The sequence below is a fragment of the Algoriphagus marincola DSM 16067 genome (assembly GCF_000429405.1).
In the GTDB taxonomy this organism is placed as follows: domain Bacteria; phylum Bacteroidota; class Bacteroidia; order Cytophagales; family Cyclobacteriaceae; genus Algoriphagus; species Algoriphagus marincola.
This window is the reverse complement of sequence record NZ_KE386901.1, coordinates 11001-64330: the sequence shown is the minus strand read 5'-3', so window position 1 is coordinate 64330 and position 53330 is coordinate 11001. Positions and strand designations below refer to the sequence as shown.

Sequence of the window (53330 nt, the reverse complement as noted above, 5' to 3'; positions counted from 1 at the left end):
GCTCAGGAGGAAGAACAGCTTTTTGACCAGCTTCCTGAAACAAGGATTTTGGACCACCGCCATAATAATACCCCCGGGGGGAATCAAGTAGCCTGGCTGAATGCAGATAGAGGTAGACTGTTGGGCCCATCGAGGTCCCAGGAAGTACAGGAAGGAGATAGTCTGACGCTTGAAGTGGATGTGATATTTGACAGAAAGCCGAAAGGATTGTTGCATCCATCGGCCTTGGTTAGAAGCGGTTCGGAAAAATTATGGAAAGACCGCTTGCTGGAAGGGGTACAAAACCTTAACTTTTCTCCTGAGATCAATCCCTTTTTGATCTATGAATTTACCCGATTGCTATTGGCAGAGATTGAATGCAAAAAGACCCCAGAAAGTTACCTGATGTATGCGCTATATGATCAGGACAGTGTGCTATATGATCGGGGCAAGGTCTTGGTCAGCAATGCCGCCGCCAATGAGCATGAGCAACTACGACAGACACTCAAGGTCAAGAAGAATGGATATCTTGAAACCTTTGTGGTCAACGAAACAGCTCAGAATATCTTTTTTGATAATCTAAAAGTGCAAAGTACAAGTCCGATCATCGTCCAGGAAAATGCCTACTATCCCTTTGGTATGACCATCGCAGGATTGGATTATAGCTATAATAATCATACGAATAGGTATCTGTACAACGGCAAAGAAATCCAGCCAGAAACACAGCTATACGATTATGGGGCTAGAATGTATGATCCTGCTATTGGAAGGTGGCTTCATGTTGACCCGTTGGCAGAACAGTTTCCATCTTGGAGTCCGTACAACTTCACTATGAACAATCCTATTAGGTACATAGACCCTGATGGTCGTGCGCCTTGGGATGTAATTATTAAAGGTTCGGAAAGTCAAGCAGCATTTAATGAATTGCAAGCCTCAGTACAAGGACAACTTAACCTATCAATGGATGCAAACGGTAAAGTTACTTATACCCAAAGTGGTGATGGTAAACTTTCTAAAGATGCTCAACAGCTTGCAAATGCAATAGACAATAGCTCAATTGTTGTAAATGTGAATGCAGAGAATACTACAACAACCCAATCGGGTGATTTGTATATTGGAGGTGCTTTTTCTGGTAATACAGTAACAACAGGAGAAGGAGGTAATACAGTTGTTGCCGAGCAAGAAGTGAATCCAAATGTTTTAGGGAAAATGAGTACTGCTCACGGTAAGCCAGGGGCTGATATGTTACACGAAGTTACAGAGGCTTATCAAGGTGCATTAATCTCACAAAAGAAGGGGGTATCATCCCCAGCAGCGAATCAGGCAGGTTCAGTATACCCAAGAGCACATAGTAAAGCAACCAGACAATCAGGGCAGGTTTTCGAAAGAATATATAATGCTTCTGGAAAAGAAATGCAGATGTTGCCGGGAGGTGGTTATCCGTCTGGGGTAAAGGGTGCAGATTGGTACGTTAAGGATAAAAAAGGCAGTAAGGTTGTAATTCAGGAATTAAAGTAATATGAAACTACTTGTTTATACATATTTGCTGTTTATGATTTTTTCTTGTTCAAGTTCAAAAGGGTTCACTCAGGACGGAAATATCGATTCAAAGTACCGCATAAAAAAAATAAAGACTAAAAACTCTTGGTATATTATATATGCAGAGAAACAGGATAGTCTTTACAAAATAGTTGTAGGCAAACCGAATACAATAAATGATGATTGTAAAAAAATAGTAGTAGGAAAATATTATGACCTTGAGCTTAAGTCAAGAAGAGATAATACTCCTGAAATTAATGGTGTTAAGCTCAAGCCTGTTAACTACCTCGATGTTGAATGTTATTCATATGATGAAGATACTGAGATTTGTATTGAGCCTAAAAAGGGCATAAATGACTTGTACTATACAGACGACCTGAAAGGGTTATGCTATTTGAAATAAAGCACAAAGCCTCTGATTAATCAGGGGCTTTTTTCATTTAGCAAAAGCCTGTTTAGTTCTTACATTTTGTAACAGTCCATCAATAGTATAAAGGATACAATGTTTGTCATTATCAGATAAGCTACTTATTTGATTTAACCTTTGCAGCATGGAAGGGTCTTTAAGAAGATTGGTTTGTTCAGTCTCACCAAGAAGGTATCCGACAGTAGTATCCAGTAAAGAAGCCATCTTTTTGGCCACTTCAATGGAAGGGGTCATCTCATCCCGTTCATAGCGGACAATTACAGAATGAGAGGTGCTTAATTCATTGGCCAGCTTCTGTTGTGAGAGGCCTTTTTCCTCCCTCTGAGTGTAGAAGAAATATGGTTAGGACTAGGCGTAATTTGCAAATACTCTTTCCTAAAATTCAAAATTGTAATTTTCTCTTTTTTGGCTAAATGCAGACAAGGGAAGAATCTTAGGCCCTTCCCGATCTCAGGAAGTACAGGAAGGTGACAGTGTGGAGCTTGGGTATTTGGAAAATACGTGGATCCCAAGAAAATCCGACTCAGTCCAGCGTCTTTTGCACGAACAGGACTGGATCAGAAAATCATCCGTACACTTGGTGAATACGGACAAAATCTGGCTGCTGCTCCCAATGAAATAGCTATCGCAAACGTAATTGCTTTAGTGATTACCGAACTCCAACAAAAGCCCGCTCCAGAGGCGTACATGGGCTATGCCTTGTATGATGCGGATTCGGTGTTATACGAACAAGGTAAAATCGTCCTGAGTAAGAAAGCACGAAACAAGCACGAGGAATTGATAAAGAAAATTGCAATTCCCAAAGACGGATATATTGAAACATTTCTTGTCAACGAAACCAGTGAGAATGTGTGGTTCGATCAATTCCGCATCCAAAGCACCGGTCCTCTCATCGTGCAAGAAACGCACTACGATCCTTGGGGTGTGGAATTGTCAGGATTGGGGTATCAGTATGGTGGAATCAAAATTAATCCGTATTTATACAACGGAAAAGAGGCAAACGGCCACTTGGGAGTGAACTTATTTGACTACGGGGCGAGGATGTATGATCCGGCGATTGGTAGGTGGTTTGTGGTGGATCCTTTGGCGGAGCAGATGCGAAGACATTCCCCATTCAATTATGCCTTCAACAATCCATTGAGATTTATCGATCCGGATGGGATGGCACCCATCGAACCGAATGGGGGAATGACCTATGATGGATATGTGGATGTAGATGAAAATGGGAATATCCATGGTACTGATGGTAGAAAGCAGGATGATGAAAAGAAAGCTAAAGGAGCAGGAGGCATTACCGATGCAGGGGGATCAGCGACTCAAGGAGGTAAAAAGGATAATTGTCCTGAATGTATCAATATTAACCTTGAGGAGTTTACTGTTACTGCTCCGAGATCGTTTCCCGGTGTCCTAGGGAGGGCAGCAGATAGGTGGTATTCTCAAAGTCTTGCGTATAGTACTTATGGAAGTATTGGGTTTAATGGCCCAAAAAGATATCCAGATCCTCTCAATTTTATTCCAGTTTATGTAGGAATTGATTTTTCTGTTGCATTTGCCTTTCATGATTTTGGTTATGGAATAGGATTCTCTGCAAGTGAAATTTCCGGTGTTGAGAATGGTGGATTACTTACATTTGAACATGGGAGAGTTTATGGATATGATCTTTCCTTTGGAGTAAATTTGCATATAGGATATTCCGATATTAGGCGATTCAATGGCCATAATCTTACAATAGGTGATTTGCAGGGAAATGCTTCTCAAATATCAGTAGGAATAAGTAGTCTTAATTTTACGCGTGGCACTTCATTAACAAATCACTGGTATTCAGCTGGATTTTCTTTTAGTGTTTTACCACTAAGATATAGCGGTTCTTATCAAAACATTAGATCTAATAAATTGTACTCATGGTAATATTTCCTAAATATTCTAAGTATTATAATTCAAAGCTTTCTTATATGGATATTGAATTAAGATTAACTAAACTAGTAAACCAGTCTACCGGGAGCAGATTATTTTCAAATAAATTTTACGGTTATTTAGAAAAGAATGGCTTTGTTGCCTACAAAAATAGTATTTATTCAAATATGACGTTGGTAAAAGTCGTTGGTAAATATAGTCAAATTGAAAAAAATACGAAATTGAAACTTCGATTTTCTCTTTCAGAGTCTGTATTAATTTTTTATTTAATTTTCATATTTGCTCTTTTATTTATCTTCTTATTAATAATGTTTGAACCAATTGCTGCCTGGTTGAAGATTATGCCTATGGTCATGATAATAATGAGCTATATTATAATCATTATCCCATTTAATTTAGTTAGTAAAGACGCTGAAAATAAATTAAAGAGCTTACTAGAAGCTGAAATATAGATTGTCCCTGACTGAGAGTAGTTGTTGGATGAATTTGAAAATAGAGGTTGACTAGGCGCAGTCTGCGACAATTGATGGGAAAAACTACGCCTATATATTCTGACAAATTTGTAATTTGCTGCTGTATTATAACTCCGATGAAATACACTGATCCGACGGGGATGTTTGAGTATTCGGATGGATATTCGACACAAGATTCCAGAAATTCAACAGGGTCGATATCCTTTTCAGGATCATATGAATCTAGTACAGTCGTTACCGACGTAGTGACATTTCAGTGGGGAGAAAAAGGATCTGTGTTTGGGGGCTATACTGAAAGTTATGTCAAGGAAACAGGGAGAGTAACTGGTAGAAGCCATTTTGGAGGAGCGCCCAATTTATTTGGAGCAGGAGGATTTGGGGATATGGGAGGTATTGGTCAGAGTGGAGAAAGTTACGATTGGGGCCGTCTCGGAAATGCATTAACAGCAGGAGGAATAGCTTATTATGGGTTAGAAAAAACCATAAGCAACAGCAAATATTGGGTTGATGCAAAAGGCAATATTAGAACTACAGACCTCTTAAAACAGAGAGAAAACGGAAAATATGTTAGAGGCGTACAAGGTTTAAGCAACAGCCAAGGAGCGGCAGCCAATGCGGCTTCTAAATATGCTGTCGCAGGAAAAGTTGTGGGTGGTTTAGGAATGGGGGTAACACTATTGCAATATGGTACTGGCCAAATTTCAGGTACTGAAGCTTCGATTGATTTAATTATGGGAGGTATTGGATTTACCGGTTGGGGAACACCAGTCAGCTTGATTTATTTTGGAGGAAAATTCTTATATGAATATTCAACAGGCAATACATTGTTTGAAAAACCAGGAGAGCGTTAATTTTAAGAGATGAAGGCATATTATTACCTTTTATTCAGAATATACAGGCTGTATAAAGACAAGAATAAAGAAACTGATTCACAAGCTCTGTTTAGTGCTACTGCTGTAAGTACGACAATATTGTGTTTCAATTTAATTACAATATATTTTCTTTTGAATTATTTTGGCTTGTTACCGATAGTTACAAATAAATTAATTATGGTTTTGTTTATGGTTACTGTTGGGTGTATCAATCATTATTTTTTTGTCAGAGAAAGGACGTTTTTGAATTATTGCTTCAAAAAAGATAATAAACGAGGCTTTTTAATTGTTGCCTACATTATTTTTTCATTTATTGTTGTATTTATTGTAGGGCATTTCAATCGTGAAAGAATATTTAAAGAAAATGTAGGTAAAATATCCAACGAACCGCGAAATGAATCCCTTGAAGGCAAAATAAGGAAGTTGTTTGAGTAAATTATGACCGCAGGGCAAGGATGTACGATCCTGCGATTGGCAGGTGGTTTGTGGTGGATCCGTTGGCGGAGCAGATGCGACGACATTCCCCATACAACTATGCCTTTAACAATCCGATGCGATTTATCGATCCGGATGGGATGGTAGCCGAAGATTACCTTGCTTATCTTGATAAAGGGAATGGGAATGAAAGAGAAAAGAGTGAGGCAAAATCTGTTGAAGAGTGTGAAAGGTGTGCAGAATTGCCGGAAGTTGTTGTAACAGCTGAAAGATTAGATGGAAATAGTTCCAATGGCATTCGGATAAATGGCTATTGGGGAGGATGTGGTAGTGGCAGTGAGGTCTTGAATGCCATGGGAAGACCAATGTCAAGAGGGGCAGCAAATCCAGTTTATCCCGAAGTAATTGCATTTCCTGTTCCACCGTTGTTTCAATTAACGAAATATGTAAGAAGTGCTTATCAAGCCCGATTTTCAGGTGGAATTGCTGCTAATACGGGTAGAAAGCTTACAGTTCAATTTGGTAAAGGGCCAAATCAAGTTAGTCATGCATTTAGACATACAGATGCCTTGGGTTAGATAGGGCAGTTGTAAAATCAGCCGTAGAAACTCATTTCAGAGGAGTATCATCTAAAATAGTTGCAGGTAAGCCCTTTAATCAAGTAATTGAGGTCGCAGGAAAACGAATTCAATATACAGCTTTTAAACTCAAAGATGGAACGATAAATATTGGTAGAATACATGGAGTCAAGTAGAGAACCGTCACAGGATGAAAGGAGGCTTCTTGAATTTTTAATTCAAAAAGCCACAGTAAAATTCCCATCCAATTGGAATGCTAATCTATTGGTTAAACCTTTAAATGATGAAGGTATGGGAAGCTTGTTATTGTTACCTGAAGGAGTGTCAGTTGATGACGACCGTTTAATGGGAAAACAAGTCAGTGAATGTCAATTTTCTGATGAAGATGGAACAGAAGTGATTGCTTCTTTAAATATAGATGATGCAGGCAGGCTGTTTGAATTAGATATTTGGAAGACAGACTTTTCTCCTTTAATTGGTATCCCAAATACGTTAAAACAATTTGAATAGAAGGTCCTTGGAAAAATGTAGGGCTTTTTTAGGAGGCATGACTGTCCTTGATTTTTATTGTAGGTAATAATAAAATCTAGAGTTTGTTTTTGGTTTTGGCATTCATTTTTTGAACTCAAGGTGGTATTTTGGTTTAAGAAAGAGGATGGATATAATTTTTATCACATTCATGATCTTGATTTATGACTACGAAGACTTTAGCCAACCGCCTGGCTAAATGCGGATAGAGGAAGGATACTAGGCCCTTCCCGATCTCAGGAAGTACAGGAGACAGTATTGAGCTTGGGGTATTTGGAAAATACGTGGATCCCAAGAAGATCCGGCTCAGTCCAGCGTCTTTTGCACGAACAGGACTGGATCAGAAAATCATCCGTACACTTGGTGAATACGGACAAAATCTGGCTGCTTCCCCCAATGAAATCGCAATATCAAACGTAATTGCTTTAGTGATTACCGAACTTCAGCAAAAGCCAGCTCCTGAGGCGTATATGGGTTATGCTTTGTATGACTCGGATTCCGTTTTATATGAACTAGGTAAGGTTGTTCTTTCCAAGAAGGCAAGGAACAAGCACGAGGAACTGATCCAAAAGCTGGCCATCAAAAAGGATGGATACATCGAAACCTTCCTCGTAAATGAGACGAGTGAAAACGTCTGGTTTGACCAGTTCCGGATCATGAGTACCGGTCCGTTGATCGTGCAGGAGACGCATGGAGCCTGCCCCGATGAGCGAAGCGATATCGGGAATCCTTGGGGTGTGGAATTGTCAGGATTGGGGTATCAGTATGGAGGAATTAAAGTAAACCCCTATCTTTATAACGGAAAAGAGGCAAACGGCCACTTGGGAGTGAACTTATTTGACTATGGTGCTAGGATGTACGACCCGGCGATCGGTCGGTGGTTTGTGGTGGATCCGTTGGCGGAACTAGCGCCTGACTGGACCCCATATCGCTATGGATTTAACAACCCAATGAAATACACTGATCCTACAGGGATGTTTGAGTATTCTGATGGATATTCAACTCAGGATTCCAGAAATTCTACGGGCTCGATAAGCTATAGTGGAGTTTATCAAGGTAATAAAAGTGATACCGATAAGGGTAGCAGTGCATCTACAACGGTGATAGCAGAGTCTCAGGAAAGTGGTGCTCGGGCTGTAGTGGATAATCAGCCTTTTATTCAGGAGGAAAAAAGGCAATCAAATGGGGAAGGGAGAAACCTTACCTTCTATCAAGCTAGGGTCTGGTATATGTTTGGTGGTGGAAATCCGTTGGAGGTTGATTTAGGAGCTCTGGATCTGAGTGGTGTCTCTATGGCAGATTTCAATGAGCGGGGATTAGCTACAATACGGCTCGACACCAAACATTTTTCAAATGCTAACGATGCTTTAGTTCACGGTACTATTACTCTTCAATTACTTGATGGTACTAATCAAGCCAAAATTGCTCTAAACTCTGGTGTCGACTTTCCAGAGCTGAAAGGTCAGCCAGCCGGAATGTTTAATTTTGAGATGCAATCTTGGAGCAGTCCTATAAACTGGATTAGAAATCCAGCAACTTTGCTTGGCGGGCTAATCTATGGTACTAGTTTTATTGGTCCGAATACACCTATATATACAGGAGGAACTCCATTTCCTATTTATTATCGGGGCACTGTTACAATATCAAAGTGAAAAGGAAATGAAATCAAAGACAATACTATTTATTATTTCACTCTCATTTATAGTATATTTCTTATGGCCAAGAAGTACTCATAAAATGAGTTCAATTGCCAAGGAAGAGTTAGTTGCAATAGTTCCTCAACCTTTAATAAACCAATTAAGTGGTCCATTGATTAGGGAGACAGACGATCACTCTGAGTTTGTTTGGTTCAAAAATCTTGAATGGGGTGACACGTCTAAAATTTATATCAGAGTTTATAAGAATTTTTATTCATGTAAAGAAAAATCGTGGTGGAGAAGTTTTTTATGTTATTTGGAGCCTCAAGTTACTATGAATTATGAATGGAATTATTTTATCTTCGATGACGGAACGGGTAATTTTTTAGAAGCCTTCCCATCTGGCGGCAAGGCAATAGAGGTTCAGTCCAGTTTAATTTCAAATGCTGATAGCATTCGAAATGGTTACGAGCTTATTGTTCCATCTGAACAAATAGTTAAGTTTTTAGAAAATGGATACTTTGAAGTTTTGCAAAAGGAGAATGATACTACTATTATTTCATTTTACGAACCAATTGCAAATTTGTATTTGAACAATAGAAAAGATACTATTTGGGTATCGACAGCAAAGGTAATTTCAAATGATACAACTGGAATTACACTAGTTCCTTACAAAATATCAGATTTGAAATACTATCTCCCATAGATTAGTTTGAAAAAATGAACAAGCTTTTACTAGATTGAAATCCTTAAAGTGCAACAGTGGTTGAGTAAACTGGTCAAGTGTATCAATATGGAGGAATTAAAGTAAGTCCCCCCCCCTCGCTGTGTGGAATTTGCAATTCGACCCAAGTGTCTCTAGCGAACTGTAATCCCAGAATCTCATTCATCCCTAGATATGGAGCTTCTACAGGGTCATTCTAAACAAGAATACTAATAAAAAATTCACCTACAACCACCTGAACCTTCCCAAGGTCATCACCTTTACGGGAAGCAACCGCAGGATCGAATACCAGTACAATGCGGAGGGGATGAAGGTACAGCAAATCAACCGGGATGGCAGTACGGTCACGACACTGAACTATATCGGCGAGTTTGTCTTGGAAGGGAGTGCGATGAGCTATATCCTGCACGAGGAAGGGCGGGCAGCTTTTGAGAGTGGAGCTTTCCAATACGAATTCTTTATCAAGGATCATTTAGGCAATGTGCGGCAAGTAGTCCGAGCACCTGTTTCGGCGATGAGAATCGCTACCATGGAGCCGGAGAAGGCAGCCGAAGAAGAAGAACTGTTCCAAAATATCAAAGAAACCAGACAGGGAGCCGGGGAGCATAACAAGACCCCGGGAGGCTATGCCACCGCCTGGCTAAATGCGGATAGAGGAAGGATCTTAGGCCCTTCCAGATCACAGGAAGTCCAGGAAGGTGACAGTGTGGAGCTTGGGGTATTTGGGAAATACGTCGATCCCAAGAAGATTCGGCTTAGTCCTGCGACTTTTGCACGAACAGGACTGGATCAGAAAATCATCCGTACACTTGGTGAATACGGACAAAATCTGGCTGCTTCCCCTAATGAATTTGCACTGGCAAATGTGATTGCCTTGGTATTGTCAGAAGTGCAACAGAAACCGGCACCAGAGGCCTATATGGGTTATGCCTTGTATGATGCGGATAGCAACTTGTATGAACAGGGTAAAGTCGTGCTGAGTAAGAAGGCAAGGAATAAGCATGAAGAATTGATAAAGAAAATTGCAATTCCCAAAGACGGATATATTGAAACATTTCTTGTCAACGAAACCAGTGAGAATGTGTGGTTCGATCAATTCCGCATCCAAAGCACCGGTCCTCTCATCGTGCAAGAAACGCACTACGACCCATGGGGAGTGGAGCTTTCTGGACTTGGTTACCAATATGGCGGAATCAAGGTGAATCCTTATCTTTATAATGGCAAGGAGGCAAACGGCCACTTGGGAGTGAATCTGTACGATTATGGAGCGAGGCTTTACGATCCAGCCATCGGGAGGTGGTTTGTGTTGGATCCGCTGGCGGAACTAGCGCCTGACTGGACGCCGTATCGCTATGGCTTTAACAACCCGATGAAATACGCCGATCCGACGGGGATGTTTGAGTATGTGAAGGGAGGGTACGGAGAGGATATTGAAGTCGGCAATGTATGGAGTCATACTGAGGATGGTGATTACCTTTCAGATAAAAAGGAAAAATCAGAAGAGCAGAAAACTTCATCGAATTCGATAGTATCGGTCAATAGTGGTGATCAAAGTAAAACTAACCGAGATACCCAATCTGATCCTAAAAAGTCGCCAAATGAAGTAGTCAGAAAGAATGGGCGCGGATATGGATACACAGGAGTTTCAGAAACAAAGAATGATGAGACCTGGTATCAAATGTCAGATAAAAGAGGAAGGCTATTTTGGGTTGATAAGGATTGGAATGGAAGGGATGGAATTAATATGTTTGATTATCTACCAGGTGGGAAACTGTTTGAAAGAACTGAATTGGGAAAATCAAAGTTAGGTATCTATATACGTGAGCATTTATCAAATCACTTAGACAACATACTGTGGCTTTTTGTTCCTGTAAAGCCATATGGAACTACTCCTAGTCAACCGTATTTTGGACCTGGAATACCCTTAGAAGGTTCTCCGTCATTGAACAAGCCAATCATTAAGTCATGAACGAATTAAATGAGAGAACATTTAAGTTTTCCAATAAAGGCATTCATTTAACGCGAAATAAATTTACATATAGATTTATTTCATTTAGAGATGTCGAAAAAGTAGTTATTTCTAATGGTAGGGCTACTAAGAATTGGATAGTTGTATTGTTAATGGGGTTATTATTGCAAATCTTGTTATTTTTTATTCTATATTATATAATCACTGGTTTTTCTGAAGCTGAAGGAACAGTTAGATTTTACAATATTTTAGGTTATAGTGTAATTGCATGTATTTCTATAGGAGGATTAAGTTACTTTTGTATTCATTATGCTTTGAAAACCGTTGATTTGCTTAAAATTTCGGTAGGAGGAAAAATAATAAAATTACGAATATTAGATAACAAAGAGAATCTTTCAATAATTTTAGATTTTTTGAAAAAACATAGAATTCCGGTTAGCGAAAAGTAAAATCGAAACCATTCATTTAATTTGAAAATGATAAATAAATCCCGAAACAAGTATCCAGAACTCGTTGAGAAGATTGCCGTAAAGAAAGATTGCTATATCGAAACCTTTTTGGTCAATGAAACTTCCGAAAACGTCTGGCCTGTCTGCCGGCAAAGGCAGGTTTGATCAATTGCGTATTCAAAGCACCGGTCCGCTTATCGTGTAGCAAACGCATTATAATCCTTGAGGAGTTGAATTATCTGGATTAGGCTATCAGTATGGTGAGGACCGAGCGTAAAGAATAAGTCCTGTGGACTGATTTAGCGAGGGGCCAGTTTGAAGCGCGGGAATAAATCCGTATTTATACAATGAGGAGTGAGCGTTAAGGATTAGCCCAGTGGGCTAATCTAGCGAAGGGCCGGCATGCAGGGCGGGAGGCAAACGGCCACTCGGGAGTGAACTGGTATGATTACGGGGCGAGGATGTATAGCCTGTCCCGATAGCGAAGCGTATCGGGAATCCTGCAATTGGAAGATGGTTTGTGGTGGATCCGCTGGCGGAACTAGCGCCTGACTGGACGCCGTATCGCTATGGCTTTAACAATGCGATGAAATACACTGATCCCAAGGGGATGTTTGAGTATTCGGATGGATATTCGACACAAGATTCCAGAAATTCAACAGGGTCGATATCCTTTTCGGGATCATATGAATCTAGTACAGTCATTACCGACGTAGTGACATTTCAGTGGGGAGAAAAAGGATCTGTGTTTGGGGGCTATACTGAAAGTTATGTCAAGGAAACAGGGAGAGTAACTGGTAGAAGCCATTTTGAAGGAACGCCCAATTTATTTGGCGCATGAGGATTTGGGGAAATGGGAGGAGGATTTTTTGGTTTCGAAGGCATTAATCATCCTGGAATTCTAAATCTAAGAAATGTAACAGATAGAAATGAGATTGCTGTGCATTTATTAAAGGGGATTAAGTATCATATGACTAAAGAGACTGAAATAGATTTAAATAAATTATTTGAATGCTTGAGTACTGAATGCTTAGGAATAGGAGGGACACATTTAGAATCAAGATCCAATCAGCATGCCATAAACTCCTTTCTTGGTCCAAGAGGGGATTCTTATGCTTCTTATAAAATAGGAGATAAACTTATCAAAATGATGTATCAAATACCAATCTATGGCCCTAGAAGAGGTTTGTCTTTTGCACATTCTAATTACCAAGATGGCGTTCAACCAAATGGTAATTGGTTTATTCGTTGGGGAGGAACTGGTGGATTGTATCTAAATTTTAGCAATAATCAAGATTTCATGAGAAATTGGATTTTAGGAAAATGAAAAAGATTTCGATTTATATTTTCTTTGTATGTGTTGCCTGTACTCAAGAAAACGAAATGACAAAACAGGAAGAGTTTGTATTTAAATCAATGGATGAATATGTTATCCATTATGAAGAGGAGGATGAAGTTAGTTTAATTGATATTGCCTCTTATTTCGAATATTTTTTAATTGAAGAAGGATATCTGAAATCCAATTCAAAAGAAAGCTATAAAGAGTTTTATTTAGAATATGTTTTGGGAGATTCTTTATTAAGCTTAAAGGGATTATATGATAAAAGCAGCACTTATTTAACATTAAGTTTCCCAGTAAATCAAACTAGAAGCTGGTTCATTTTTAATGAAGCCGTGAATAAGTTTCCAATTGAGTCAAAAAACAAATACCTTGTATGTAATGTAGCTCAATTATTAGGTAAATTTAAAGATAGGTTTTCAATGGGAGAAGACCTCTTTAATGAATATCTTAATTCTGTACCGAAGAGTGAATTTTCTAGTAAAGTTATTTATCGAGTCCCAATTTTAATACATATTTACGGAGAGCTTGAACTTAAAAACTACAATAAACTTCCCTGATTTTCAACTAGCTTGCAGATTTATAGCATTACGCAAAAAAGTCCGAACCAAGCAAAACCGAGCTTGAATCAGAAAATCATCCGTATACTTGGGGAATACGGACAAAATCTGGCTGCTTCCCCCAATGAATTTGCACAGGCAAATGTGATTGCCTTGGTGATGTCAGGAGTGCAACACCCGGATAGTAACCAGGAGCAAGGTAGGAAAACTTCACACTGTCACCACGGTGTTTCGACTACACCTAGAGGGATTAATTACCGGTTTTTCCTACTCAAAAGAAGATCTTTTCGATTAATTTTTTAAGGAAATTGAGCTTAGAGACTTCATGGCAGTAAATGATCCGATGTTTGGAAAAACTTCTTCTGGTAAATTTTTATTGTCTTGGGATCAGCTCCCTGATCGAAGGTTCTTTGATGGCAGTTGCTTTTTACTAAGGAAATTATGCAATGCTGCTTGCTAACTTCAATTCCAATGAATAACTTAAGAGACATTAATAGGCCTGGATGAGTGGGCTTTAGCTTATTATCATTTGTCTGATCATTTAGGTTGTGAAAGTGAATAATATGCCCTGAAAGCTTTTCAAATTCTCTGATTGCCCAATCTCGATCAGGCTTTGTTGTGCAGGTTACTTGTTTTTATTTTCATTATATTCAAAAGAACTGTTACGGCTTTTTTCAATCCTCAAAAACATATCTATGAATACGCATGCTGACAAAACGCAGAAAAAAGAGAGCCAAGTAGGAAGTTTAAAGTCATCAGGACAGGAAAAAAGTGCTGATTCGGTGTTTAAGTTTTCGGATAATCGTTTTGAGACTTTTGGCCAGCAAACTTTTCAAAGAATGGCTGTCAGCGGTCCACAGGCTTTACAGTTGCGGGCTTACCAGGAATCGGTAAATAAGTATTCTAAGACACAAAGTGGGGGAGGGGTCGATAGTTCTTTGGCTCAACTTAGTATTGCTCAGGATAACTGGGATGCGGCTATCAGCCATACCAGAAACACTTGGGCAGATCATATTTTCAATGGAGGATTAAAAAACAATGGGAATCCGAACGGTTATCATTCTAAAGCGGGAAATTCACCAACGCATGAGGCTTTTGGTGTAATGAATAAGAGTGTGGGACCTAAAGGGGTCTATAACCAACAGGTTCGCCTGAAAAGTGATCACAGCAAAACAAAGTTATCTACATTTTTCCCGGATGGATTGACCCAAGACCAGGTAATAGCCACGGTAGCCTCAGCTCATACACAGCAAAACAAAGAAGTTGTTTCAAAAGGATCGTTGAAGCCTGGAGTTCCTCCGCAATTGATCGGAAGTAAAATTCATTTTGCTGATGACACTGCTTATCCGGAGGTATGATATGCCCTTGTTCTTAAAATTTTTACTAATCTTTAAATAATTCCAATTAAATGCCGGGAGCAAATTTTTCTAATGCCGAATGCCTGGAGCAAGAAATGCAATGGTTCCAGGAGCTGCTTATTCTACGAGGTAAGATCACCTTCGAACAGAGTCAAACAGAAGCAGCTATTGAGAAAATTCAATTACCGGATTTTTCGGATTCTTCTTCGGATTATGCCCAACTAATCCAGCGTCATCAAATGGGCTTGGAGGAGCGTTTAGTCTTGCTCTTGGCTTTAATGCCTCATGTTAAGCCTCATTTATTGGATATTCTGCATATTAAGAATCAGACCTATGATATGCCTTTTACTGAATTTGGGGGTATCAAAGGGGAGAAGCACCGGGGCTTCTTGCCTACCGGTGAGACTGCGGTATTTTTATTGGCTGGATCGAATCTGGAAAAACGATTTGAGCTGATACGGCTCTTTGAATCTGACCATTACTTTAGTAGGGAAGGGATTCTTTCATTGGAACATCAATCAACCGATGAGCCCTTTCTAAGTGGCGTATTGAAGATTTCAAAAGAATATTTAAGCCTGCTGACTACAGGGGAGAATTATAAGCCTGATTTTGACGGGAGCTTTCCTGCTAAACGAATTCAAACGGATCAGGAGTGGTCGGATTTAGTAGTAGGGGAGGAGGTTCATCAAGGCATAAAGGAAATCCAAAATTGGTTGATTTATGGAAAGAAACTGAAACAGGACTTTCAATTTGGGAGGAGGATCAAGCCAGGATTCCGGGCTTTATTTACCGGACCTCCGGGAACAGGAAAAACTTTGACAGCAACCCTTCTAGGCAAGACGCTTGATCTGGATGTGTATAGAATTGACTTATCCCTGGTTGTGTCCAAATACATCGGCGAGACAGAAAAAAATTTATCACGGGTATTTGACTTGGCGGAGAATAAGAAATGGATCTTGTTTTTTGACGAGGCTGATGCGCTTTTTGGCAAGCGGAGCCAAACTGCTGATTCTCACGACCGCTATGCCAATCAGGAGGTTTCTTATCTATTACAGCGTGTGGAGGATTTTAATGGATTGGTAATTCTTTGTTCTAATTATAAGAACAATATTGATGAGGCTTTTTTCAGAAGGTTTCAGCTTGTCGTCGATTTTGAATTGCCGGACTACTACCAGCGGCTCCAATTATGGGAAAATGCACTTCATGGCGAGTTTGCATACGATGATGCTATTGATCTTCGTGACTTGGCTGAAAAAGAGGAATTGAGCGCTGCTGCCATTGTGAATGTACTTCATTTTTGCCTGTTAAAGGCTTTGGAAAGGAATGAGAAAACTATCCGGCAAAAAGATATTATTCAGGGATTACGCTTGGAGCGGATTAAGGAGGGAAAAAGTATCGTTGGCTGAGTAATCAGATCAATCTACAGAGGAGCCTCAAATGCCTTTGGATCACTGATTTTTCACCAAATATTCAATGGTGATATCATCATTTTTTGTCTTTTTGTTTTTTTGAAGTTCAGTGATCAATTTGCGAAGAGCCTCGTTTTCGGTTTTGGATCTGTCCAGCTCACTTTGTAATCCAATGATGTGCTTATTGTTTTTGACCAGTTCTTTTTCAAGTAATAGATTTTTGTCTTGATGTTTTTTTAAATCACTTTTGATCACTTCCTTCTCAAAATCAAGCTGTTCTATGTGTTTTTGCAGAAAAGTTTCCTTTTTATTGAAAATATTTTTGAGGATAAAAAACAATACAAAAGGGGTAATACTAAGTATGAAGAACAGTATTGTATACATATTATGCATGATTTGAGTCCAAATAAACAACTGTTATTAGAAGTAAAATTATTATTTTATTTGGGGTAGCTTGATTTATTAATATTTTTTCTAAATTAAAAAAACTTTGAGAAGAATTTTCAATCCCATCTTTTTTGGTTTTGATTTTTTCTACCCCATTTAATCTTTAAGTTGAAATGATTGATGCATTACTGGCTCATGTCAGAGAACTTTTAAATCAGAATTTTAAAAATCAATATGGCTTCACAGATAATAAAGTCATGGTTTCTTCTTTGTTGGATAATTCAGGAACTATTCCAGCGGAGTTAGAGGATCGCATCGTTTGTTTTCTGTTATCGGTGGAAGAAGAAACAACGCTTCGGAATAAATCTCCAAGACAATCAGGCGGTGGGTCCGGTTTTTTTGACAAATCCTCTCCTTTGTTCATCAACCTTCACTTGGTTTTTTGTGCCAATTTTAAAAGCAAGAATTACTTAGAGGGTTTGAACTATATATCTCAAATCCTTAGTTTTTTTCAGCATCAAAAGGTGATGAATCCCGCAAGTATTCAGGGAATGTCGAAAAAGGTGGAAAAAATAACCTTTGAGCTCTGCAATCTTAATTATGATAATATCAGTCAGGTTTGGTCTGCGATAGGCACCAAATTATTACCCTCTGTCATTTACAAAGTTGGCTTGGTTGTATTTGATGATACGCCGATCAAAGGTGTCACTCCGGCAATTTCTTCAACCGGGGCTGAAAATTAAAATCCTGAATGAATCAACAATTTTTTCATATTGCCACGATCAATTCCTTCCATGAATATAGAGGAGAAGGTCCATTTGACGGACTGTCTTTTTCATTGAGGTCAGATAGGATCAATCTGGCGAAAAACTTAAGGCTGGTCTTCAAGTCATTTCCCGGGGGGATACATATTTTAAGTGCCGAGCCTGATTTCCTGAAAAATGAAGAGGAGAAGCTAATCATTGAGGTAATTCCTAGCAGTCCTTTCTTTTATAATTTTACAGAATTCGGGGAAGAATTTAGACCTGATTTACGGGTTTTTCATTTTTCAATCGGTTCTCGACTAGACGGTAAGACTTCCTTACATGGAGGTGACTTTGTTTCTAGTACGGATGCTGTCGAGGTAATTTCAAGAAAGCTTTTAAGAGATTTACCAAGTCGGATTCAGCAAGGAAAGGTTAGGCTTTTTGATTTTGAAAATGAAGAGATTGATATAAATAACTTCAACAGGTTTTTTCTCTCTGGACAAGCCGATCTTTTCTATCTGAAAGAAGAACAAGGTGAAAAGCAGCTTTTTTACAAACCAGCCCCTTCTATGAACAGGAATCCATTCGGGATCTTAAGTATAGATTGTGGTCAGCTTTATCAGAATTATATTTCAAGCGATAGACCATTCAATTATTCCATACATTTTAAAGCCAAAAAGACGATTTGGCGATACATACTTTCCGATAAAGTCTACGATAATTTTAATCAGCTATCAGTTATTGATACCCAAAATTCAAACTTTCAATTCATTGAATCCGAGTTTGAAATTCAAGTTGACAGAAAAGTAAAAAGCTTTGAGACTGAGACTCCTCTTCCTTTACTGGAAAGTGTTTTGCCCAAGTTCCAATTGGTAGAGCGGGTCAACGGTGGTCAGGCTTTAAAAGTAGTCATCAAACAATTGCCAAAAGCTAGTCCTGAGGTTTTGCATAGAAAGGCCCCAAATGACGATACTATAGTTTCACACATTTTTATTTAATCAATTTCTTACACTAACAAACACAATAATTATGGCACAAAACCTCATGACTCCCGGAGTTTACATTGAAGAAAAAAATGCATTCCCGGGCTCGGTTGTCGAAGTGGCTACTGCTATTCCTGCATTTATCGGGTATACAGAGAGGGCTTCGAAAAATGGAAAATCCCTGGTAAACAAGCCTACGAGGATTACCTCTTTTGCGGATTACCTCGAATTATTTGGCGGAGCATTTAGTCCGAGTTTTACGCTTTCGGACCCACAGGATGGAGATAGAAACCTTGTTTCTCTTCCAAGTGGCGACAAGACCATTAAATACAAGGATAATCATTTGGTTTATCTATTTAATAGTATTCGTTTGTTCTTCTCCAATGGAGGAGGTACATGCTACATCGTGTCAGTAGGTACTTATGCAGGTAAGGATGGAATTGAGATCAAAAAGGATGATTTGCTTGGCACCGGTACCGATGCTAATGGAAAAGCAGTTGAAGGTGGTCTATTAAAGCTAGTCAAGGAATTAGAGCCAACTATGGTGGTGATTCCTGATGCAGTTGCTTTGGGGGAAGAGTCTTATGAGGTGTATAAGCAAATGCTGGCTCATTGTGCCAAAATGCAAAACCGGGTAGCTATACTAGATATCTATGATGGATACAACAGTCGGGAAGATGGGGAAGATGATAATATTAAGGTCTTCCGAGAGAAAATAGGAACAGAGTATCTCAGTTATGCAGCTGCTTATTATCCTTGGTTGGAAACCAATGTAGTTCAGAAAGGCGAAATCACTTTCAAAAACTTTGATGCTTCTGTAGCCCTTGGGGAGATCCTTCCTGAGGCAAGAGCGAAAAGTCTGATAGAGGCATTTCCTAAGTCAGAAGATGAATTTAAGGAGCGCTTAAAAGCTGATCGTCCGGATATTTCGGATGAGGATGTAGAATCTGTACTTCCAGGATTCATCAAAAACAAAGAGAGTAACCATCATTTGGGACTATTGGCAACAAGCCCCACTTACTCTGCACTTTTGGATGAGATTCGAGCGATCATGAATCTATTGCCTGCAGCTCCGGCTATGGCAGGGATTTACACGATGGTGGATAATAGTAGAGGAGTATGGAAATCGCCAGCCAATGTAGGGCTGAATTCTGTCGTCAAACCTGCCGTGAATATTACACATGATCAACAAGAGGATCTCAATGTGAATGCCCTTTCAGGAAAATCCGTGAATGCTATCAGAACCTTCCCGGGAGTGGGAACTTTGGTTTGGGGTGGTAGAACCCTGGACGGGAACAGCTTGGACTGGAGATATATCAATGTACGGAGAACGATGATCATGCTGGAGCAATCCATCAAATTGGCCTTGCGCGCCTATGTTTTTGAACCGAATGATGCGAATACTTGGGTTACAGTCAAAAGCTTGATTTCTAATTTCTTGGTAGAAAAGTGGAAGCAGGGAGCTTTAGCTGGCGCGAGTCCTGAAGATGCCTTTGATGTACAGATAGGGCTTGGTTCTACCATGACCGCCTTGGATATTCTGGAAGGCAAGATGTTGATTACCGTGAAATTAGCAATCGTAAGACCTGCTGAATTCATCGTTGTTACTTTCGAGCAACAAATGCAAAAATCTTAATTCAATCACTTAAAATAAACAACCAATAAACACTATAAAATTATGGCAGGAGAAGCACAAGACAGCAATTGGCCATTACCCAAGTTTTATTTTTCAGTAGACTGGGGCAGTACCACCGATATTCCTTTTCAGGAGGTCAGTGGCCTTGAAATCGAAGCACAACCCATTGAATACCGTCACGGTAACAGTCCGGTTTTTTCGACGATAAATATGCCGGGTATTGTAAAAAACAATCAGGTGACCATGAAAAAGGGCGTATTTGTCAATGACAATGCCTTCTGGGACTGGTACAATAAAATCAAGATGAACACCATTGAACGACAAAATGTGGTGATCAAACTCCTTGATGAGTCAGGATCCCCTACAATGACTTGGACACTGAACAATGCATGGCCTACCAAGATCACATCGACTGATATGAAATCCGATGCGAATGAAGTAGCAGTGGAGTCCATTGTGATTTCACATGAAGGATTGACCATCGCCAACGGCTAAAATCCATGGGTGAAAACAGTTTCTTTCAGCAGGGATATTCTCCGCCTACTGCATTCTATTTCCAGGTGAAATTTCCGGATTTTCCAGAGATGGACAGTAGCTTTCAGGAGGTATCCGGGCTGAAGGTTACCGTCAAGGTTACAGAAAAAAAGGAGGGGGGAGATAATAGCTATATGCATTATATTCCTTCCCCTCCTCAATATTCAGATTTAGTACTCAAACGTTGTTTGGTTCAGAATTCCAGTTTGGATGACTGGTGCAGGGATGCATTGGAGTATTTTAAATTCAAACCCTTGGATCTTCAGGTGATCTTACTGGGTGCAGACGGTACCCCGTTGGCTTCCTGGTCTGTTTATCGCGCTATTCCCCTTTCCTGGGAATTGTCAGCGCTGAGTAGCACAAAAAATGAATTAGCACTGGAAACCTTGACCTTGAAGTATAAACACTTTAAAAAGGACAGCTAACATGACTTTAATTATCAGGCAACTGGTGATCAGGGGAGAAGTAGTCTCTGATTCCAATTCTTATGAGCGGAAAAGAGAACTTTCTCTGGAGGAAGTAAGGGAACTGATTAATCAGGCTAAGAGAGATGTGGAAAGGGAAATGGAAGAGAAATTTTCTCAGGTGATGGATTATAGCGCTACTCGTTGATATGGACTCAGGGAAACTTACCAAAATGAAAGTGGTGGCCTACAAGAAGCCTGATTTTTCGGAGAGGGTAGGCGAATATGATGTGCTGGTAAATCCTGACCAGTATCATGATAAATCGGAATATAGGTACAGTACCAATTCATCTCCAAGTGGTGTTTCGGCTGAAACGGTCAAATTTCGGGGAGCCGGTACGAAGCAATTCAGTATGGATTTCTTCTTTGACAGTACAGGCGTCATGTCTACAGATCCGGTGGATGATCAGATTGATGAGTTAAAAGAACTGATATATACTTACAACGGAGATATTCACGAACCTAACTATGTCAAAATTCTTTGGGGTACCCAATCTCTGTTTGAAGGTAGATTAAAAGAATGGGATATCCTGTATTCCATGATGGATCTGAATGGGACTCCCTTACGAGCTGAGATCAAAGCTACTTTTATCGGTTCGGTACCTGTCAAAAAGAAAGCTGCCCAAGAGGCTAGGAATTCCTCTGACCTGACTCATATCCGAGTGATTAAAGCTGGTGATACCTTACCAGGCATGTGTTTCAAAATTTATGGCGACCCATCCTATTATTTACAAGTTGCCGAGTTCAATTCGCTGGATAATATCCGGGATATACGACCAGGGGATCAGCTTGTTTTTCCACCTTTAGTTTAATTTATGTCAGAACTTTTGACAGAAAATGATTTACCTGTTTCTATTGAAATAAAAATCGATGGAACTTCTCTTCCTGCCACGGTAGAAATCATTGGTATTTCTGTGGTTTGGGAGATAAACCGTATTGCCCAGGCAACTTTGAAGATTTCCGATGGCGGGGTTTTTGGGTTAGAAAATGAGCCTTTTACCAACAGTGAATCAGAAAACTTTGTACCCGGTAAAGCTATAGAAATTGATCTGGGATATGGGGATGAAAGAAGTCTTTCTTTCAAAGGAATCATTACCGGTCAACGTCTAGTGGTTAGAAGAGAAACCTCATTTTTATCTGTTACCTGCAAAAATAAGGCATTTAAGTTGACCAAGTCACGAGCGAATCAGGTGATGGATACAGCAAAAGACGATGATTTGTTTTCGCAACTTATTTCCAATGCCGGGCTGACCCCAGATCTGGCATCTGCTCAGCAGTATCCCCCTCCCTTGTTTCAATTCAATTCTACAGATTGGGACTATCTGGTCATGCGTGCAGAGGCCAATAATTTTTTTGTTTTGACGGATCAGGATAAAGTTTCAGTAAAAGAATTCGATTTTTCAGGATCTGCTGATTTTGCTATTCAGGCTGATATGGTTGTGCTTGATGCTGATTTGGAACTAAGTGGAGAAAATACTTTCCCGGATATTACCATGTCTAGTTGGGATCCTAAAAATCAACAAGCTACATCTGTCACTACCTCTATGAGTGATTCTTTAGAACTCAGCAATTTGACAGCTCAAGCACTAGCAGGAAATTTATCCAATCCTGGGATTAAAAAATTTACTTCTGCCCCTTTGAGTACCGATGAGCTTACTACTTTTTCGAAAGGTTGGATAAGCAAAGCTTCTCTTTCCAAGGTACAGGGAAAGATAACTATTCTGGGAACCAATAAGCTCAAGCCCGGTGATCTGGTTGACCTTAAAAACTTTAATTCCCGCTTCAATGGAAAGGCATTTATCTCCAAAATAGAGCAGGATTGTTCTGAAGGAGATTGGAAAACCAAAGTTTTTGTCGGGGCAAATCCCCGTTGGCATGCTTCTCTTCCGGATGTGCAGGAAGAAGATGCCTTGGGGATATTGCCTGGAATAAAAGGGACTCATTTAGGCACGGTGAAAAAAATCACGGAAGACCCTGATAATGAATATCGGGTTCAGGTTGAATTAGCCACTTTTCAGGATGATTCCAACTCGAATATGCTTTGGGCAAGACTGGCATTCAACTATGCTTCAGATAAAGCAGGTTTTTTTTTCTTTCCTGAAGTCGGAGACGAAGTCCTCTTAACTTTCTTAAATGGAGATCCCCGATTTCCGGTGATTATTGGAAGCCTGTACAGCTCCAGCAGAAAGCCCGTGATCGAAACGGATGAAAACAATACTCAAAAAGCGATTTATTCCAAATCTGGAATTCAACTCTTATTTAATGACGAGGACAAAATATTAACAATCAAAACTCCTGCTGAAAACACGGTCATTTTGGATGATAAGGAAAAGAGTATCTCCATCAAGGACTGTAATTCCAATGAATGTGTATTGGATAGTTCGGGGATAAAACTAAGCAGTCCCAAAGATATCGTATTGGATGCCCAGGGTAAGATTGATATAAAAGCAGTATCTGGGGTCAATTTAGAGGCATCAGCGGGGGATTTGAAGGGAAAAGGAATGAATGTGGATTTGGAAGCTGATGTGTCAATGAAAGCTGCGGGAAATGCTTCTGCTGAGTTTTCTGCTTCTGGTACTACCACGGTTAAAGGAGCCATGGTTATGATAAATTAATGATTAACTAAATGAGACGAGAAATATGCCACTAGCAGCGCGATTAACTGATATGCACACTTGCCCCATGCAAACCCCCGGTGTTCCGCCGATTCCTCATGTGGGAGGACCGGTGGTTGGTCCTGGAATTCCAACTGTTTTAATAGGAAAGCTGCCTGCCGCCGTAGTAGGGGATATGTGTGTTTGTGTAGGTCCGCCAGATAGTATCGTGAAGGGGTCGGCGACGGTGATGATAGGCGGGATGCCAGCAGCCAGGATGGGGGATACCACCGCTCATGGAGGCTCTATTGTTTTGGGATGTCCCACAGTAATGATCGGAGGATAAGATGGAGGATTCTAATAAAAGCTTTTTAGGAAATGGCTGGGCTTTTCCACCCGCTTTCGAGATGGATTCCAAGTGGGTAGCCATGGTCTCTGCAGAGGAAGACATCCAGCAAAGCATTCGTATAATTCTAGGGACCATTCCCACCGAGCGGGTCATGGACCCTAAGTTTGGCTGTGACCTTCTCTCTTTTGTTTTTGAAACGGATGATCCTACCTACTTAACCTTGCTACGGGACACAATTAGTGACTCGCTCTTGTATTATGAGCCCCGCATAAAAGTAAAAGAGATCAAGTTTGGAAAAGAGAAGTTAGCCGAAGGGGTGCTACTAATATATATCGATTACACGGTAATCATCACCAATTCCAGGACCAATATGGTTTACCCATATTATTTCAAGGAAGGAACCAATTTGTAAATGAAAAACGGAATCAATCAGTCTGGAAGAATGCTCCCCGAGTTGGATCCACATTTTGTGGTTCCTGATGAGCGTTCTTTGTTGGAATTGGTTCAGTTTACACTTGAATATTCCGAATCGGTAGCCTACTATAATTTAGAAAAAAAACCAGTCGGAAATTGGAGGCCATTTTTACTACATGAACCCATTTTTATTGTAGGCTTAATTGCCGCTACCCAACTCGAGGGCTACAAAGCTACTCAGGAAGATTTGGAAGTTCAGTGGGGTGGGTTTGGTGAGCCACCTGCTAACTTAAAAAGCCGAATGGCTTCCAATCTCTTAGCAATGATTGAAAAGCTTTTTTACTGGGAAAGGCTATTCGATGATTGTCATTATTCAGGCCCAATAGTCAAGGAGATCCGAAATGGAATCCAATTTTTGGAGCCGGTAATTGCTGAATCCGTTGGGGCCCAAAAAACATATTCGAGTGCGGATTTTCAGGCAGCTGGAATACCATTAAATTATTCCAAAAAAGCTAAAGAAAATAGCATCAAGGAAAACTTCAAACTTGCCTATAAAAACCTGATGTATATCACGGAGTTTGCGGCAATTCGGTTTGAAGAGCTGGTGAAAAATCCGAATGGAAAGTTACAGCCTCATTTAGGGCTTTTGATTGCAGGGCTCAGGTTGTTTCAGGAGGTTCAAAGGGATTTGAATACGTTGACTGAAAGGCATTTGGACTTTTATTATCAGCGTTTGCTGAATCAATTCCCTAAACATCCCCTTCCAATAGAAGTCTTAGCAGGTTTAGTGCCAAAGTCCGGTGTAAGTCTTTTACCTGAAAATTCGAGCTTTAGCTTAAGCTTTCCTGATAAGAAGACTGTTTTGATGCAAAACCCTTATGCAAGTGAATTAGGCAAGGGAAAGATTGCTGAACTTCGGACTTTGTATAAAAGTGACTATTACCCATTCTCAGCAGGAGATAAGGTGGGGGATTTTTCTCTTAATACCATTTTTGACAAGCTGCTTTTTCAGGGTGAGGGCAAGCAGGAAATAAGTCTAAAGGGAACTAGGTCTGATGACTTTCCATATAGTTTAGGTGAAGATCTAAGCCAAAAGAGCAGCCAAGAAAGAGCCAATACCAGTAGCCAGTTGGGTTTCGTTATTTCTTCTCCGGTTTTACTAGTGGAGTCTGGTGTTCATTTGTTTAAAATATCCGTTGAATTATCAGCCAATTCCAGTAGTCAGTTCAAAAAATTTATTTCCGATTTACTCTATGCCAAAGAACGGACTACATCCAAATACCATCCCCACGAAGAAGAGGAAGAAAAAAGCTTTACACACAGTCTATTAAATGAAGCTTTTACAGTTTTTCTAACCACTCAATCCGGCTGGACTCAGCTTGACTTTCTCCATGTAGAGTTCGATTTTTTTGAGAAACAGCTAGTATTCAAACTAGAACCGGAAGGACCAAAAGAGCATCCTGTTCCTTTTACTGTGGGCATTCATGGGGATCAGGCAGAAAGCCTTTGGCCTTCGCTGAAATTCTTGATCAATAATACAGCTCATTATCCCCCATATAAGGCTTTAAGCCTTTTTGAAATTGTCTCTATGGAAATCCACACACTCACCAAGGGAGTGACTGATGGGTTTCAGTTTTATAACCAAAATGGAAAGCTTGATTCATCTGCGCCTTTTCTTCCGTTTGGAGCATTACCTACCAAAGACTCCTACTTAAGATTATACAACCCCGTAGTAATAAACAGATACCTATCTCGATTTTCTTTGGATTTCACATGGCTAGGTCTTCCCGAAGAGCGAAATGGATTTGTTGATTATTATAAGGCCTATCCCGAGACTGTTCACAATAAAAGCTTCCAAGGTAAGGTTGGCTTGGTCTCGAATTTTTCTTCTGATAGTAAACAAGACCCTGAAAAAACTCAGGAATTTTCATTCTTTGATGAGGTCGAAAAATCTGATGGCCAATACTTATCCAATAGAAAAGGCTTGACACTTAATCTTGATCTATTGGATTTATCAGTGCTTTCCATGCCAGAAAGGACGGAAAAAACACCTACTTCTCCTTACCTAACCATTCGTATTGCAGCACCAAAACCCTTTGTATTTGGTCATGAAGAATATACAAGGGTTTTCTCAGATCTTTCTTTTTACAACAGCCGATTTCCTAAAAGACAAAAAGAATTACCAAAGCCTGCCTACACCCCTCTTCTTGAAAAGATAGAAGTTACTTATTGCAATTACACCAAAGAGAACTTTCTACGGAAAAATGATGGAGAAAGGGAAAGTATACGGTTTCATCATATTTTTCCTTTTGGATATACTCAGGTGTTTCCAGCTTCTCGAACATCCAGTTCTAAATTATTACCGTCTATAAGCGGTCGGGGGAATCTACTTATTGGGCTGACGGACCTGGTTGGCAATCAAATAATCAATCTGGGCTTTAAACTTCATCCTGCACATTTCATTCACACGATTACAAAAGCACCTGCTATCCGCTGGGAAATATTGGAAAAAAACCAATGGCATCCTTTGGGAAATTTGGTCCTTGAAGATACAACCAGTGGGATGCTTCAATCTGGAATAGTCAAGATCAAACTCCCTGCTAAACTTGATGATTGTAATACCCGATTGTCCTCTGGAAAAGTATGGTTACGAGTCAGTAATGTCGGAACTAGGGACATCAATAGCAGATTGATGGCATTGTTTCTCAATGCGGTTTTGTTGGTTGAGAAAAAAGGGGAAGAGGACATCGAACTGAGCTTTGAGGAGATTCATCAACCACATCAATTGACAGCCCATGCAAGTACTGAAATAGATGCAGTATTAGGACCTTTCCATTTGAAGGTGCCAGGTCTAAAAAAGACTCAAGAACAGGATAGGGTTCGGATAAGTGAGCAGACTCGCCATCGTGGCAGAGGCATAAGTACTTGGGATATTGAACGCTTGGTTCTGGAGCATTTTCCCCAAATCGGTCGGGTGATGGCTTATGGACGAAGTGATTATCCCCTTCAATTGGTCAAGAATAGTAATATTCAAGTGGTCGTAATTCCACATACACCCCTGTTATCCCAAAGTAGAGAAGAGGGTTTTCGTGCTCCTTTTGAACTTTTACAGGAAATAAAGTCCTTCCTGCAAAAATTCATTTCTCCTTTTTCCAAGCTGGAAGTTTCTAACCCGATATTTGAAAAGCTTAAAATTCGTGCAGCTGTACAATTCCGGAAAGTCAATCAGGCAGGCTACTACCGTGATAAGCTGGAAAAGGAGCTTATTGAGTTCCTGTCTCCTAATCCAGGAGATTTTCAAAAGGAGAAAGGATTTATAAGGGCCATCTATAAAGCAGAAATACAAAATTTCATGGAATCTCGGGCTTACGTGGATTCTATTACGGGCTTTTCTGTACTCCAGATTGTGGAGGTTCAGGGAAAATACAAAATCATTGATACGGCAGAGAACAGAAAAATTGAGCGATTGAGAACAATCAGCCCCTATGCTATCCTTACCTCAGCCCCTTCACATCAGCTGGAAATCATAAATGATTTGTCTTTGAGAGATCCAGACCTAGCCAGTATCGGAGATCTTTCTATAGATTCTGATTTTATTATTCATTCCGTCAAACCCAATAAATCATAAGGCTTACATGGCAAGTATATCTGAAAGCAGTGTAGTAATTAACGACCGGGAGCAATTGAAGAAATATTTTCGAAGTGGCATGCTGCCTACTGAAAAGCACTTTGCCATTTTGATTGATTCCATGTTCAATAAGGCGGATGACGGGATCAATAAAAGTGAAGAGGAAGGCTTGATGATATTTCCATCGGGAGATGAGGAGGTCCTACTGAGTTTTTATGATTCGCTGAAGGAGAAGAAGGCCAGCTATGTCTTGGTTAATGAAAAGGGGGATACGAAGGGAATTATTCTGAAAGAAAGAGGAAAGGACTACCCCACCATCTTTTTTCAAAAAGGGGGAAATGTTGGGATCGGGAAAGATGATCCAAGCCAAAAGTTGGACGTGGCCGGTCTGATTGCTTCGGAAGGAAGGGTAGGGACTTACCGTCAAGGACAAATTCCTGCTGATGGAAAATGGCATAATGTGCTCACGAAGCTTACTGGCTGTCAGGGATTCGAAATCGTAGCTCATGCCGGAAGAAAACAGAAAGGTAAGTATGCTCTTCTTCATGCCACAGCTCTCAGTACCTTCGGTAACTCCAAGCCTAAAATTTCCAAAACCTGTGCCTACTATGGGTTCTGGTGGAACAAAATTCAATGCAGATGGCGGGGGGATACCTTCGATTATTCATTACAGATTCGTACCGGAAGTAATTATGGAGGAGATTCCAAAATCACCTATCGGATTGCTAAACTTTGGGATGATGATTTTTTAAGTCAAGACTGATTTATGAAGAAGCCAGGAACTATTCATAAGAACTTTAAAGCTAAACCCTCTCAGGATTATAATTTGCTGAAGGAGAAAGGCCTTTCTTATGTTCAGGAGTTAAGTGGCAAACGATGGACAGATTACAACGCCCATGATCCTGGAGTGACAATTTTGGAACAGTTCTGCTATGGGTTGACGGAATTGGGATTTAAAACCAATTTTCCCATTGAGGATTTGCTGATTTCTAAAAAGGGGGGTACGATCGATGCGGGAAGAAATTCTTTTTTCTCACCGGCTGAGGTTTTTAGCTCGCATCCAGTTACTGCAAATGATTTCAGAAAATTAATTATTGACACCTTTCCGGAAGTCCAAAATTGCTGGTTGGAACCAAAAAATCAAGTAGCTGGAGAAGAAGCAGTGAATGGAATTTATCGTCTTGAAATCCTTCCCTCACTCTCATTTCAAAAACGTCTTAAAGTTTATCCAGAGGAGGGAGAGGTTTTTCTTGCCAGGATTAGCGAATTTTTGTTTAAAAACAGGAATCTTGCCGAAGATTTTGAAGCGCCCGTTTTACTGTCACCCTTAGCGGTAAGCCTGAATGCCAATATTGAAGTAAGTGGTGATCTGGATTTGGACCGACTGCTGGCTGAGATCATTTTTGCCCTGGAAGTTTACCTCTATCATCCCGTTGCTTTTTCGAGTTTGGAAGAGCTTTTGGATGAAGGCATTCGATTGGAAAACATCTTTTCCGGACCTCGATTAAAGCGGGGATTTATCCGGGATACTGAACTCAAGCCCAGAAGCAGGGTTTTGTTCGCTGAGAAAATCCAACGACTGATTTCAAAAATTGAGGGAATAAAGAAATGTTGGAGTTTTAGTTTCTCCAATGGGGAAAGTATTCAGGAAATCAAGCTTCCTGAAGGAAAATATGCGGCAATCAATACCAGTTTTCATGAATCAAACAGTGTGTTTTTTACCATTGAGCTTTTTGTAAATGGAAATTTACAGCGGGTTAATAAAAACAGGGTTGCTGATTTACTGCTTGACTATTGGTCAAAAAACTACAGGGTCTACCAAGTAGATTTATATAAAGAAAATATTTGGGGTGGTCAGTTGAATGGGAAATACAGAAACCCTACCCAGTATCTTTCTATTCAGCATCACTTTCCCGGAATCTATGGATTGAGTAAAGACGGGCTTTCAAGCCGGGAGCCTTTAGAAAGGCATGCCAAAGTAAGGCAATTGAAAGGGTATTTAATGCTTTTTGAAAGGCATCTGGCAAATTACCTGGCACAGCTTGGTCATCTGGTCGATTTTTTTGACCCATCCTTATCAGGTAGTCAGGGGACCTATTTTGGTCAGGATTTCCAAACGACGATTGATGGTGATGAGATCGAGATCAAAAGTCAAATTGATTCTAGTTTTACAAAGGATAAAAAGAATACGCAGACAGGGGAAACCTTTTCGGAATATCTGAAAAGAAAAAACCGGATCTTGGATCATATCCTTGCACGCTTTGGTGAACAAATTCAAGCGCTGCCTTATCAAATAGGGCTCAAACTCAACCTAATTGAATCTGAAGAGGCTTTTTTGAAAAAGATGCTCCTTCAGAAATATGAAATACTAAGTCAGATTCACACATTCAATTATGCGAAAAATAGAGCATCTCTGAAGAGCCAAAAATCAGAGAGAATGAGTTTTGTTTTATTGGATTGGCTCAATTTGGTATTGGGTGTCGAGAACCCTGAGAAAAGCTTGATTCCTCAATTTTTTACCAATAAATCAGAGGATGAAATCATGTATTCCAATGGGATCGTCAGAACCAAAAATCTCTATGATGATTTTGTGCAGAAATATAGACCATTGAGCAAGGTTGAGCGGGTTTTTTCCATGGAGGAAGAAGAAGTCTCCTCTGGATTTTCTTTGGGAAAGATAGGAATCAAGGATTTATATTCTCGAACCTTAGATCTTGACAATTATTGGATATCAAAAAATAATAAAAGTTCTGATGAGGTTGAGGTGCTTTTTCAAAAGTCAGATACCGTTTGGGTGAGTGTTTGGGAAGGAAAAACGATACAAGGGGCATTATCGGCTATCAATAAAAACATTTCCTTTTTTAGGAAGCGAAATTTCCAATCAGAGGGGATGTATTTGATTGATCACATTCTTTTAAAGAGCATTATTGAAGATTCTGAATATGGTTTCGAGCTAAGAGATGAGTGGGGGAAGTCTATTGCCATGTCAAAGTGGTTTACTAATGAAACTGAGCGATCACAAGGACTAGATTTATTCTTCAAAAGTGGAATTGAAAAGGAAAATTTTCATAAGGACAAGGAGGATTTTGTAATCAAAGATTCAGAAGGGGAAGACCTTGTCAGATTTGATGAAGGTTTTCCTGAAGGCTTAAATGAGCTTTTTGAATACATCTCGGAATTTGTGTATCTCTTTGCCGGTGAACCGAGCCTTTCTGGATATTTATCCTTGTTGGAGATCGAAAAATTAAGAATGAAAGGAACCCTGCATGATCAGGGAGTTTACAGGCAACGATCTCTGGTATTTTTAAGGAGACTATCCAATGGGAAAATAGTCGGCGAGGATTTTTTCAATTTGAAAACATCTTTGGTTTTTCCTGATTGGCCGGCAAGGTTTCAGGAAAAGTATTTCAGGCATTTTGTCGAAACAGAAGTAAAGGAAAGAGTGCCTGCTCATTTACAAATGAACATCTATTGGCTTGATTTTAAAAAGTTCAGTGTTTTTGAGCCGCTCTATTTAAGCTGGGAAACTAGTTTTCAAAACAATAGCAGTAAAGAGGAGATAGTATCCAAAGCATTCGACCTCTATCATTTTTTATCAGAAATTGAAAAGGGAGGTGATCATGATTGATTTTCGTCCTAATCAAGTGGATGAGGTTCTGCTTTCATTTAAATATCCATCTAAGCGCTTGGCATCTGAATGCAACCAGAAATTTGAGGATTTGGTCCATTCAACGATTATTCCAAGCCTAGAACATTCATTTAATAGCGTTTCCTCGCAAGGGATAAACATTGAAATTGAATCCCTGGAAGTCGACTTGGGTAAAATTTCCAAGGATGACATTGATGAAGGATTGGGTCAGCAGCTTTATAAGCTTATAAAAGAGGCACTTGAAAGGGAAATTGAGCAGAAAATGGGTATTTCCTTTTCAACTTCAAGCAGAAAAGGGGTTTCAAAGACCAATTTGCTTCTCCTTGCTCTTGAAAGCTTTTTAATAAAGGGTTATTTCCCTTATTGGATGGATTCTTCTTGGAATCTTGATAAGATACTAAATGAATTACTGACAAATTCGAGTCAAGGATTATCCCTTTTAATAGGTGATTCAATCAAGAAAAATGAATCGGTCCGTTTCCGCGTCGCTTCCTTAGAAGATCAGCAGTTTGATGCTATTATCGGGCTTTTGATTCCTGAAGATGCAGAGTGGATTATTGCTTACAGAGAGACTTATCTCCGGATTCAAAAGGAGCATGCCGAACTCAACTCTCCCGAAAAACAGCTTAAACAAGCACTGAATCTATTTATCATCAATTATATCGCTTTGGAATCCGGTCCGCGATTCAACAGGATGAGTTTTAGTAACAATTTTTTGAAGTCCATCGCTGCGCATCATAATTTGGAATTTGAATTTTTCCTGAAAGAAGTCATTCAAATTGTTAACCAAATCCCGATTTCAACTTCTTGGCATCGAGGCTTCAAGGAGACCATTGAATGGGTGGCAGTACAAAATTCAGAGCCTGAAGACCAGTCAGGATATCCGGGTTTTCAGGAATTGATACATTGGTTTAATTTTTCTTCTCCTTCTTCGAAATTGCCTAGTTGGCTGGCTCAATGGGTGGAATCCGGAAGGGTTTTGAAGATCATATTGGAAAGATATGCAGGATTCTGGAATCAATTAAGCCCGAGAGGAAATAAGAAACTATTCGAAACGATTGCAGGCAAGGAAGGGGAGAATTGGGAGAAAATAGCAAATCAATCATTTGCTTTTATCCAAAATGAGTCTGAATTATTAAAAAAGCCTTCTGCCGAAATCGGAATAAAAGATCTACTTTCTTTCATTTCCAGGCAATCTGAAAGAGAAATTCTAAATCTTACTACTAGAGAAGATTGGTATAAAATGGTCCTCACCTTCGCCTTCTCTTTCTTCAATTCAAAGACAATCGCTCAGGTCTCAAAATTTAAGTTTTTGGTCAAACTGGGTATGGACCATGGAGTTTCAGAGGCCCCTCTGATAGTGGGAGCTCTGCTTTACAACCAAACTGTTTCAGCGCAGAATTTGCAAGAATCAAGATCTGCTGATCAAAAAGTAATCAAAGAATTCCCAGAGGAAATGATGGCTCAGGAATATTCTGAGAATGACGGTAAAGAAGAGGATGATTCAAGTTTTGAAACAGTGCAAATAGGAGCGGAAAGCTCTTTTAGTAATGGAATTAAGAATGCAGAAATAATTGCCGAAGAGATTCTTTGGAGATACTTGACTTCAGGTTATTTAAATAACTCATTTTCAGCTATTAATGAGTCTGATTTACTCAAAAGTCTTCATGGGATTGTTGAAAAGAAGAAACCAATTTTAGTAGATTGGATCAAGCAGTCCCGTGCCGATGCCTTGCCTTTTCTTTCCAAAAGAATTTGGTCTTTGTTGAACCAGGTTGACTCACTCCAATTACAGGATTATTTTAAAAAGTTTGGTGGAATAAACACCAAAGAAGGGTTGATTCTGACCGCTGATTTGAAGAAGGTTTTTCAAATTAATTCCAAAAAGACTAGTTCCTTGGACAAGCTAGTATGGGATGTTTTTTTTCTTGAACTTTCTCGTTCTTCTAAAGAAACCAAGTCTGATAATTTATTCACCAAGCTTAATTTTTTTGAAGACGCTTTGCTGAGAATCAGTCAAATGGACTTGGATTCCAAGCAACTTCAAAATATCCTCATTGAATTTGAGACAGTTCTGGAGCGAAAGAAAAATATGCTGCTTCGCTTAATGGCAAGTTCAAAGGAGGCCAATATTTATCAGAGCTCAGGCTTAATTCGATTCCTGTGGGATCAAAGTGGGATGGGTAATTTTAGTCTTTTGAGCTATAAGAAGAAGGTACAAAGAGATCTTTTGAGTCAAGGGGTTTTACCAGGCTTTTCCGGATCTTCGAAAATAAATGAATGGCCTATTTCTTTCTCATTCCAGTCATTGGACATGAATGATTTGATAGTGGCGTCTTCAGATTCCAAATATTTGAATAAACAGGTTCGAGCAATTATCAAGAAAGATATTCGATTGATTTTTGGTCCTCAAGAACAATATTCTGTTTGGTCACAAAGGAGGAGAAGAAGCGCTATTAAAAGACTAGTTAGATACAGTCAAGAGCAACCTCAATTGCTGAAGGCCTCACTGGAGATCAATTTGCCCGATTTAATCTTGAATATTCCAAAGCTTCAAAGCAGTATGAGTGGTTTGGAATGGGCGAAGTTTTCGAATTTTTTGATTACTCAATTTTCAGAAATGCGGGGAATACTTGCCTTTTCCACAAAAAACCATTTGAAAATTCCACCGCTAACAGGTAACCAACAAGCTGATCAATCAAAAGCTAGGGGAATTCAGTCTTTTGACAAGCTTGTGGGGTATCTTCCAGGGACATCTGATCTTTCGTCCAAAGCAACATTAAATAAAATTACAGCGGAACTTTTTCCTACTCTAGGCTTTGGAGAGGGGTTCACCAAAGAGCTGACTAGCTTATTGATGCTACCCAGTAGTTTCTTTTCCGACAGAAGGAGTCATTTGAACTGGCGTAAATTGCTCCTGACTTTATCCCTCAGGATTCGTTTCAAAAAGGATTACAAGGATCTGGCTTCAAGGTATTTTTGGGAAAGTCTTGAAAAATTTTCAGTAGATAATCCGGAATATTTTTCTTTTTCAGCTCAAGCCATAAATTATCCCTCCACGACCTCAAGCACCATAAGCCAAGCTTTAAGTGAAAGTGGTCGAACAGTTTTTCTCAAGACCATTAAAAAAACCAATAGGAAAGAATCTAATCGCCTAATCCTTAGAAAGCAAGAAAACGATCAATTGTTCTTTTCCCTTCTCTTTCTGAAAAATGAAGGACACGTGCCTTGGTGGTCTCCTGTTCAAAATCCTTATGATTTACTTTTTCAAAGCCTGAAAACTTTGGAAAAGATAAATGCAGAAGAAGCTGAATCCTTGCTATTGATTTTTTCCAGAAAAGGACTCGATCAAGTGATTTCTGACCTGAATGATCAAGAGATTAGAATCTTGATTAGCTGGCTTTCGAAAAGCAAATACAAAAATTACTATCAAGACTTACTTTCTGTACTTGAGAAGTTTAAACCAATAAATCAAAGTGATCCAACTGGTAAGACCGAAGAGCGTGCAGAGCGTCTCAATAAAAATTCCGAAGAAAAGGGTATTTCTGATTCTGAATCCAATACTAATCCTAATTCGGATTCGGGAAAAAGACCGATGGTAAAGTCAGACATTGATCGTTTGATTAAAGTAAGTATTCATCAATCCAAAGAGCCTGAGTTGATTCGGAGCTGGTTTTTCCAGGATCCAAGGATTCAGCAGCAATTAATTGAGCTTCTTTCTTGGAGTCCATGGATGTATGCATCACGCCTGAACCCGGGAATTTGGAAGATACTTTTGCTCAGGTTCAGCTACGGTTTCTATATAGAGGACAAAAAAACATTTTCCAGAGATTTTTTAGGAGAATTCCTTTCTTTTTTGACTAGGTCACATTCTGAGATCAAGTGGGCCTCTTTCTTCAAAAATTTACTTCGAAAGCAAGAATTTAACTCGGAAAAATTCTCTCAATATCATAAGCAAATCAGCAAAATCTTACCCTCCCCCGTAGCAGAAAAAAATGAAGAAATTCAGGTGGGAGACCAGGTGAAAGTACGAAATGCCGGTTTGGTTTTATGTTGGCCTTTTTTATCAGTTTTATTTTCAAGATTGGTACTAGTGGAGGAGGGAATTATTCCTGTCAAAAATCAATCAAGAGCTGTATACATCCTTCAAAATATTGTGTTTGGATACTATGATTTCCCTGAATATGAATTGGTTTTAAACAAGCTCTTGATTGGAATGAAAAGTAGCCAGCATTTAGAGGAAGTGGTGCTGAGCGATGAAGAAATTAATCTATCAGAAAGCTTAATCCAAGGAATGAAAGGCAATTGGGATAAAATGAAAACAGCCTCAATAGATGCTGTTCGAGAAACTTTTCTGCAAAGGGAGGGAATCTTGGAGTTTGGTCAGGAAGGATATAAACTGAGTATTCAAAAAACAGGTGTGGATATTTTGTTGGATTCGGTTTCTTGGAATATTTCCATGATCCGACTTCCATGGATGGAAAAGTCATTAGAAGTGAAATGGAGATAAAATGAATTATCTGACAACATATATCGTCAAGTTTCGACCAAGTTTCCTTAAGTCCATATTGACTTTTGGCCTACTTCTTTTTGCTTTTGGAAATTCACTGGTATTTGCCCAAAAAGATACCATACCACCTTCCGAGCTGATCATGAGAGACACTATTGATGTAAGTGATTCTGCTCGAACTGGCCTCATTAATAAACTGGTTCAACCTTTTCGCTTTCGTGAAAACAGGAATAGGAAGGAAAGGGAAAGAGTTGTTGATTTGATTAGAAGTTTGACAACTTCAGGAGATTTGGCGATTGATTCTGTCACTGTACAACTGATTGCTGATGAACTTTTAGAACTGACGAATCAATTGTCTGTCACCAGAGATACTACTTTTAAAATTCAGAATGAGATTGCCAAAACAATTAGAAATCTGGACTCGAAGGCACCACAAACCCTGGTAGATTCAATTCAGGTTCAATTGGGAAATGTGCTTCAGGGACTTTTGGATGAATCTCAAAAGGAGAAGGCAGCGGAAAAAATCAAACTTAATGCCGCGCTGGTAGAATTGAGAAAGGTAGGATTGTCTTGCGGTGCTCCAGGCTTACTTGTGTTGCAGGATACCTTAGCTGACACCTTGATAGTCAATTATCAATTCTGTTTAAAAGCAAAAAAGCCAGTTTTTGGATGGTATGGAAGCACAAATAATTTTCAGGAATATAATCTGAATTACCTGACTGATTTGGTCCTCGATAGTTATCAAGTGGGTTCTGATGGGCTGGAAGCCAATCCAAAAGGATTAAAGGCAGTTTTGGATTCAGCGGTCTTATCCAAGGGTTTGGCTTTTGGAAAGCGGATATCCCTTTCAGTAGAAACCAGTTCTTCACAGCGTACTAGAGAATTGATTAGCAATGCAGGTATGGCTACTCGCTTTTTCACCCGAATTAATGAACTGATAATCGCAAATGGGTTAAATGGTCTCAATTTAAACTTGACTGGACTTCGATCAAGTGATAGCAAAGCTGTTTCAGCCTTTGTTTCCAAATTGAAGGCAAGCCTTAGTGAGGTTGATAATAGCTTAATCCTTACACTCAATGTTCCTCCTTTGGCAAATAGCTCACAGATTCAGATAGCTTCGAGTTTGGATTATGCTAACCTGAACCCATGGATTGATTACTACCTAATTCAGACACAGAGACTTAATATCGAAAAAACTACAATTCCATTCTCCCTGAGTCCACTTTTTCCAGACCAAGTCAGTTTGAGGGGATCGATTGAAAATGCAGTAAATTTTTACGCAAACGGGAAAGTACCTGTCAATAAATTAGTTGTGACGCTTAGCTACGAAGGCATTTTCTGGGAGATGCGGGACTTTGTTCCAGGTAGCAGAGCAAAGGATTTTGGAACCATCGTCGACTACCTAGAGAGCCAGGCAATTCTAACAAGAGCCTTGGAAAGTGAAACCGGTGCGGTTGTAGGATTCGATCCTATTCAGTCTTCCTCCTATTTAAATTATAAAGATGGAGTAGGATTAAAGCAACTCTGGTTTACGGATCCAATGGGCTTAGCTACCAAGTATCAGTGGTTATTAGATAATAATCTTGGTGGAGTGGCTATTTTGGGTTTAGGCACTGAGGGGGGCTCTACCTCACTTTGGGATGTGCTTGGTGCAAGCATGATTGAATTGGATTCACTGGTATTGTCTAGTCAGAAAATACAAATAGAAAAGCCAATAGATCAGCCGTCCTTTCTGGATTACCTCAAGAGCTACAGTAGGGATATTCAATGGGCCGGTCTAAATGATATTTATATTGGGGATCCTAACAAAAAGCCAAAAGAAGAATATTGCTACTACGAAATTTACCCTGATAGTGATAGTTTAAAAGTGCTGGCAGATCAGAAAGGGATTCAAAGTTATTGGGACTATGAAAGTAAATTTTCCAAATACCCCGGTACTGATTATTACTCACTTGATTCAGACTTGGAATGCATTTGTCTTTTAGGAAGATGGGATAGGTATGCTGAAATAAATCTAGTCGCATTTATTTCCTTTTTTATCGCTCTGATTATTTCAGTAGCTATCATGTTTATAGGGCTTAGGCGAAACGGAGAAGAATGGAGCTTTAGAAGTCTTCTCATAGCTTTGACGATCACTTTTGGATTGCTTTCTTTCATTAGTTTATTCTTCTATCTTTTTTTTGACACCCATTTTCAATATATCGGTGCGGGAAGCAACGAAGTGACTATATGGGGTGTGATGATTATCTTTTTAATAGGAATTTTAGCTGGAATCATTATTCATCGATTACGTATTTCAAAAACCTTCACACAAAAGGATTTGCCTTAAAATCAGTAAATTACAGAGCTATGGGAAAAATCATTAAGTCATCCGCAAAAGTAAAACCAGGTAAAAACCCTGATTCTGTATTGAATGATCAAAAACCTATAGCTCAGTTAAAAGACAATCGATCAGAAAGTATCCTTCAACAGCAGCTTGCCTCCATGCTGAATTCAAAAAATGGAAAAGAATCTATTCAAAGAGTAGGCTCAGAAGAGGAGGAGCTACAGATGAAGAGTATGGGCGAGGAGGAAGAAATCCAAATGGCAGAAATGGATGAAGAAGAGGAGATGCAAATGAAACTGGAGGATGGGCAGGTCCAAATGGCTGAAATGGAGGAGGATGAATTGCAGATGATGGGTATGGATGAGGAGGATGAACTTCAAATGGCAACATTGGAGGAAGAGGATGAATTGCAGATGAAACTAGTGGATGGGCAGGTCCAATTGGCTGAAATGGAGGAGGAGGAACTGCAAATGAAGGGTGTGGAAGATGAAGAAGAACTGCAATTGAAAGAAAAAAGCAGCGCTTCTGATACATCGAATTTGATTGGTAGAGAGGATAGTTTACAAAGAAAGGAGAATCAAACCGGCTTACCGGATCAACTTAAATCCGGGGTGGAGAACCTTTCAGGGTACAGCTTGGATGATGTTAAGGTCCATTACAATTCCAAGGCCCCAACTCAACTTCATGCGCATGCCTTTGCGCAGGGAACCCAGATTCACATTGCCCCGGGACAAGAAAAGCACTTAGCCCATGAAGCTTGGCATGTAGTCCAGCAGAAGCAGGGTAGAGTGAAGCCTACTCGTCAGTTAAAAGGGAAGGTTAATGTGAATGACGATGAAGGGCTGGAAAAGGAAGCCGATGCTATGGGGGCTAAAGCATTACAAGTAGGCTCTCAAGCTCAAATCCAACTGAAGGAAGAAAGGGAAGTGGCTTCTACAAATACCCAATTGGTAGTGCAAAAAGTCAATAAAAAGGAACGCCCTGTATTTGATGAAAAGGTTTCCGAGCTCATACAGCAAACGAAAACCATCGTGACTGCTTTGGCAAAGAAAGGGGAAGATTGGGAGGCGAAGTACCGAGAAAAGGGAAAAGAAAAGGCAGAAACAAAGACTAAAGGTCTGATTTCTGGAGAAAAGGAAGAGACGAACTATCCGAAAGAGGCTCTTAAACTAATCTGGGGTCAATTGAGCTATGAAGAAAAGTTTGAAATTGCCAAGGAAGTTGGAGGTAGCTTATGGGAAGCGATGAAACAAATACCGAGTTTACCGGACTCCCCTGATGATGAATCTGAATCCTCGGGTAGTATATTCAGTATTTTTGGATCCAGGGAAAAGGAGAGCGATAAGCCAAAAAAAGATAAAAGACCGAAAAAGGATAAGGGAGAAAGCGAACCGGAAGCTTCATCTAGTCTAATAGCAGATGCTTTAAAAGAGGTCACTCTAGATGATGCTAAACAGGCTTATGAGCTTTATCAGAAATATAAAAAGATCAATAAGAAAATAGAGGAAGTAAAGGGGAAAGCTATTGAGGCTTCCGGAAAGGTAGGAGGGGAAGTAGGTGGATTTTTTGGAGATATCCGAAACCGAATAGAATTTGCCAAACAGTTTGAGGGTCAAAGAAGGGAGTTCATGATGGCCCGAAAAAGGTATGAAGTCTTGAAAGGACAGGTTGAGGGAGATCCACGGTATAAGGCACAGTTGGATGCCCTAAGTGACTCTTTGATCAATATTCAGGGACCGGGAAGAGTTTTTTTAGGAATTGAGGAAAGTTGGAATCAGGAATATTTTGAAGTCTGTGCTATTGCCCTACATAATTTAAGAGATTCAGAATCTAAATTCCGAAAACTTATTGGAGCTGTAGAAGAAACTGCAAAAGAGGTCGGTGCGTTTTTGGGGTTAACAGAAAAACCAAAAGAAGATGCACCACAACTGGAAAAGCCAGAATCATTAGAAGGAGCACACGCTTCTATGCTTTTAAAACTTACCACTGTAACTAATAAAAGCTGGAGCTCAAAAACCTTCTTTTTCTTTACTCCGAAAGGAATATCAGAAATTAAATCTTTGATTTCAAAAGGAGGAGATCCTGATAAAATTCTTGCTAAAGTAAAGGCGAAGGCAGAAAGTTTTGGGGGACTAGATAAAAGTGCAAATAGAAGTGCAGAAACCCAAATTCTTTATGATGCCTTGACGAAGGTTAACCTTGGGGATTTAAACAGTGTGTGGGCGGCTTCATCCAAGTTGGATGATGTGGCAGGAATGATTTGATTTTTGAATTTTTGATGATGCTTATGGTTTGGAGCTAACAAACTTAAATTATTATTTTAGTTTCCGGGTAAGGTGGGTGAATTTGGGCGGTTGATCTCTGGAGATGTTTTTATATACCAGATATCCGGCTTTCAACATTATCCATTAAGGGTTTCGAGATAGACTTAGTCCAGTCCGAAAGTGGACTTAGTAACCAATGCCAGATACCTGATCCAAAGAGATCTGCCACATAACAATGATATTAATCTTAAGGTACTTTTATCGGCTCGGGTTCGGATAGGTTGGGGGTACCGATATGACTATGTTAGCAATGGGATATTGACTGATCGGGCGAGGCTAGGATATGTCGTGATTCCGATTTGATAATTAAATCAAATATTTCTGTAAGCAATCCTCCGAGGAATGTCTGAGGTTTTTCTGCTAGCTTTTAATATTTGATTGACCCTTATCTGACCTATGATTTAATCCAGTTCCCATAATTGACTCCCGTTATTAAATTTATTATGTACATTTGTATAAATATTTTGTTATTTTAAGAAATAATTAAATTATGTTTATTTATTCTATTTTTATTGTAATTTATATATAAAAAAATGGATTTAGGATTTACTGACCTTCAGACATATCATGTTTTGGATTCGGGAAAAGACAGTCTGTTTGACGAAATTACGAGGATGGCTGCTGAGGTTTGTGGTTGTTCTGTAGGGTTAATCGTATTGCTTGAGCCTGAAAGACAGTGGTTTAAATCATCTTTTGGATTAGATATCAAAGAGACTCCAATCAAATATTCAATTTGTAAGAAGGTGAAGGAGGAACAGCTTGATTTTTTATTGGTACCTGACCTTAATTCTGATCCAGAGTTAAATGATCATCCTGCTTTGAAGGAATTTGGTGTTCAGTTTTATGCTGGTTTCCCATTATTTTCAAGTGGAGGAAACATAATGGGTACTTGCTGTGTGATTGATTTTGAACCAAAAGTACTGAACGAGTTTCAGTTGAGAAATCTAAGACTATTGGCCCGGCAGGCAAATAATTTATTGGAAATTCATAAATCCAATTTTCAGATTCGCCAAGAAAAAATAGAAATAGAAAAGTGGAGAGAGACTGTTTATAAAGTTGCTGATATTGCAAAAGTCGGGGCGCTCATCATACACTATGATCAAAAATCAGTCATCTTGGGCGATCATACCAGGGAATTGCTTCTTCTCCCTTCAGATTTTAGTTTTGATTTTGATGCTTACCAATCACTAAATGGAAATTACCAAAATTCATTTGAAGAATTAATTTCAGTGGTAAAAAAGCAATTGTTAACGAAAGGAGGGAATAAAGGGTCTCTGGAATATAAATTAGAATCAAAAAAAAGAATCTTTCATTTAGATTATTATAAATCAGCTGAATCATTAATAATCGTTTTTAAGGAAATTACTCAAGCGGTTGAATTACAAGAGGATTTGCGATTATACCAATCGCTAATGCAGGAACTTGAAAAACAAAGCATTATAGGAGCTTGGGAGGTAGATTTAGAAGCAAATACTATTTTTTGGACAGAAAACACCTATAAAATTTATGGTCTAGATTCCAGTGTAAAATTGAATTTAGAGTTTGTGAAAAGCTTTTATCCTGAAGAAAGTTTTAAGCAAATGGAGGAGGATTTTGAAAAGAGTATACAAACTGGAAAGCCTTACAATAGCAATTACCGCTTTAAGTCCAATAATGGGCAAATCAAATGGGTGAAAGTTTTGGGGAATCCCATCAAAACCGATGGGAAAGTTCAGAAGATCATTGGTAGTATTCAGGACATTTCTGAAGACATGGAGGTTAAAAACAGACTGGAGCGTGCCAATTTCTTACTTGAAAAAAGGACCCAGTTATTGGAAAGCCTTGTCAACAACAACTCTTTTTTCATTTTTAGGATGACTGTCTCAAAAGAGGTCATCTTTATGAACCAATACTACAAAACTCATTTTGGTTTTGACCAAAATTATGAAGGAGGAGATACAGCAGATATTTCCGTTCTGGACGAAAGCAGTCTTCTCGAGTCAGAAGAGATGGCAAAGAAAGCCATACAAAACCCCGGGGAAATTTTCAGATCCACTCTAAAGCAGTTTACAAAACAAGGTAAAAAAATCTATTGTGAATGGGATGTGGTATTTCTTGGGCCAAAGCATTCAGAAGGACTTCTCTGGATTGGTCAAGATGTAACTCATAAAATCGAACAAGAACAGGAGATCAGAAAAGTTTCAAGATTAACTTCATTTCTTAATGCCAAACTGGTAGAATTCAATAATATCACTTCTCATCTTTTCAGAGGTCAAATTTCTAATTTATCCGGACTCTACAAATTAATCGAACTCTCTGACAGTCCTGAAGAAAAAAATATGTTTCTAGATTCATTTAAATTGTGTTTGGATCGACTAGAGGAAATCATCTCTGAATTAGATACCATTACTAATTTTGAAATGTCGGAAACAGGCAATATTCAACCTGTTGAATTAGGTATTCTGATTAAAAGTATTATTTCCAAAAATTTCCCATATTTTAACTATGGGATTAATGAAATAGAAATGAATATTCCTCCAGATTTTTTGATTTTGACTTCTTTGGATTATTTAAGTCTTTCTTTAAATCAAATTTTCTCATTCGCATATAATAATAGGCTAAGGGACCTTCCATTTAAACTTAAGATTTCTGCTTGCCAAATGGAAAATTCAATAGCAAAACTTGAGATCATCTCTGAATTCAATCAAATAACCAATGGTCTGGATGATTTTTCACTAACAGGTTTTTCAGAGTTAGAAGTATGGAAGTTAAAATCCGCTCGAATTCTTTTAGAACTGATTGGTGGAGATTTATCGCTGATCAATGATGAAAAAAGTAAAGCTGTTTTTAAAATTTTCCTTCCAAATGCTTCCTAAATCAATTATTTCTATTGACGATGACCCCATATGTATTTTGGTAACTCGTAAATTGTTGGAGAAAAAGCAAGTAATTAATGAACAGGTGGAGTTTAAGTCTTTTACATCCCCTGTAAAAGGATTAAGCTTTTTGAAAGAAAGACATAGGGTAGGGGGAGTGATTGTTTTGCTTTTAGATATCAATATGCCAGAGATGAGTGGCTTTGATGTTTTAAATGAATTAAGTAAAAATCAAATTGAGGATATGCATATTTTTTTGCTTACCTCCTCTATTTCAAGTGCTCATCGAAAAATGGCAGATGAGTATGATTTTATCAAAGGTTTTTTCAATAAACCAATAAATGAAGAGGGAATTGAAATCGTAAGATCTTGTCTGAAAACTTAGGTAGTTGAAAAATTGGCTTGAACCCTACTTAAAAAAGTGAAAGTAGAACTTTACTTCAATATTGATAATTTGATTTTACTTTTTGATCAAATCACTTTTTTCACTTTGGATGTTTCTGAATCAAAAGAAATTTTAGGTCTTCATTTATACTGGTCTTAATCAAAGGTTTTTCAGTTTTTTTGTATATCGATTTGAAATAATTATATTTATCTGTTATTCAATAAGTTATGAAATTATTTATACTGGTGAGTAATTGGGTGAGTTTAAAAGTCTAGTCAGTTGTAAAGTACTGGAAATCAGTGGTTTTTGTGATTTGGTTCAAATCCTGTCACCCCGACAAAATAGGATTTTAAAAGAAATCAAAGCCTTGTAAATCACTGATTTTCAAGGCTTTTTTTTGCCAAAAAGTAGAGTCTTTTTTTGTTTTTTCTCTTTTTGATTGATAAAAGCCCTTTTCTATCGAAAATCTGTCAAAAGAAGATGCTCAACAACTGGAAAAGCTAGAATTATAAGCTGGAGCACAGGCCTCTATGCTTTATAAGCTAACTAAGGAGACCAATAAAAGCTGGAGCTCAAAAACCTTCTTTTCTATACCTCAATTGAATATCGGATATCGAGTCCTTGAGTACGAAAGGGGTAGAGCAAGCTGAATTTTCGATTAGGGTATAAGTGAGGTATATAGTTTTGGAAGCTTATATAGTAACTAAACCGGATTGCTGAAACCCAAGTTTGCTCTAATGCCTTGGCAAAGGATGATCTCATTGCCCTCAATTACGTCTGGGCTTCTGCCGGCTCGGCTGGCTGATGCCATTTAGATGATTTTATTTTTGAATTCAGATTTTTGAGTTTGGCAGTTGGAATGGCGGCCACCTCTTCTCAAGTTGATTTTTGATAACATTAAATCGATAAATGAAAATCATGATCTTTTAATAAAAACTGCCATTTAAAAACTTTAAGCGTTGTTTTATGTATTTGGTAAACGGTGATTATGAAAGATATTTTGTATATAAATTATTTTTCATTCAATTTATAATGAATAATAAATACATAAATATGTTTTTGAAATAAATAGAATTCAAAATACTAAAAAATAATTCATCAGATAAAATATTAATTTAAAAAAAAGTATGGGTTCAAACAATTGAAAATCAATTAATTACAAATATTTTTTATAATAAAATGTAAATAAGTATAAATACGTATAGGTTCGCTTATTTATATCATAGATATTTATAAATAATTCTTTTTATTAACATCTAACTACATTTTATTATGGATTCTTACCTATCAACCATCATGGGTTGGGGGCCTACATGGGCTCCAAGAGGTTGGTCGCTTTGTCAGGGACAATTAATCGCGATCTCACAATTTACAGCAGTTTTTTCACTCATAGGAACAATCTATGGAGGTGACGGAAGAACTACTTTTGCCTTACCAGATCTTAGAGGTAGAGCTCCCGTGGGTGCAGGTCAAAGCCCGGGAACTTCTTTTCATCAGCAGGGAGCCAAGCAAGGTTCGGAAACAGCCACGCTAACTCAACTTGAAATGCCAGTTCATAATCATAATTTTCAAGCTTCGGCCTTGCAAGTCACTATAGAGGGCAAAAATGTTGATGGCAATTCCAATGATCCTAATGGGAAATATTTTGCAAAAGCTGTAACTCCTGCCAATGGTCCTGTTCCTGCAGGTGTGGCTCAAGTGTACACAGATAATAATTCTGCCACCAATGTTCCAATTGCAGGAGGGTCCGTTTCAGGGACTGGAACAACTGGAAATGCCGGAGGAAGTCAGCCATTTAGCATCGTTCAGCCTATTGGTGTGATTCAGTTTATTTTCTGCATGCAGGGTATTTTCCCTTCTCGAAGCTAATATGAACAGGGTTAAATGGGTTTTAGATTCTTTCTAAAACCCATTTTTGAACAAAAAAGTACGATGACTTCACCTATCAAGATTGGGTTTCTACAACCATATTCCTCACTATATCCCTACTATGCTGAACACCTATTGACTGGTTTTTTTCTTGGGTTCGACAGAGATCCATTCCGACAAAATGACATCCAATTCATCCCATATTTCACGGAGTCAGGCTCAGGAACCAAGTGTGCAGAAGGTATAAAAAAACTGATTCATATCGATAAAGTGGATATGATTTCAGGTTTAATCAGTTATGCTGCATTGCCGGAAATCTTGCCTTTACTTGAGAGCTATAATAAATTGGGTTTTTTCTTTGATATGGGAGAAAACATTCCGCATTTTGATTATTTGGGTGATCATGCGTTTTTTTCATCCAATCAACTATGGCAGTCTGAATTTGCATTGGGTAAATGGGCTTCCAAACAATTTGGTTCACCTATCGGGATGATCATGCCCATGTATGAAGCGGGCTATCATTTACACTCTTCCTTCAATCAAGGTGTTTCGATGGGTTCAGGGGGAAATATTTTGCTTAAAGTGATCGATTCAACAAAAATGAATCCCCATCTAGTTCTTCCGGCTCCAGCCATAGCCGAGATGAAAACCGGGAACCCAAGTGTGGTGCATGCATTATTCAGTGGGCCAAGCGGACTCCAATTTTTAAATGACTGGCATCAAGCTGGGTTAAATAAAGAAATACCGCTGATAGTAAACGAAAATATGGTCTATGATGAGTGGCTGAGCGATGTGAGGCATTTAGGACTGGAACTGTTTACCGCTTCCACCTATGACCCAAGAAATGAGAGTAAAGAGAATAAGCGGTTTGTACAAAAGTTCCGAGCGATTGCCGGACAGGACACCAATATGTATGCACTTCTCGGCTATGAAGGAGGCTTAGTTTTCAAAGAATTATTTTCTTTTCTGCAGAAAAAAGACTTTATTAAAGTTAAATCATTATTAAAGACTGAGAAAGTAAGAGGCCCTAGGGGTGAACGGAATTTTTACCCAGAATCTGGTTTTTCAATTCCGGAAATAGATGTCCTAAAGGTCAAAACATCAAATACATCCATCGATAGATTGGTAGTAGAAAGTGGAAAAGGCTTGCTATACAATGAAAGTATTTTCAAAGATATAAGAGAGGCAACTCCATCCGGATGGAAAAACCCCTATATGTGTATTTAGAATTTCTGTTTAGTTGACAGAAAATGAAAATAGAGCAATAAGTTAAAATATTAAACCGATCTACTTTTAGCAGCAGATTTTTAAAGGCTAAGGGTTGACCTAGACATTAGAAAAATTAAGACTATGATACTGAATCAAAAATTTTTGAGCTTGACCATCTTCTCCTTTTTCTTGTTTTTTCAAGTACAGGGACAAACGACTGTGACATTTGATGATCAGGGGTATAGTGAGCAACAAGATATTACAGCAAGCCTCGCTGCAGGGATTAATGGTTTTAAGTTCGTTTTTACAACTTCCAACCCTAATGCCGGATCCCAGGATATTTCGTATGATGCTAATGATGGAGAAGGCGGTACAGGTGGGATTATTACAGAATTTACGGCAGGACAAACCATTACAATTTCAAAAACAGATAATTCTGCATTTCAGTTTGACTCTTTTTGGGCTCAAGGTGCTTTTGGTTCTAATTTAGGCGTAAAAATAGAGGGTTTTAATGGCGGAAGTTCAACTGGTTCTCAAACTATCGGTCCTTTAACTTTTAACAATGGTGTAACTACAAATTTGAATTCGAGTTTTGATAATGTGACATCTGTTGTTTTGACGGATCAAGGCAGCCCATTTGGTTTTGATGCCATTTTTGATTCATTTGTTTTTAGTGCTGCAGTTTCCTCAAACACTGCTCCCACTGCATCTTCATTTACTGCATCAAATGGTCCATTCGAAAACCTAGTCTATACATTTTCAACTTCAGATTTCGGTTATAGTGATGGTGATGGAGATGCATTGAATAATTTGCTGATTGAATCATTAACTGGAGCGGGAACGCTTTTTGTCGATTTGAATGGTAATAATGTATTTGATGGAGGGGAAGCATTAAGTGTTTCAGGTACAGTGTCTAAGGCTGATCTGGATGCCGGTAGACTTAAGTATGTGCAAAATGGCTCATCAACCAATACCTCTTTCCAATTTGAAGTAAACGATGGGACAGAAAATAGTTCGGGTAATTATATCGCAACCTTAAATGTACTCCCTGTACCTACTGTTACCCTTGCAGTAAACCCTGCCTCAAGATCAGAATCTATATCGACCCCCAATGTGGTGACAGCCAGTCTATCCAATATCTATGGGGTAAATACTATAGTAAACTTAGCCTTTTCTGGAACGGCAACAGGATCTAATATAGACTATTCCTTATCAGGTTCAAGTATTACAATCCCATCTGAAAATACTTCCGGAAGCATCAATATTACCAATTTGCCAGACATACTCTTTGAGGGCAATGAAACGGTAATCATTGATATAGCAAGTGTCTCGAATGGAACGGAAAGTGGAACCCAACAGGTAACGTATACCATTATAGATGATGATCCGCTACCGACTGTTTCTTTGGAGGTATTGGATATATATAACCCCATTACTGATGAGAGTGGTGGTCAAGCTTATGTCAGAGCCAACCTAAATGCAGTTGCTGGGGTGGCAGTTACGGTTCCTTTGTCCTTTTCAGGTACTGCAACAGGAGGTGGAACTGATTATTCGGTGACAGGAACATCCATTACTCTTTCACCTGGCGAAATTCGAGACAGTATCCGTGTCACCTCACAATTTGATGGTATCGTAGAGGGCGATGAGACCATCATCATCAGTATGGGTACACCTACAAATGCAATAAAAGGGACTCCCGATCAGGTAACAATAACTATCAAAGATGAGGATGTAGCTACTGAAATATCGATCAATGATCCTTCCGTCAATGAGGGTAATTCTGGGACGACAACGCTTACATTTACTGTCTCTTTAAGCGAGGCAGCACCAGTAGGAGGAGTAACAGTGGATTATGCCAGCTCAGATGGAACAGCGGTGGCAGGATCCGACTATACCGCGGTAAGTGGAACGCTTAGTTTTGCAGTAGGGGAAACTAGTAAGACGATAGATGTCCCTGTTTCAGGTGATCAAACAGTGGAGCTAGATGAGACCCTTACGCTTACTCTTTCTAACCCGACCGGTATCGGAATAGCAATAGCTGATGGTACCGGAACAGGTACCATCACAAATGATGATCAAGCCATAGTAACCATAGCTGATGTGTTTGGAAACGAGGATGATGGACCAATTACCGTCACAGTAACCTTAGATAATGCAGTAGACGGAGGTTTTGACGTGGATGTAAGTACCGTTGATGGCACTGCAACCGTAGCAGATAATGACTTCACGGCGATAGTTAATCAGACCTTGTCATTTGCTGGAACTGCCGGAGAGCAGGAAACATTTACTATCACACCTACAGCTGATGCTACCCCTGAGCCCAATGAGACTGTTCTCATTTCGATGAGTAATCTGGTTCCGGCAGTTGTTGCGTCCAGTAATATTGATATCACAGATGGAGCAACCTTAACCATTTTGAGTGATGATGATATTTCAATTTCAATAAACGATCCTTCAGTTGCTGAAGGAGATGCTGGTTTTACTTCACTTACCTTTACAGTCTCTTTAAGCCACGCAGCGCCAATAGGAGGAGCAACTGTCGATTTTGCCACTGCAGATGGAACTGCGGTTGCTGGATCGGACTACACGGCAGTAAGTGGAACACTTAGTTTTGCGGTAGGAGAAACCAGTAAGACGATAGATGTCCCTGTTTCAGGTGATCTAATAGTGGAGCCAGACGAAACCCTTACGCTAAGTCTTTCTAACCCGACCGGTTTTCGAGTAGTAATATCGGATGGTATTGGAACAGGTACCATCACCAATGATGATTTTCCACCTTCAGGATACACAGTCTCCTGGGATGATTTAATCATTAGTGCATCAGAGGCGACCAACACTTCTTTTACTGTGTCAAGTGCTGAAATAGGAACTACTGCGGTGTATTCTATTTCCAGTTCAGGAGACGGTAATATTGCTACGATATCTGGAAGGGAATCTATTGGAACCTCTTCTCAGGCTGTGTCAGTTGATGTTTCTTCTTTGACTGATGGAGTACTCACAGTTTCACTTGTTCTAAGAGATGGTTCAGGAAATACGGGAGCCACCGCTACCGATAATTCGGCTACCTTGGACCAAACTCCGCCAGTTCCTGATTTAAGCGATTTGCTAGACATCAATGAACAGTGCGCTGTGACAAGCCTGATACCTCCTACAGCCACAGATAATCTGAGTGCAACAGTGACAGTTACTAACAATGTAACCTTGCCGATTACTACTCAAGGTACCACAGTGGTGACTTGGACTTATGATGATGGGAATGGAAATACTTCTACCCAGAATCAGAATGTAATTATTGACGATACAACTCCGCCATTACCTGATGTATTGAGCTTGCCAAATATTACAGCCCAATGCCAAGTGACATCCTTGATTCCTCCTACCGCTACCGATAATTGCGGAGGAACGGTCACGGTTACAAATAATGCGACTCTTCCAATTACAACTCAAGGTACCACGGTAATAACTTGGTCCTATGACGATGGCAATGGAAATATTACTTTCCAGAATCAAAATGTAATTATTGACGATACGACTCCACCAACTCCAGATGTAATAGGCTTGCCAACAATTACTGCGCAGTGTGAAGTGACTTCCTTAACTCCTCCTACCGGTACAGATAATTGCGGAGGTCCGCTTACAATTACGAGCAATGCAACCCTGCCGATTACCACCCAAGGCACCACTGTGATCACTTGGGCATATGACGATGGTAATGGAAATATTTCTTTCCAAAACCAAAATATAGTGATCGAGGATACTCAAGACCCGATCATCAGTGCAAAATCAGCAATCTCCTTGAATGTGGATGCCTTCGGCACAGTGGAGCTTTTGCCTAGCATGGTAGATGATGGATCTACGGATAATTGTGGAATACAATCCCAGACCTTTAGTCAATCCGTTTTTGATAGAAATGATGAAGGTGTTAATTCAATCCAATATATTGTTGAAGATGCTGCAGGAAACACATCTGAAGTGACCATCAATGTGACAATTGTTGTTGTACCAAAAGTGTTGACAGTCACCGCTGATCCGGGACAATCCAAGCTTCTCGGAACAGCAGATCCTGTATTTACTTTCACTGCTTCTGGATATGAAGGTACAGATGATGAGACAATTTTTACTGGAGCACTTTCACGAGATGGAGGAGAAACAGTGGGTACTTATGCCATTAATCAGGGTACACTTGATTCCGGACCGAATTATACCATCAATTTTGTTCCAGCTGATTTTGAAATCAAAAAAGGCATCCTTCAGATAACTGGATCATTTAGTGCCATTGATAAAGTTTATGATGGCACAAGGTCTGCATCATTTATCATAGCCAGTTTGAATTTGGTTGGTATTGATGCATCGGCGACTAATGTCTTTATAAATGATATAACAACTGAATTTGTGGATAAAAACGTTGGCGTTGGAAAAGAGGTCAGAATCACTTCTGTCAACTTGGGAGGTGCAAATGCATCATCATATGAAATTGATTATTCCGGTTCGCCTACTTCCACAGCTACTATTTCTGCTGCTTCACTTTCAGTCACTGGCTTAACAGCAAACAATAAGGTTTATGATGGTACGACCCTAGCTTCTCTATCTGGAACTCCTTCTGTTACTGGAATTGGTTCTGATGACGTATCGGTGATCGGTACATCTGTAGCCAATTTCACACAGTCCAATGTAGGTATGGCAATTCCAGTAACTGTTACGGGGCTCTCTTTGGATGGTACGGATAAGGATAATTATGAAATTATACAACCTGCTGGTTTAGAAGCAGATATTACTCAAGCAACACTCTCAATTACCGCAAATCCGAATCAAAGTAAGGTGTTTGGATCCCCTGATCCAGTGTTTAGTTATACTGCATCCGGGTTTATTGGCGCTGAAGACGAAACAATCCTAACTGGTGCCTTAACTCGATCCCCTGGAGAGGACATTGGAATCTATTCAATCCTACAAGGTGATCTAAGCGCAGGAGATAACTACACGATCGACTTCACCGGAGCGGATTTTACGATTGCCGAGAAGACTTTGACTATCACGGTTGATGCCGATCAGAGGAAAATCTATGGTGAAGCTGATCCAATGTACACCTATCAGGCGAGTGGTTTTGAAAACGGAGACGATGAAAGTATCCTTACTGGAGCTTTGGCAAGAACTGCCGGAGAAAATGTCGGCACCTATCCCATCAATCTTGGTAGCTTGGATGCTGGTTCTAACTACACGATCAACTTTATCGGAGCGGACTTTACGATTACAGAGAAAACTTTGGATATCACGGTCGATCCTGGTCAGGACAAAATCTACGGAGAAGCTGACCCAGTCTTTACCTATCAGGCAAATGGCTTTGAAAATGGTGATGATGAAGGTATTCTGACAGGAGCTTTGGCAAGAATTGCCGGAGAGAATGTAGGTGCCTATGCCATCAATCTGGGAACCTTAAGCGCAGGTGATAATTATACCATCAACTTCACGGGAGCGAACTTTGAGATTACTCCAAGAACGTTGAATGTTTCGGCCAATCCTGATCAGGCCAAGGAATTTGGACAAACGGATCCCGTTTTCTTATTTACTGCATCCAATTTTGGCAATGGAGACAATCAATCCATATTCTCTGGAGCATTGAGTAGAGCTCCAGGTGAAAATGTGGGTTCTTATCCGATTACTATTGGGTCGCTTTCCGCAGGTTCAAATTACCTCATCAACTTTACTTCGGCCAATTTTGTAATAGCAGAGAAAGTATTAACAATAACTGCAAATGTTGGCCAAAGTAAGGTGTTTGGACAGGCAGATCCGGTATTCACCTTTGCAGCTACTGGTTTTGCGGGGGGAGATGACGAAAGTATCCTGACAGGATCACTCTCAAGGGTAGCCGGAGAGAATGTTGGAACTTACCCATTACAGTTGGGAAGCTTAAGCGCTGGATCTAACTATACCATCAACTTTATACCTTCCAACTTTGCAATCACAAGAGCTACAATTACAGGAATTACATTTACAGGCGGAAGCTTTGTCTTCGACGGATCAGCCAAGTCTTTGGCTATCACGGGGACACTTCCTACGGGTACTTCAGTGGCTTATACAAACAATGGTCGAACGGATGTAGGAACCCAAGAAGTCACTGCGACTATTACGGGATCCAATTACAATACTTTGGTTTTGACCGCTGACCTGACCATCACACCGGCCGATATCACAGGAATTACCTTTGAAGATGGAAGCTTTGTCTTTGATGGAACTGAGAAGAGTATTGAGATCAGTGGAACACTTCCAGCAGGTACCTCAGT

39 protein-coding genes and 1 pseudogene are annotated in these 53330 nt (G+C 39.4%); 38 read left to right on the top strand and 2 right to left on the bottom strand.

Features of this window, described 5'->3' with window-relative positions; genetic code table 11:
- A partial coding sequence (locus G457_RS0120780; protein WP_211230249.1) for an RHS repeat domain-containing protein occupies positions 1-1497 on the top strand: 1497 nt, incomplete at its 5' end.
- Position 1498: 1 nt separating this feature from the next.
- Positions 1499-1921, top strand: a complete 423-nt coding sequence (locus tag G457_RS0120775) for a hypothetical protein (protein ID WP_155847217.1) — start codon at positions 1499-1501, stop codon at positions 1919-1921.
- A 33-nt stretch (positions 1922-1954) separates the two neighbouring features.
- Here the strand turns inward: G457_RS0120775 and G457_RS22105 are convergent, their stop codons facing one another.
- A complete protein-coding gene (locus G457_RS22105; RefSeq protein WP_081701496.1) occupies positions 1955-2236 on the bottom strand; it encodes a helix-turn-helix domain-containing protein in 282 nt (93 codons plus the stop codon).
- Between the two features lie 210 nt (positions 2237-2446).
- On the opposite strand from G457_RS22105, the gene G457_RS0120765 reads away from it, so the two are divergent.
- From G457_RS0120765 to G457_RS0120675, 15 genes and pseudogenes are all read left to right on the top strand, one after another.
- On the top strand, positions 2447-3853 hold the full coding sequence (locus tag G457_RS0120765; protein WP_026948166.1) for an RHS repeat domain-containing protein: 1407 nt from the start codon (positions 2447-2449) through the stop codon (positions 3851-3853).
- 44 nt (positions 3854-3897) lie between these two features.
- Entirely contained in the window at positions 3898-4311 is a 414-nt protein-coding gene (locus G457_RS0120760) for a hypothetical protein (RefSeq protein WP_026948165.1), read from the top strand.
- Positions 4312-4472: 161 nt separating this feature from the next.
- Positions 4473-5183 carry a hypothetical protein gene (locus G457_RS0120755; RefSeq protein WP_155847216.1) on the top strand — a complete coding sequence of 237 codons (711 nt, stop codon included), beginning with the start codon at positions 4473-4475 and terminating at the stop codon, positions 5181-5183.
- A 470-nt stretch (positions 5184-5653) separates the two neighbouring features.
- Positions 5654-6217: pseudogene (locus G457_RS0120745) on the top strand (RHS repeat domain-containing protein); the annotation flags it as partial.
- Positions 6218-6379: 162 nt separating this feature from the next.
- Positions 6380-6727, top strand: a complete 348-nt coding sequence (locus G457_RS0120740) for a DUF6984 family protein (protein ID WP_026948161.1) — start codon at positions 6380-6382, stop codon at positions 6725-6727.
- A gap of 302 nt (positions 6728-7029) precedes the next feature.
- Positions 7030-8397: an RHS repeat domain-containing protein gene (locus tag G457_RS0120735; protein WP_026948160.1), complete on the top strand. Its 1368-nt coding sequence runs from the start codon at positions 7030-7032 to the stop codon at positions 8395-8397.
- Between the two features lie 7 nt (positions 8398-8404).
- Positions 8405-9088, top strand: coding sequence for a hypothetical protein (locus tag G457_RS0120730; RefSeq protein ID WP_155847215.1), 684 nt, complete (start codon positions 8405-8407; stop codon positions 9086-9088).
- Between the two features lie 325 nt (positions 9089-9413).
- Complete coding sequence (locus G457_RS22470; RefSeq protein WP_081701495.1) at positions 9414-11075, top strand: RHS repeat domain-containing protein; 1662 nt, start codon at positions 9414-9416, stop codon at positions 11073-11075.
- A complete protein-coding gene (locus G457_RS0120715; protein WP_026948156.1) occupies positions 11072-11524 on the top strand; it encodes a hypothetical protein in 453 nt (150 codons plus the stop codon). Before G457_RS22470 ends, G457_RS0120715 begins: the two co-directional genes overlap by 4 nt.
- 520 nt (positions 11525-12044) lie before the next feature.
- Positions 12045-12365: a hypothetical protein gene (locus G457_RS0120705; RefSeq protein ID WP_211230248.1), complete on the top strand. Its 321-nt coding sequence runs from the start codon at positions 12045-12047 to the stop codon at positions 12363-12365.
- A 12-nt stretch (positions 12366-12377) separates the two neighbouring features.
- Positions 12378-12851, top strand: a complete 474-nt coding sequence (locus tag G457_RS0120700) for a hypothetical protein (protein ID WP_026948154.1) — start codon at positions 12378-12380, stop codon at positions 12849-12851.
- Positions 12848-13423 (top strand): hypothetical protein, encoded by a 576-nt coding sequence (locus G457_RS0120695; RefSeq protein ID WP_026948153.1) that lies wholly within the window; start codon positions 12848-12850, stop codon positions 13421-13423. The genes G457_RS0120700 and G457_RS0120695 overlap by 4 nt, the downstream gene beginning before the upstream one ends.
- A gap of 63 nt (positions 13424-13486) precedes the next feature.
- On the top strand, positions 13487-13726 hold the full coding sequence (locus G457_RS0120690) for a hypothetical protein (RefSeq protein WP_155847213.1): 240 nt from the start codon (positions 13487-13489) through the stop codon (positions 13724-13726).
- Positions 13727-14118: 392 nt separating this feature from the next.
- Positions 14119-14781 carry an EndoU domain-containing protein gene (locus G457_RS0120680; protein WP_026948151.1) on the top strand — a complete coding sequence of 221 codons (663 nt, stop codon included), beginning with the start codon at positions 14119-14121 and terminating at the stop codon, positions 14779-14781.
- Between the two features lie 50 nt (positions 14782-14831).
- The gene (locus G457_RS0120675) at positions 14832-16187 is read left to right on the top strand and encodes an ATP-binding protein (protein WP_026948150.1); all 1356 of its coding nucleotides are present in this window, start codon (positions 14832-14834) and stop codon (positions 16185-16187) included.
- Positions 16188-16229: 42 nt separating this feature from the next.
- Here the strand turns inward: G457_RS0120675 and G457_RS0120670 are convergent, their stop codons facing one another.
- Positions 16230-16574 (bottom strand): hypothetical protein, encoded by a 345-nt coding sequence (locus G457_RS0120670; protein ID WP_134201092.1) that lies wholly within the window; start codon positions 16572-16574, stop codon positions 16230-16232.
- A 176-nt stretch (positions 16575-16750) separates the two neighbouring features.
- Between G457_RS0120670 and G457_RS22465 the strand changes: the two genes are divergently transcribed.
- The 21 genes from G457_RS22465 to G457_RS22080 all read left to right on the top strand — a co-directional run.
- The gene (locus G457_RS22465; protein ID WP_026948148.1) at positions 16751-17320 is read left to right on the top strand and encodes a DUF4255 domain-containing protein; all 570 of its coding nucleotides are present in this window, start codon (positions 16751-16753) and stop codon (positions 17318-17320) included.
- A gap of 8 nt (positions 17321-17328) precedes the next feature.
- Positions 17329-18321 carry a hypothetical protein gene (locus tag G457_RS0120660; RefSeq protein ID WP_026948147.1) on the top strand — a complete coding sequence of 331 codons (993 nt, stop codon included), beginning with the start codon at positions 17329-17331 and terminating at the stop codon, positions 18319-18321.
- Between the two features lie 31 nt (positions 18322-18352).
- Entirely contained in the window at positions 18353-19942 is a 1590-nt protein-coding gene (locus G457_RS0120655) for a phage tail sheath family protein (protein WP_026948146.1), read from the top strand.
- A 42-nt stretch (positions 19943-19984) separates the two neighbouring features.
- Positions 19985-20437 carry a phage tail protein gene (locus tag G457_RS0120650; RefSeq protein ID WP_026948145.1) on the top strand — a complete coding sequence of 151 codons (453 nt, stop codon included), beginning with the start codon at positions 19985-19987 and terminating at the stop codon, positions 20435-20437.
- 5 nt (positions 20438-20442) lie between these two features.
- Entirely contained in the window at positions 20443-20901 is a 459-nt protein-coding gene (locus G457_RS0120645) for a phage tail protein (protein WP_026948144.1), read from the top strand.
- A gap of 1 nt (position 20902) precedes the next feature.
- Positions 20903-21088: a hypothetical protein gene (locus G457_RS0120640; protein ID WP_026948143.1), complete on the top strand. Its 186-nt coding sequence runs from the start codon at positions 20903-20905 to the stop codon at positions 21086-21088.
- A 1-nt stretch (position 21089) separates the two neighbouring features.
- The gene (locus G457_RS0120635; protein ID WP_026948142.1) at positions 21090-21752 is read left to right on the top strand and encodes a CIS tube protein; all 663 of its coding nucleotides are present in this window, start codon (positions 21090-21092) and stop codon (positions 21750-21752) included.
- Positions 21753-21755: 3 nt separating this feature from the next.
- Positions 21756-23555: a type VI secretion system tip protein VgrG gene (vgrG, locus tag G457_RS0120630; protein ID WP_026948141.1), complete on the top strand. Its 1800-nt coding sequence runs from the start codon at positions 21756-21758 to the stop codon at positions 23553-23555.
- Between the two features lie 25 nt (positions 23556-23580).
- Complete coding sequence (locus tag G457_RS0120625) at positions 23581-23880, top strand: PAAR domain-containing protein (RefSeq protein ID WP_026948140.1); 300 nt, start codon at positions 23581-23583, stop codon at positions 23878-23880.
- Position 23881: 1 nt separating this feature from the next.
- Positions 23882-24295, top strand: a complete 414-nt coding sequence (locus tag G457_RS0120620) for a GPW/gp25 family protein (RefSeq protein ID WP_026948139.1) — start codon at positions 23882-23884, stop codon at positions 24293-24295.
- Positions 24296-27925: a hypothetical protein gene (locus G457_RS0120615; RefSeq protein WP_026948138.1), complete on the top strand. Its 3630-nt coding sequence runs from the start codon at positions 24296-24298 to the stop codon at positions 27923-27925. It abuts the gene before it with no gap.
- 7 nt (positions 27926-27932) lie between these two features.
- Positions 27933-28688 carry a hypothetical protein gene (locus G457_RS0120610; RefSeq protein ID WP_035484522.1) on the top strand — a complete coding sequence of 252 codons (756 nt, stop codon included), beginning with the start codon at positions 27933-27935 and terminating at the stop codon, positions 28686-28688.
- A gap of 3 nt (positions 28689-28691) precedes the next feature.
- Entirely contained in the window at positions 28692-31553 is a 2862-nt protein-coding gene (locus tag G457_RS0120605) for a hypothetical protein (protein WP_026948136.1), read from the top strand.
- Positions 31546-36084 carry a contractile injection system tape measure protein gene (locus G457_RS0120600; protein ID WP_026948135.1) on the top strand — a complete coding sequence of 1513 codons (4539 nt, stop codon included), beginning with the start codon at positions 31546-31548 and terminating at the stop codon, positions 36082-36084. Before G457_RS0120605 ends, G457_RS0120600 begins: the two co-directional genes overlap by 8 nt.
- Position 36085: 1 nt before the next feature.
- Positions 36086-38413, top strand: coding sequence for a glycoside hydrolase family 18 protein (locus G457_RS0120595; protein WP_035484519.1), 2328 nt, complete (start codon positions 36086-36088; stop codon positions 38411-38413).
- Between the two features lie 20 nt (positions 38414-38433).
- Positions 38434-40674, top strand: coding sequence for an eCIS core domain-containing protein (locus tag G457_RS22705; RefSeq protein ID WP_211230247.1), 2241 nt, complete (start codon positions 38434-38436; stop codon positions 40672-40674).
- Between the two features lie 593 nt (positions 40675-41267).
- Complete coding sequence (locus G457_RS22460) at positions 41268-43589, top strand: PAS domain S-box protein (protein WP_026948133.1); 2322 nt, start codon at positions 41268-41270, stop codon at positions 43587-43589.
- Positions 43579-43974, top strand: a complete 396-nt coding sequence (locus tag G457_RS0120580) for a response regulator (protein ID WP_162142726.1) — start codon at positions 43579-43581, stop codon at positions 43972-43974. Before G457_RS22460 ends, G457_RS0120580 begins: the two co-directional genes overlap by 11 nt.
- 1272 nt (positions 43975-45246) lie before the next feature.
- Positions 45247-45843, top strand: a complete 597-nt coding sequence (locus G457_RS0120570; RefSeq protein WP_026948131.1) for a phage tail protein — start codon at positions 45247-45249, stop codon at positions 45841-45843.
- A gap of 63 nt (positions 45844-45906) precedes the next feature.
- On the top strand, positions 45907-47070 hold the full coding sequence (locus G457_RS0120565) for an ABC transporter substrate-binding protein (RefSeq protein WP_162142725.1): 1164 nt from the start codon (positions 45907-45909) through the stop codon (positions 47068-47070).
- A 123-nt stretch (positions 47071-47193) separates the two neighbouring features.
- The coding region (locus G457_RS22080) for an MBG domain-containing protein (RefSeq protein ID WP_035484516.1) at positions 47194-53330 on the top strand (6137 nt) is incomplete at its 3' end.

Excerpts from the sequence above, each read along its gene's own strand:
- G457_RS0120775 (WP_155847217.1), top strand. The coding sequence starts at position 1,499 with ATGAAACTACTTGTTTATACATATTTGCTGTTTATGATTTTTTCTTGT.
- G457_RS0120760 (WP_026948165.1), top strand. The coding sequence starts at position 3,898 with ATGGATATTGAATTAAGATTAACTAAACTAGTAAACCAGTCTACCGGG.
- G457_RS0120755 (WP_155847216.1), top strand. The coding sequence starts at position 4,473 with ATGTTTGAGTATTCGGATGGATATTCGACACAAGATTCCAGAAATTCA.
- G457_RS0120740 (WP_026948161.1), top strand. The coding sequence starts at position 6,380 with ATGGAGTCAAGTAGAGAACCGTCACAGGATGAAAGGAGGCTTCTTGAA.
- G457_RS0120730 (WP_155847215.1), top strand. The coding sequence starts at position 8,405 with ATGAAATCAAAGACAATACTATTTATTATTTCACTCTCATTTATAGTA.
- G457_RS22470 (WP_081701495.1), top strand. The coding sequence starts at position 9,414 with ATGAAGGTACAGCAAATCAACCGGGATGGCAGTACGGTCACGACACTG.
- G457_RS0120715 (WP_026948156.1), top strand. The coding sequence starts at position 11,072 with ATGAACGAATTAAATGAGAGAACATTTAAGTTTTCCAATAAAGGCATT.
- G457_RS0120700 (WP_026948154.1), top strand. The coding sequence starts at position 12,378 with ATGGGAGGAGGATTTTTTGGTTTCGAAGGCATTAATCATCCTGGAATT.
- G457_RS0120695 (WP_026948153.1), top strand. The coding sequence starts at position 12,848 with ATGAAAAAGATTTCGATTTATATTTTCTTTGTATGTGTTGCCTGTACT.
- G457_RS0120680 (WP_026948151.1), top strand. The coding sequence starts at position 14,119 with ATGAATACGCATGCTGACAAAACGCAGAAAAAAGAGAGCCAAGTAGGA.
- G457_RS0120675 (WP_026948150.1), top strand. The coding sequence starts at position 14,832 with ATGCCGGGAGCAAATTTTTCTAATGCCGAATGCCTGGAGCAAGAAATG.
- G457_RS0120670 (WP_134201092.1), bottom strand. The coding sequence starts at position 16,574 with ATGTATACAATACTGTTCTTCATACTTAGTATTACCCCTTTTGTATTG.
- G457_RS22465 (WP_026948148.1), top strand. The coding sequence starts at position 16,751 with ATGATTGATGCATTACTGGCTCATGTCAGAGAACTTTTAAATCAGAAT.
- G457_RS0120660 (WP_026948147.1), top strand. The coding sequence starts at position 17,329 with ATGAATCAACAATTTTTTCATATTGCCACGATCAATTCCTTCCATGAA.
- G457_RS0120655 (WP_026948146.1), top strand. The coding sequence starts at position 18,353 with ATGGCACAAAACCTCATGACTCCCGGAGTTTACATTGAAGAAAAAAAT.
- G457_RS0120650 (WP_026948145.1), top strand. The coding sequence starts at position 19,985 with ATGGCAGGAGAAGCACAAGACAGCAATTGGCCATTACCCAAGTTTTAT.
- G457_RS0120645 (WP_026948144.1), top strand. The coding sequence starts at position 20,443 with ATGGGTGAAAACAGTTTCTTTCAGCAGGGATATTCTCCGCCTACTGCA.
- G457_RS0120640 (WP_026948143.1), top strand. The coding sequence starts at position 20,903 with ATGACTTTAATTATCAGGCAACTGGTGATCAGGGGAGAAGTAGTCTCT.
- G457_RS0120635 (WP_026948142.1), top strand. The coding sequence starts at position 21,090 with ATGGACTCAGGGAAACTTACCAAAATGAAAGTGGTGGCCTACAAGAAG.
- vgrG (WP_026948141.1), top strand. The coding sequence starts at position 21,756 with ATGTCAGAACTTTTGACAGAAAATGATTTACCTGTTTCTATTGAAATA.
- G457_RS0120625 (WP_026948140.1), top strand. The coding sequence starts at position 23,581 with ATGCCACTAGCAGCGCGATTAACTGATATGCACACTTGCCCCATGCAA.
- G457_RS0120620 (WP_026948139.1), top strand. The coding sequence starts at position 23,882 with ATGGAGGATTCTAATAAAAGCTTTTTAGGAAATGGCTGGGCTTTTCCA.
- G457_RS0120615 (WP_026948138.1), top strand. The coding sequence starts at position 24,296 with ATGAAAAACGGAATCAATCAGTCTGGAAGAATGCTCCCCGAGTTGGAT.
- G457_RS0120610 (WP_035484522.1), top strand. The coding sequence starts at position 27,933 with ATGGCAAGTATATCTGAAAGCAGTGTAGTAATTAACGACCGGGAGCAA.
- G457_RS0120605 (WP_026948136.1), top strand. The coding sequence starts at position 28,692 with ATGAAGAAGCCAGGAACTATTCATAAGAACTTTAAAGCTAAACCCTCT.
- G457_RS0120600 (WP_026948135.1), top strand. The coding sequence starts at position 31,546 with ATGATTGATTTTCGTCCTAATCAAGTGGATGAGGTTCTGCTTTCATTT.
- G457_RS0120595 (WP_035484519.1), top strand. The coding sequence starts at position 36,086 with ATGAATTATCTGACAACATATATCGTCAAGTTTCGACCAAGTTTCCTT.
- G457_RS22705 (WP_211230247.1), top strand. The coding sequence starts at position 38,434 with ATGGGAAAAATCATTAAGTCATCCGCAAAAGTAAAACCAGGTAAAAAC.
- G457_RS22460 (WP_026948133.1), top strand. The coding sequence starts at position 41,268 with ATGGATTTAGGATTTACTGACCTTCAGACATATCATGTTTTGGATTCG.
- G457_RS0120580 (WP_162142726.1), top strand. The coding sequence starts at position 43,579 with ATGCTTCCTAAATCAATTATTTCTATTGACGATGACCCCATATGTATT.
- G457_RS0120570 (WP_026948131.1), top strand. The coding sequence starts at position 45,247 with ATGGATTCTTACCTATCAACCATCATGGGTTGGGGGCCTACATGGGCT.
- G457_RS0120565 (WP_162142725.1), top strand. The coding sequence starts at position 45,907 with ATGACTTCACCTATCAAGATTGGGTTTCTACAACCATATTCCTCACTA.